The organism is Rheinheimera riviphila (genome assembly GCF_004005945.1).
Classification (GTDB): Bacteria; Pseudomonadota; Gammaproteobacteria; order Enterobacterales; family Alteromonadaceae; genus Pararheinheimera; species Pararheinheimera riviphila.
Window position 1 is genome coordinate 1 of the sequence record NZ_SACS01000007.1, and the last position, 57,503, is coordinate 57,503.

A 57,503-nucleotide genomic window follows, 5' to 3' on the forward strand; every position below is an offset into this window, starting at 1 on the left:
CCTCACTTCGACTTTCGGGCTTCTCAACCCCTCGTCGCTGCGAGGCGGCCATTTTAGTCAGTTTTCAGTTCGTGTCAAGCGTCTTTTTATCGACTATTTTCACTTTCTTCAAACTCACTCAGTTCGCGGCTTTCGCTGCTCACCGTGGCATGGCGCGCATTATAGGGCGTATTTAAAATGACGCAAGCGGGAATTTGAAGAATTTTATGCTTTTTGATTCAACTGCTTATTAAAAACGCGTTCTGGGCAAAATACCTGCAAAATTCATCTGAATATCCCCATTTTATAGGTTGGCGAACTGATATTGACTGGTTAATATAGAATTTGACTACTATAAGTAGTTGGTTTTCCCATGTGTTCTTTTCACTCTTATGTATTTAGGAATTGCTTATGTCATCTAGTTTACGAACTTCATTACCATTTACACTGGCTCTGGCCATCATTGTTTATCTCGTGTCGTCATTTTTACCTGCTGATTTGTTCTCACAAGCAACCGCTCTGACCATCGGGGTGGTGATCGCGGGCGTTCTGGTTCCGTTGCTGATGGAATACAAACCTTTGCCTGCGACTTCAGGTGCTAAGGTACAAAAGGCAGCTGTTGCTACTGCGTCTGGTGATACCGCCACTTTATATGTAGGTAATTTACCTTATCGTGCAAATGAAGAAGCAGTACGTGAGCTATTTCAGCAGTCCGGTGCTGTAGTGAATGTACGTTTGATGAAGGATCGTCAGACCGGTCGTCGTCGTGGTTTCGGCTTTGTCGAAGTGGCAGCCAAAGACGCTAACAAGATGATCCAAAAATTAAACGACTTCGAATTTGAAGGCCGAACGTTAAAAGTCCGGGAAGCAAAAGAACGCCAGGATTCTGAAGACGGCGAAGAATAAGCTTATATAGCTAACGGCATTGGCCAGCAAAGGTGCTGGTCAAAGCCGAGTTCGGCCAGCCTTTCTACCTGAGTAGGTATCAACTCTCTGGTGCTGATAAAGGTATCACTTCCCCTTTCAATATGAACCGGCCAATCCGCGACTAATTGCGCCACACGATTTCCAATCGCCAATCCGGTATCGAGCAGTACTGTTTCTTCAGATAAAGTGGCTTTAATCTCTGCTGATAAAAACGGGAAATGGGTGCACCCCAATACAACGATGTGTCCGGCGCTATCAGGGATTGGACTCACCGTTAAAATGTCAGCGACCTGCTGACGAACGTCTGTGCAATACCACACTTTCTCCTCAGCCAGGCGCACCAGCTCACTACTTCCCACTTTAATGACGGTCTGAGTCGGAGCGAACTGCTGAATTAATCCCTGTAAATAGTCACTGTTACAAGTTGCCGGGGTGGCCAACACCGAAAATGACATTCCTTTACTTAGCGCCGCCGCCGGTTTAATTGCCGGCACCACGCCAACAAAGGGCACGCTAAAGTGCTGTCGCAGATAGTCCACTGCCTGGGTTGTTGCGGTATTACAGGCGATGACGATTAACTCGGCGCCTTGTTCAATCAGATAAGCCGACAATTGCAGTAGTCGTTGCTGGATAAAACTCTCGGATTTTTCACCATAGGGTAAGTATTTATTGTCCATCAGGTAGGTGTAACGCGCAGGAACCCGCAGCTTTACATGCTGATAAACGCTTAGCCCGCCAACACCACTGTCGATAAACCCAATGTGCATAGATCATTATCTCATAAACACGACCAACCTATTGTGCCAGAACCGACAGCTGCATACAGCAATTCAATGCGGGAACTTCGCTGAGCGCTATCTCTGCTTATATAAAGCAGCGAATTTGGATCTTTGCCGAAAAACTCATAGAATAGCCGCCCTTTTAGAATGAGACGTCAAGATGCAATTAGGTCAGGTTTTCCCAGCACAATATCAGGCGTTACTCGACAGCAAAGTCAGTGAAATGCAGCAGCTGTTTCGCCCCTTTGGTATTGAGCAGACCGAAGTGTATCCTTCAAGCCCCGAACATTACCGGTTGCGTGCTGAGTTTCGGATTTGGCATGAAGGAGATGACATGTTTCATATCATGTTTGACCCAATCACCAAGTCGAAGCAGCGCATCGACTATTTCCCAATCGCCTGTAAAACCATCGCCGATTTTATGCCGGTATTACTCGATGCGCTGAAAAAGCGGCCTTTGCTGCGCAATCGTCTGTATCAAATCGATTATTTAGCCAGTTTAACTGGCGAATTGTTGGTGAGCCTGATTTATAAAAAGCCTATTCCGGCAGAATGGCAAGCTGAAGCGGCCGCGTTAAAAGCTGAATTGTCGTCAATTCAGCACGTCGATTTTATTGGCCGGGCGCGTAAACAAAAAATCCTGGTTGATCGAGACCACTTGATTGAGACATTGCAGGTTCAAAACCGTCAGCTGCAGTATCAGCAAATTGAAAACAGTTTTACCCAGCCAAATGGTGAAGTGAACCAACAGATGCTGGGTTGGGCCTGCGATATCGCGAAGCAGCTGCAAGGTGATTTATTGGAGTTGTATTGTGGCAATGGCAATTTTTCTTTAGCGCTGGCGCCTTATTTTAACCAGGTGATCGCCACAGAGATTGCCCGTTCTTCGATCCGCTGTGCTGAACACAACATCACACTGAACAACATCAATAATGTGCAAGTGTTACAGATGTCGGCTGAAGATGTCAGTGCGGCACTGGCGCAAGGTCAGAAACTAAAAAGTATTGATTTAGCGGGTCTTGCGTTAAATACCATTTTGGTTGATCCGCCACGCGCCGGACTGGATCCTGCGACAGAACAACTGGTCAGTCGTTTTGAGGACATTATTTACATATCCTGCAACCCACAAACGCTGGCACTGAATCTGGAAACCTTGTGTAAAACCCACCAGGTGCAACAGTTTGCGTTATTCGACCAGTTCCCTTACACCCATCATATTGAATGTGGTGTGTGGCTCAAAAAAATCACTCTTTAGGACGACGGCCATAACCAGCCGCGCCATGCGCCAGCCATCGCAGCTGCGTAATGGTGCGGTGGGTGATTTGCAGCCGTAACTCCGGGCTCGCATCCAGCGCATCGGCACCAGCATGAAACACTAACGTCACCATCGCTTCGGCCTGTACCTGGGCGAACTCGTCCGGGCAGGCGGTTTCTTTACGCAAATAATCGGCAAGTTCAGCACAAAAATGTTGGATTTCCCTAGCCACCGCACGTCGGAACGGTGCCGAAGTTCCGGAACGTTCGCGCAACAACAATCTGAACACATTGCTGTTTCCGACCACAAATTCCATAAAGGTTTCGATCGATGTCCGGATCACGCTGCCGTTTTTTTCAATCCGGTGCCTAGCCTGGCGCAATAATTGTCGTAACATCAAACCAGCTTCATCGACCAAAGTTAAACCCAGTTCATCCATATCGGCAAAATGGCGGTAAAACGAAGTTGGCGCTATGCCGGCTTCGCGCGCGACTTCGCGTAAACTCAGGCTGGAAAAGCCCTTATCCGGACTTAACTGGGCAAAAGCGGCATCGATAATGGCGCGGCGGGTGCGCTCTTTTTGTTGGGCTCTGGTCACGTGAACTTCCTGTGCTGAAGGAATAACATTTTATACCTTGACCTGATGAAATTGCGAAGTAAAATTAGCTTACATCTGTAAGCTAACTGTTCCTAAAATGCCTAAACCACCGATTATCTGGACTAACGTCCTCATCTTTAGCATTACATTCTTGATCGCCGCGATTGCTGTCCCTTATTACGCCATCACCGTTGGCTTTAGCTGGCTGGAAATCACCGCCACTATTGTATGCCTTGGTTATTGTGGCATGTCGATTACCGCTGGTTATCATCGGTTATGGGCGCACAAGACTTACGAAGCACATCCGGTGTTGCAGTGGTTCTTTGCCATTGGTGGTGCTTTTGCATTACAAAACAGTGCATTGCATTGGTCTTCCGACCATCGGGTGCATCATAAGTTTGTCGACCAGAACGATAAAGACCCCTACTCAGCACAACGTGGATTCTGGTATAGCCATATCGGCTGGATGCTGCGCGAATATCAAAGCCAGCGTTATAGCGATTACAGCAATGTCCGCGATCTGCAAAACAACCCGATTGTGATGTGGCAGCACAAACATTATCTGGCGCTGACCATCGCCACCAATTTTGGTATTCCATTGTTTCTTGGTTTTTTAAGCGATAGCTATATCGGCATGTTGCTCAGTGTCGGCGTGCTGCGATTAGTACTCAGTCATCATTTTACGTTTTTCATTAATTCATTGGCTCATATTTGGGGCAGCCAGCCTTATACTGATCAGAACAGTGCTCGCGACAACGGCGTACTAGCATTTTTGACTTACGGTGAGGGTTACCATAATTTCCATCATATCTTCGAATATGACTATCGCAATGGCATTCGCTGGTGGCAATTTGACCCAACCAAATGGCTGATCAAAAGTTGTTCCTGGTTAGGCCTAACCCGTAATTTGAAAATCTGCCCGGAAGATCGGATCATCAAAGCCAAAGCCTTAATGCAGCTCAAACGCGCTCAGGCCAAAGCGATGCTGCTGCCAGACGCTGAACAATTACTGCAGCGGATGGAACACGAATATGCGTTGTTGCTGGAACGGATGCAGGCTTATTACGAAGTGCAGAAACAATTGATGCAGCAACGAAAAGAACTGTTACAACAGCGAAAAGCGCAGTTGTTACAGCAATATAGTGATTTTGATATCCGTAAAAATTACGCCGAAATGAAACACAACTGGCAACAGCAGCAACAACAGTGGCAGAATTTCATTCAGCAGTACGCGTAACTACGTCACACTATTGATTCTTCGACGAAAAGGCAACGCAAGTTGCCTTTTCTGCTTTAGCTTGCAGAAACTATACTGCTATTATCAGTAACTAAATACCACCACCGGAATAGGGAACTGCTGTGCCTGCAAAATCTACGTCTGCCAAACCAACATACCAATATGATGCCATTATCATTGGCACCGGCCCAGGCGGTGAAGGGGCAGCGATGAACCTTGCGAAAAGTGGCAAGTCCGTTGCTGTGGTTGAGCGTCACGATCAGGTTGGCGGCGGTTGTACCCATTGGGGCACTATTCCATCCAAAGCATTACGCCATTCGGTCAGTCGTTTTATCGAATACAACGAAAACCCGTTGTTTCAAATGGAAAATCAGTCATCTAATCTGACCTTTCCACAAATACTGAAACATGCCGCCGGGGTTATTCGTAAGCAAGTCCGGTTACGCAGCAGTTTTTATGACCGCAACCGGGTTGAGGTATTTGCCGGTGAAGCGTCATTTGTGGATGCTCATACCATCAAAATCACCCCACCGACCGGTCCAGAGCGATTAATCACTGCCGAGACCATCGTACTTGCTACCGGTTCGCGGCCCTACCGCCCAACTAGCGTTGATTTTAATCATCCCCATATTTTCGACAGCGACACCATTTTGTCGCTGCAAGACGACCCACGGCACATCATCATTTTTGGCGCCGGGGTAATCGGCTGTGAATATGCTTCAATATTTCGCGGTCTTGGCGTCAGAGTGGATTTGGTAAATACCCGGGATCGACTGTTATCCTTTATGGATGCCGAGATTTCCGATGCGCTGAGTTATCACTTCTGGAATTCTGGCGTCACCATCCGCCACGGCGAAGAATTTGAATCGATTGAAGGTTTGCCAGATGGCGTTATTCTGCACCTGCAATCCGGCAAAAAAATGAAAGCAGACTGTATTTTGTTTGCCAACGGTCGCACCGGTAACACCGATACCTTAAACCTCGCATCCGTCGGGCTTAAAGCGGACAGTCGTGGGCAGCTGAAAGTAAATGCTAAATATCAGACTGAAGTTTCAAACATTTATGCCGTCGGCGATGTAATTGGTTATCCAAGTTTGGCCAGCGCCGCTTATGATCAAGGCCGCATCGCCGGACATGCCATTATTCATGGCGATTGTCCAACCCAGTTAATCGAAGATATTCCGGTTGGCATTTACACCATCCCGGAAATGAGTTCGGTGGGTAAAACCGAACAACAGCTGACTGCCGCCAGAATTCCCTATGAAGTTGGTCGTGCGCAGTTTAAACATCTGGCGCGGGCGCAAATTGCCAATACCAGTGTCGGCAGCCTGAAATTGTTGTTTCATCGGGACACCAAAGAAATACTGGGTATTCATTGTTTTGGTGAGCGCGCTGCAGAAATTGTCCACATCGGTCAGGCCATTATGATGCAAAAGAATGGTGGCAATAACGTCGAGTACTTTGTACATACTACCTTTAACTACCCCACGATGGCGGAGGCCTATCGGGTGGCTGCGATGAACGGACTAAACCGATTGTTTTAGTAAAGTAGCTATCGTTAATGAAATCCTTAAAACGGCGCAAAAATGCGCCGTTTTTGTTTTGTTTTGTCGAATAAACCGTTGTACACTCGAAAAAAACACCAAAATAATCACAGGAGTGCAAGCATGTTTCTGAAACGTTGTTGCTGCTTTTTGCTGGCGATAGGTTTAAGCACTGGCGCTCAAGCAGATTTCGCTGCTGCTTTTAAACTTTATCAGAACGAAGACTACCAACAAGCCTTGCCTCAGTTAACCAATTTGGCTCGTCTTGGCCACCCGCACGCCCAATTATTGCTGGCTGACAGCTACCAGTATGGTAAGGGTGTTGACGTTGACATTAATCAGGCCTACGCCTGGGCTTTGACCGCCAGAGAGTTTCAACAGCCTGGGGCTGCCGAGAAATATATCGAGCTGCGTAACTTGCTGCCATCGCGCCGGATTGGTAAACAAGCTTATGTCGAGGTCAGTCAGAACTATGGTGCATTGGCGTTAAAAGGTAACTTGTACCCCATCGTTCATAATTTGTATCAACGTCCACAGCAAATTAAACCATTGCGCCAGCCAAAACCTGATTACGAGCAACGCAATGGCGCTGTTGCCTGGGCTGTCGTCATGTTTGATATCAATGAAAATGGTCAGGTAGAAAACAGTAAAGTCGCCTTATCCTACCCGCCTGCAGTGATCGATGAAGAAGTGATCGCGGCAATTAACAAATGGACTTACGTGCCACCACGCAATGCTTATGGTGACGCCATCCGTCTTGATCATCAAACTCACGTCTTCAGCACTAAAAAGTTATCATCGGCGAAACGTAAAGTTCAACTGGAACATCAGACCTATATTGATGCCGTCAAAAAAGCGGCCGATGCCGGGTTTGCCGAGTACCAATACAAATATGGCCTTATTGTGCAGGCCGGTTTAGTAAAAGGTGAAAAAGCCCTCGATTGGTACCTGAAAGCGGCGATCAACGGTAATCAGTTGGCACAGTTTAATATCGCACAATGTGTATTAAACGGCAGCCAATGTGATAAGGACGGCAACAAAGCGATTAACTGGCTGACTTTCGCTGCCAAAGACGGTAATAATCCTCAGGCTAGCTATTTATTGGCGCAGCAGTTATTGGACAGTGACAATATTCAGTTTGATCCGGAACGCGCCGCACAGTATTTGGCGCAAGCTGCCGAGCAAAATTATGGGCCGGCGATAGTCGAATATGCTTCGCTGCTGGCGATGTCGGATAATCCGAAACTGCGCAGCGCCGAAAAAGCGATTCAATTGGCAGAAGCTGGGTTAAAACAAGATTCGGACAACCCGAAATTGTTGTCAACGATTGGTATTGCCTTGATCGAACAAGGAAAGCAACAACGGGGTGAAGCGATGCTGCAACAAGCGATTGAAGCGGCTGAAGATAGAAACTGGGCCACTGACAACTATCGCGAATTATTGACCGAATATGCTGGTCAGCTACAAACCGCAGAACAACCCTAAATTTCATTGTCGATTTACCCTTGCATCCAAATCAATCAAGGCGCATATAGCGCCTTGATTTTATCTGGATAAACAACGAGATAATTCGTTTATAAATCAGTATTAATATGATAAGTGCGGCTGAACGATTGCACTGCTTCAATAAAGACGCGCGCACGTTCTGGATCTACATCAGGTGTAATGCCATGCCCCAGATTAAATACATGGCCAGAACCCTGACCATAACCATCCAGAATTGCCTGCACTTCCAGACGGATCCGCTCTGGTGAGCCCAGCAGAATTGCCGGGTCCATATTGCCTTGCAGCGCAACTTTATCGCCAACTCTAGCCCGGGCCAAACGAATATCCATAGTCCAGTCGATACCAATCGCATCACAACCGGTTTTCGCAATATCTTCTAACCACAAACCACCATTTTTGGTGAACAGCGTAACCGGCACCGGACGGCCATCAGCATGACGGGTCAGTCCTTCCACAATCTGTTGCATGTAGCTTAATGAATACTCGCGATAAGCGTTTGGTGTTAACACGCCACCCCAGGTGTCAAAAATCATCACCGACTGCACGCCGGCAGCGATTTGCGCGTTCAGATACAAAATGACACTTTGTGCCAGCTTGTCGAGCAGAATGTGCACCACTTCCGGCTCACTGTACATCAGCTTTTTAATTTTTGAGAAGGTTTTGCTGCTACCGCCTTCCAGCATATAGGTTGCCAGCGTCCACGGACTGCCAGAAAAGCCGATTAAAGGTACGTCGCCATTTAATTCACGGCGAATGGTGCGCACGGCATCCATCACGTATTTGAGTTCAACTTCAGGATCCGGAATAGGTAATTGCACCACGTCCATAAAGTCGTTCAGTTGTTTGGTAAATTTCGGGCCTTCGCCTTCACCAAAATACAACCCCATCCCCATCGCATCCGGGATGGTCAGAATGTCGCTGAACAAAATCGCGGCATCCAATGGATAACGACGCAATGGCTGCAAGGTCACTTCACAGGCCAGTTCAGGGTTTTTGCACAACGTCATAAAATCGCCAGCTTTGGCTCTGATCTCACGATACTCAGGTAAATACCGACCCGCCTGACGCATCATCCAGATTGGCGTACGGTCAACCGGTTGTTTTAACAGGGCGCGCAGGTAACGATCGTTTTTTAATTCCATCTTGGCTCTACCATTAGGCTATGTTGAGTTATTTTAACAGCATAGCTGCAATGACACTATGTTTGCTGTTTAATGAATTTTTATCGCTTTTTGTGCGAACTTTGTCTTGCAGCCCGTCAACCCATCTGATATAAAACTGACGCGCTAGTGAAGAAAATCAACAACAAGAGTTCGAAGATACGAACCCGGCAACACCAACTTAAGCCACATTTGTGGCTTTTTTATTTGCTGCAATATACCCGTCATTCAGGATACTTTTGGGCGACCAATAACCGCACTTGTTCAATCATCGTGCCGGATAAAGTTTGCACCGGCGGCACCGCTGGCAGCTGCGAGAATTCAAACCAGCCAGCTTCTTCAATTTCATCGGGCTGACAAACAATCTCACCACTTTGATAGTCAGCGATAAAACCGGCCATCAGCGAATGCGGAAAGGGCCAGGGCTGACTGCCGACATACTGCAAATTGGTAATATTAATCCCAACCTCTTCTTTTACCTCGCGAACTGCCGCTTGTTCCAACGTTTCACCCGATTCGACAAATCCTGCCAATATCGAATAAAACCCCGCTTTATGCCGTTTGGAACGCGCCAGCAGAATTTGATTCTCGCGCTTAATGGCCACCAACACACAAGGTGAAATGCGTGGGTAACAGCGAAAACCACATTTATGGCACAACATGGCCAGCTCCCAGTGCACCAGATGCATCCGGCTGCCACACTGGCCGCAATAGCGGTGGGTTTGTAAAAACAGCGCCAGCTGGCAAGCGCGCGCCGCTAATTCAAACCAGATGGTTTCCGGATGTGTCAGCAGTTCACGGGCAGAAAACCACAACGCCGGATCGGCTTGATCATTACAAACCACCAGATAACAGTTTTGTTGCTGCCACTGCCCAATCTGGCAGACCATTTCGGGCTCTTTGATCTGTAACTCTTGCCATCTACCCTGTGGCACCTGTATGGTTTCACTTGTCAGCAACAGTTTGCCTTGGTTAACGATAAACCAATAACCGGCATCATCAGGTTTTAAGGTTAAGTTGTGGGTCTTCATCAGCAATAAATCTATGCAAGGCTGGACGGATGGTTGTTATCATAAAGGCATTCACTGACCCGACCAATGAAAAATTAGTTGATCTTTGTGACAGAATTCATTTAATTAGGCATAACGCTCGTATTTAATCTATCAAGGAAACGGTTATGTATACCCGTCTGCAATCCGCACGGCAACAATGGGGCGGCTCTTCAACCGCAATTGACAACTGGTTAGAAGAGCGGCAACAACTAATCGTTTCTTACTGCAAACTGGCGGCATTGCCACCATTTGACAAGCAAAACCAGGACAACCAACTGCCGGCACAGGAAGATATCCTAGGCTTTTGTCAGCTGTTGATGGACTACCTATCCGCTGGCCATTTTGAAGTGTATGACCAAATCGTGTCGCAATGTGAAATTAACGGCAATGACAGCAAATCACTGGCTGAAGCTTTGTATCCGAAAATTTCAGCCTCCACTGATATTGCGTTGGAATTTAACGATAACTACGCTGAGCCTTCCGCTGAAAACAGTTTTAGCACTTTTGACCATGATTTATCCGCGCTGGGACAGGCGTTAGAAGACAGATTCGGCCTGGAAGATGAATTAATCCAAACCTTGTTTGCTAATCACGTGACCGTGTCGGCCTAATAGCTGCTTCGTCTTGCTGCGATAAAGGGATAAAACGAATTCGTAAAAAAACCGCCAGCTGGCGGTTTTTTTATTGGGTCTTACTTTTATTGGGTCTTATATGGTGTAGCAATAATTACTTTTTTGCAGCGTCGCCAGCAGGTGCCGCAGCTTCTTCGCCAACGATACCCATCAGTTCTACTTCAAACAGCAGTGTGCTGTTGGCAGGGATTGGACCTACGTCACGATCACCGTAACCCAGAGCCGCCGGGATAGTGAACTTGAACTTAGAACCCACACCCATCAACTGCACGCCTTCAGTCCAGCCTTTGATCACTTGATTCAGCATAAACTCAACCGGCTCGCCGCCATTTGATTTTTCAGTGCTGTCAAATTCAGTGCCGTCAATGAAAGTACCTTTGTACTTCACGCGGACTTTTTCTTCCGCTTTTGGCTTAGGACCATCAGCAGCAGTGATCACTTCATACTGCAGACCAGATTCAGTCACAGTCACGCCAGCTTTTTTCGCGTTTTCTTCTAAGTAGGTTTTGCCTTTAGCAATCGCTTCTTCCGCTTTCACTTTGGCAGCTTCAGCTTGTTTGGCACGGAACTGTTCGTCCAGCGCGGTCATAATTTTTTGCACTTCTTCGTCAGTCAGTGCTGGTTTGCCGCCTAAAGTATCCTGCACACCACGGATCATGGTTTCAGAAGCCAGTGGCAGGCCTAATTTTTTGTGTTCTTCTACCGCGCTGTTCAGGTATTTACCAACGGTAATACCCATCGCATAAGATTGTTTTGCTGCGTCTGTATCCAGTACAGGTGCTACCGGTGCAGCAGGTTCTTTTTGGCAGGCAGACAATGAAATCACGGCGGCTGCAATCAGCGACACCTTGGTCAATACGCGCATTTGTTTCTCCAATAAACTGCAGACTTCGCTGCAAAAGTGTGTTGTTATAGTAATAAAGGACTAACCTTTAACCATGGCTATACTACAGATTTGTGCTGATGACGTTAACACATAGAATGAAATATCTCGGCATTTTTCTCAGCCTTTGGCTGGCTAGCTGCTCAGAAGTTCAAAAATCTCCACTACAACAAACCGAACATTCTGCCATTGGCACCGTCGCAGCAGCCATCGCCACCGAACCGAAGCTGGCCGCGGTGTCCAGCCTGACCTCCGGCGTGGTGGTCTGGGATTTAACCAACCAAAGCGCCAAATTTCGGATCAGCCAGCAACAACCGACCGATAATTTCATTAGCCATCTGGCATTTAGCTACCAGGGTGATTTTTTACTCAGTGCCGACAGCAAGAGTTTTTCGCTGTGGCGGATGAGCGATGGTCAGAATGTCGGGTTCTGGTCACTGCCTGAATCGACAGTGCGTGATATTGCGGTATCACAAGGTGGCAATCATCTGCTGATTGGTCAGAATGACGGTAAAGTACTGCATGTCACCTTAAAGTCTGGCCGGCGGCTGGAATTTCTGGGACATACCGAAAAAGTGAATTCAGTGGCGATCTCGCCAAATGGCCGTTACGCCTTATCCGGCGGTAACGACCTCAAAGCCTATTTGTGGGATACCCAAAGCGGCCAGATTATTCATAGCTTTGTCCATCCAACCCGCGTCACTAAAGTCGCGCTTGATACAACCGGTCAACTCGCTTTTACCGCCGACAGCCAGCAACAGGCTACCGTCTGGGATTTAAAAACCGGTCGCGCCAAATTACAACTGGAAATGGGCCGCGGCCGGGTCTTTACCACCGCACGTTTTAGCGCTGATGGCCGTTATTTGCTAACGGGTGCCGCTTCGCGTCGGGCAACGATCTGGGATTTGACCACCGGCCAGATTGTTGAAGATTTTCTGGTCAGCCCATTTCCCCATACCCGCAACGCCAGTGCGGTAGTGTATGATATTGCGTTTATCGCACCAAATCGGATCCTGACCGAGAGCTCCAGTGGCCAGGCCGAGGAATGGGAATTTAATTATGAATGACTTCACCCCAACGGAAATTCAGTTGCAAAGCCAGCTGTTTGAATTGGAAAGCCGGCTGGCTTTTCAGGATGACGCATTGCAACAGCTCAACAACGAACTATTGGAACATCAGAAACGTATTGAAAAATTGCAGCGGCAGGTGCTGATCCTGGCGGAAAAACTCACCCAAGGTGGCGACAGTGGCATTTTACGGCCGCATGAAGAGCCGCCACCACCGCATTATTAATCCGCTATCAATGATTGTCTGTTCAGATTAGATTTTTCAGCAGCAGTTGCGGCAAAAGCAACTGCTGTGTTGTTACCACCAGACAGCTTCGGCTATCAGCTAAAACCGCTTATTCGGGCTTAAAGACACCAATTACCGTTTCTGCTTCCCGCGCCATCCGCTCAACCTGCGATTCCGGTTGCGCCATCTGATAACCACAGCTGACACACTCTACTTTTTCGACATTGTGCTCCAGAAACAACATCATAGTGTCGACCGCTTTACATTTCGGACAGCTGGCTCCGGCAATAAAACGCTTTTTCTTTCTGGTGGTCATAGCTGAATTTACCTTCTAAAGATGCAAAAAACCGCGAAACTCTTGGTTTGTACGGCCTGAAAGATTACATTAGCAGCCCAAATCAGTCCCAGTGGTAGTACACATGATCCAACTGCAACAAGTCGAACTGCGCCGCGGCATTTTATGTCTGCTGCAACAAGCCAATCTTACCGTATTTCCGGGGCAAAAAGTCGGGATCATCGGCGCCAATGGCTGCGGTAAATCGACTTTATTTGCGTTGCTGCAAGGCAAGCTGCAAGCAGATGCCGGTACAGTCAGCATTCCAAATAGCTGGACTATTGCCACAGTGGCGCAGGAAACACCAGCGGTTGACGCCAGCGCGATGGACTATGTGCTGCAAGGTGACGAAAAATTATACCCTCTGCTGCAACAGGTAAAACTTGCGCATGAAGACACCAATCTGATTTTGGTCCACCAACAAATTGAAGCGCTGGATGGTTACCGCGCCGAAGCCAAAGCCGGTACCTTGCTGGACGGTTTAGGGTTTACCGGCGCCATGCAACAACAAGCGGTGAAGTCTTTCTCCGGTGGTTGGCGGATGCGTTTAAACCTCGCCCGCGCTTTAATGCAACGCGCTGAACTGTTGCTGCTTGATGAACCGACCAACCACTTAGATTTAGACGCCGTATTGTGGCTCGAGAAATATCTGGCCAACTTCGAAGGCACCATGCTGCTGATCAGCCACGACCGCGATTTCCTGGACGCGGTGGTCGATAACATTGCGCATATCGACGGCCAGCAACTGACCTTATACCGCGGTAACTACAGCCAGTTTGAACGGCAGCGCGCCGAACAAATGGCGCAGCAACAATCGACCTTCGAAAAACAACAACGCCAGGTCGCGCATCTGCAGAAATTTATCGATCGTTTCCGCGCGCAGGCGACCAAAGCCAAACAGGCACAAAGCCGCATTAAAGCGCTGGAACGGATGACATTATTAGCCCCTGCCCATGTTGATTCACCGTTTCAGTTTGAGTTTCTCGACCCAAGGTCTTTACCAAACCCATTACTGAAGATGGAAAACGTGCGTGCCGGTTATGGCGATCACAGTATTTTGCAGCAAATTAATTTTCAGTTGTTACCAGGCAGCCGGATTGGCTTGCTGGGCCGCAACGGTGCCGGTAAATCAACGCTGATTAAAATGCTCTCAGGCAGTCTGCAACCACAAAGCGGCACCGTCTGGTATGCAAATGGTGTCAGCATCGGCTATTTCGCCCAGCACCAGCTTGAGACGTTACGGCCGGAAGATTCACCGCTACAGCATATGGTGCGCCTCGCACCTACCGTGACCGAGCAAAGTCTGCGCGACTTTTTAGGCGGTTTTGGTTTTCATGGTGATAAAGCACTGGCCGCCTGCGCGCCGTTTTCCGGCGGTGAAAAAGCCCGTCTGGTACTGGCGCTGCTGGTTTATCAACGCCCAAACCTGTTACTTCTCGATGAACCGACCAACCACCTTGATTTAGATATGCGCGAAGCCATTGTGATGGCGCTGCAAGGTTTTGAAGGCGCCATTGTGGTCGTCTCGCACGACCGGCATTTGCTCGCCAGCACCACAGACGAGTTTTATCTGGTGGCACACGGCAAAGTGGCGCCTTTTCCAGGTGACCTGGCCGATTATTACCAGTGGCTGCAAAACGATGCCAAAGCACAGCAGCCAGTGGCAGAGCCGGTTAGTAATGGCGCAGCGCAGCGCAAGGATCAAAAACGGCTGGAAGCAGATTTACGCAACCTGACCCGGGTGCTGAAGCAAAATATCGAGAAGCTGGAAAAACATCAGCATCAGTTGGAAGCAAAACTGGTGGTACTGGAAGAAAAACTGGCGGACAGCGGTTTATACGAGCAAAGCCGTAAAGCCGAAATGACCAAAGTGCTGGCTGAACAAACTAAATACAAAGCTGAGCTTGCGACCATTGAAGAACAATGGTTTGAAGCGCAGGAACAGCTGGAGCAACAAACCAACGAGTTTTGGCAAAACAATGCCTGATCTGAACAACGACCAGCTGCCATGGCCGGATCCGGAGCAATTCTGGCACTGGTCGTTGGCGCTTTATCCGGGTATCAAACCGCTGGCGTTGCAGTGGCAGGATGAGTTGGGCGTTAATGTCAACCTGCTATTATTGCTGTTGTATTTGCAGCGGCGACAACTGCTGCTAACAACAACGGAAATTGAGTCGCTGCAACAATCGGTGCAATCGCAGCAGCAGTTATTCACCGCACCGCTGCGCCAGTTACGCCGCCAGCTTCCGGCACATTTATCTGAACCTGCTGCCGCCAGCTTCAAACAACAGCTGCTGCAAGCGGAGCTTTGCTCAGAAAAGCTGGAACAACAACAGCTAATACAGTGTTTACACAGTTTCCCACTACGCGCAGCAGCGCCAGATGGTACTTTGCTGCCTCTTTATCTGCAGCTGTTGCAGATCGATCCGGCGCCCCGGCAGCAGCAGATGTTTGATCTGGATCAAGCAGCGGCCATCGTCGGAGTTCCGCCAGCCTAAAGCTTGATCCAGGTCAGGTTATCAACTGCTTCATCCTCCTACACTCTGCTTCATGATTCAAAACACTCAGTGAGTGAAGCAGAGGAAACCACCATGAACCTATGGCAAGAATTTACCAACGATCCGGTGATCTTTTTTTCTTTTACTGGCCTCGCCATCGTCATTGGCTTGTGCCTGTTTTATGCAGTGTATTTTATCTACAAAATTGGCCACGATCAGGTCAAAGAATAACGGCAATATTATTTCAACCCACCAGCCTTGCCACCAGCGCCTGACTATTACGCCAAATCAGCCCATAAATTGTCAGCTGTGGATTGGCTCCTAAACTGGTTGGTAACACTGAACCGTCAAATACCGACAAATTCGACAACTGATGATGGTTGCCAAAACTATCGACTACGCCTTTGTCCGCCGTCGCCGCCATATTGCAGCCACCCATCACATGCGCCGAGGCCAACGCTGCCCGATAGCGCGCCAGCGGCAAGTTGGTGATGGCAGCTTTAGCCTGCTGCCAGTTGCTGTATAACAAAGCATCCTGGTGTACCGGCATCACCGCCTGCGCACCTGCAGCAAACTGCAGTTCGGCCATCGCCAGATAAGCTTTTTGCACGCCCTGCCAGATGTAATCGGTCAGCGGATAATCAAGTACCGGCTCGCCATCACTATCGAGCTGCACCTGCCCGCCTGGTGCCTGCGGGTCAAAACCGTCGCGCAGCAAGGCAATCATCACCTGCAATTGATTAAACTGGCGCATCATGTCGGCATGAAATTGCGCCATGCCGGTTAACGTCGATGCCATCAGCACCGGATGAATAGGCGGAACTTCCAGTTTAAAACCCATTTCGGCACCGCTTGGCCAGACGAATTGATCTGAATATATTGATTGCGGTGCGCCCAGATGCCCTTGAATAGGCGCATCAAACAAAGCACCGGAAATCACGCTTGGGTGCAGATAGGTGTGTTTGCCCAAACGCCCGGATGGATTCGGCACTTTTGAGCGCAGCAGCAGCGCCGGGGAATTAATAGCGCCACCAGCGACGATGTAATGTTTGGCTTTTATTTTAATGCTCAGCCTTGGATCGGGCTGATAAAAACTATCCACCGGCACCGCCAGCAAGCCGGTGACTTTATCGCCTTGCCACAACAATTGCCGCGCCGACACTTTGCTGATAAGCGTGGCGCCAGCCTGCAGTGCCGCCGGAATAGTCGTCACCAGCATCGATTGTTTAGCGTTGAGCGGGCAACCCATGCCGCAATAACCCAGATTGGCGCAGCCATGGACGTTGCGTTCAATCACCGTATATTGCCAGCCCAGTCGCTGACAACCACGGCGCAGCATCTCATTATTGGCGTTGGGCGGTACCTGCCATTCAGAAATATGCAAGCGCCCCGCTGCTTTGGCGAAATAGGGATCGAGGCTCTGCTCAGACGCTTGTTCAGCGCCCTGCTCTGAACGAAAATCCAGCCCAAATTCACTGTGCCAATAATCCAGCGTCGGCTTGGGCGTACGGATAGAGGTGGTCCAATTCACGGTAGTGGAGCCGCCTACGGTGCGCCCCTGCAAAATAGCAATCGCCTGATCTTTGGTTTTGCGCGCCGCACCGTCCTGATATAAATGCGGATAAGCCCAGCGCTCTTGCTGCCGGAAGTCGCTGCTGCTGTGCAAGGCGCCATGTTCCAGCATCAATACTGACAATCCGGCCTGAGTCAGAATTTCCGCCGCCATGCCACCACCAGCACCGGTGCCGATAATCACCACGTCACATTCAAACTGTTGATCGTCGCTAAACCTCGACGCATCCAGATGTTTCCAACCGCTGGCCAAGCCTTGTTTAATCGGATCATTCATAAGCGCGAAACTCCGGCGCCTGATAACTCAACGCTGGCCACTGTGCGGGATGGCCATAATAAGCGCCGAGTAATAAAGCACGTAACCCATTAAAAGCTTGTTGGAGCAAGGCGAGGTAGCTGATGCGCCAGCTTTCTAACAGCTGTAATCGCTGCTGAATGCTGAGTTGATCCAGTGCAATCAGGTGGCCGGTCAGCGCCAGCCGGGTTACTTGCTCCGATAACAACAAAAACAACTGCGCTAATTCGGCTTGGGTGCGTTTGGGCAAAAACGGCAGAAAATCCAATGCGGCATTCCGGGTTTGTAACAGTGCTAACTGTTGCTGTTTTGGGTCTTGTGGCAGAGCGCCTAATAACAGCGCAGGTAAAATGGCATCCAACACCAAGGCAGCAGCATCACGACGCTCTTGTTGATCAGCCACCGCCAGCGGATACAAGCTAACTCCGGTGGCTAAAGTCGCACCAGCGGCCAGCCCAAGCATGATAAACTGCCGTCGTTGCATCTGCAGATCTCCTAAATTAAAACCGATGACGCAGACGGCACTTTGCCTCTGAGATTAGACCAGTCACACAGCATTGTTAATGAGGAAGTTCTAAATTGCAAGCAGGCGAGCGCGTTTCGCAAAATACTGATTTAAGTGCATTTAAACCGGCCTGGTGGCTGAAAAACTGCCACTTACAAACCATTTTTGCCAAATATCTGGCGCCGAAATTACCGCTGACGCTGACCGCAGAATTGTTCGATTTACCGGACGGTGATGAACTGATGTTGCACTGGGGCAGCGTGCAACCGAATGCACAGACACCGCTGGTGCTATTGCTGCATGGATTGGAAGGGAATTTTCGCAGTCATTATGTGCGCGGTATGATGCACAGCCTGCAACGCCAAGGGTTCGCCTGCGTGCTGATGCACTTTCGTGGTTGTCACGGTGAAGCGAATAAATTGCCCCGGGCTTATCATTCCGGCGATACCGCGGATGTGGCTGTCGTCATCAACATGCTGCAACAGCGTTTTCCCGGTGCGCCGCTGGCAGCAGTTGGTTTTTCACTGGGTGGTAATGTGCTGATGAAATATTGTGGTGAACAAGCCGAGCATTGCCCGTTGCAGGCGGCGGTTGCTGTATCTGCGCCATTGCAGCTATCGGCCAGTGCTGACCGGATCAATCAGGGTTTCAGCCGGCTTTATCAGCGTTATTTGCTGGGTCGCTTAAAAGCCACCATGCGGCGCAAGTTGCAGAAACATCAGCCTTTTCCGCTTGCGCTAACCAGCAACGATATTCAACAACTACGCACCATCCGCCAGTTTGATGATGTGCTCACGGCGCCCTTGCATGGTTTTGCTGATGCTGAAGACTATTACCACCAAGCCAGCGCTAAACCTTATCTGGCGCGGATCACCCGGCCTTGTTTGCTGATCCACGCCAAAGACGATCCGTTTCTGGCGTCAAGCGTGATCCCAAGCCAACCGCAACCACCGCTGCAGCTGTTATTATCCAGCCACGGTGGCCATGTCGGTTTTATCAGTGGTGGTTCACCCTGGCGTCCGATCTACTGGCTGGATTTAATAATTCCGGCATTTTTACAACAACATCTAAGGAACACAACCGATGCTCATCCCTTATCAGGAATTGAATCCGGAAACGCTGCAAGCGCTGATTGAAGCTTTTGTGCTACGGGAAGGCACCGACTATGGCGACAGCGATTTGTCACTGGCCGAAAAAGTGGCGCTGGTGCAGGCGCAGATCCAACGTGGCACTGTAGTCATTTGTTACTCAGAACAGGAAGAATCAGTCGATTTGTTAAATGCCCAAGATTACAAGCGGCAGCAGTCACAGCAACAATAATCCATATTTATTCACATTCAATGGATAGACAACAGCTACTGTCGTTTGTTAGGGTACAAGGTGTCATCGCTCAATCGATCAAGTAGTAAGGATGTGCTGTGCTTCGCCGGCTTAAAAGTTATCTGTTGTTGCGTCCGGCCGATTTGGAAAATGCCGATCCGGCGCACTGGCGACAAAGTGCGTTAAGGATCCTGGTGGTTTCAGGATTGTTACTGGTACTGGTGATTGCCTTGCATAGCAGCTGGACCGCAATCCAGCTCGGCGCCTATCAGGTGATTGTGATTCTGGTGGCGTTTTATCTCAGTTTATTTGCGGTGTTGTATTATTCCCGCCGGTATGTCTATCGCAGCGCTGCGGGTTTGCTCATCACGGTGTTGGCTGCTGGCCTTAGTATGTTGTTGTTTATCGACAATTTTGAACTGGCGAAACTCGGCATCATCTTTGTGTATACCCTGCCTACCATCGCGATGATGTTTTTCTCATTTCGATTTAGTCTGTTCTGCATGCTATTAAATGTGGTGCCGTTTTTGTTCCTGCTGCGCAACGTCGCGCCTGGTGATGTGTTTGGGATTAATATCACTTTGCCCGCGGCACACACCTATTTACACGGCTTGTTGTTTTTATTCTTTAATCTTTGTTTACCGCTGGCCACCGCCCGCATTCTGGGTACCTTAAATCGCCACAGTAACAAGCTACAGCAACTGAATCGTTCGATTTCACAAAGCCATGATTTTTATCAGGAACTTTTCGAACATAACGGCTCGGCGACTTTGTTGTGCAGCCAGAATGGCCGGATCATCAAAGCTAACAGTTGTGCCAAACGATTGCTGGCACTCGCTGATGAGCCTTTTCCCAATATTAATCAACTGCTGCAGTGCCAAACCCCGGAACCGCAATTCTGGTTGCATAACGATGCCAGCTGCCACTTACGACAACAACCGAGCCTGAAACTGCTGCTAAAACATATGATGTTGACCCGGCAACGCCACCATATTCTGCAGCTGCAGGACATCAGCGCTATTGATCAACTCCAGCAAAAGCTGTCGGCCTCGCAACAGCAACAAAACCTGTGGGAACATTATGACCGGCTCACTTGTCTGCCGAATCTACGCTGTTTTGAACAGCTGACGGCCAGCCGACTTAGTGCTGTTGAAACGCCGCCGTTATCGTTGTTATTGATCGTGCGGCTTTGTCATATCAAAACGCTGAATCAGCAATTTGGATATGCCTTTGGCAGCCAGGTGTTGCAGCAATTCGCGGCCAGAGCCAAAGCAGCGCTGCCGGCCGATGCGATTTTTGCCCGGGTGCGTGGGGTGAAATTTGCGGTGTTAGTGCCGGCCGGTCTAAATCAGAGTCAACCACTAAAACTGGCGGAAATGCTGCATTCGCAATTGCCCGCTGAGCTCCTGGTGGAAGGTCGTGCGGTGGTGATGCAATACCAGCTGGGCGCCTGTACCGTCAACACGGCCGAATCTTCAACAGAAGCGCTGCTGCAAAAGTGTGAAATCGCGCTGGAACTTGCTGACAATAACCGGCCAGTGGTGTTGTTCGAACCGGAACAAGCACTTAGGTTGCAGCAGGATTATCTGCTGGCAATTGCCTTAAAAGAGGCAATTCGCAGTAAAGAACTGCAAGTATTTTTGCAACCCAAGGTATTCAGTGACGGCAGAATTTGCGCATTCGAAGCCTTGTGTCGCTGGCAACACCAACAGCAATTTGTGCCACCGGATCAATTTATTGAATTGGCGCAGCGCCATGGTCTGATTATCGAGTTAAGCCGGTTGGTGCTGGATATCACAGTACAAACGCTGGCGCACTGGCAGCAACAAGGTTGGTATTACCCAATCGCTATTAATCTGGCGGGTCCGGAATTACTGGACGATAGTTTTTTTGCCAGTTTGCTGTCGTTAAGTGCCGATCACCCCTGGCTCACCGCCTATCTGCAACTGGAAATCACCGAAACCAATATTGCGGTACAACAACCCTTGTTGCATAAACGGCTGCGCGCACTGAGCCAATATGGCTTTAGTATTGCGATTGATGATTTTGGTACCGGCCACGCTTCACTGAGCCAACTGGTTGATTTACCGGCAGACACCATCAAAATTGACCGGTTGTTTGTCAAAGGCATTCCGCACAATAAATTGCAGGTGAAAATTCTGTATACCACCATTCAGCTGGCGAAATCACTGCAGTTGACGGTGGTGGCTGAAGGGGTGGAAAACGATATTCAGCAACGTTTTCTGGCGAAGCTGGGTTGTCATCAGCAGCAAGGGTTCTTTTTTGGCAAACCAGCGACGATTAGCTTTTGGCAGCAGCATATTGCCGGGTCACAACAGTTGCTGGTGAGCACCGCAACGGCAAAAGGTTTACCGTCGCTTTGACGACATCGGCTATGACCGACAACCGCTATGTGCCTGGATCAGCGACTGCCAACCGACATTCGATTGCCCCATCACCATAAAATCCGGATTGGCCAGACTTTCGCGTCTGTTATAACTTAACGGCGAAAACTGGCTATCCAGAATTTTGCCACCGGCTTCTTCGACAATAATATGCACCGCGCCGGTATCCCATTCACCGGTTGGACCGAGGCGCAGATAACAGTCGGCGCCGCCTTCGGCCACCAGGCAACTTTTTAAGCTACAACTGCCCAGCGGAATAAATTCGACTTGTTGATCAGATGCCAGTAACGCGTTGATCCGTTCCAGCGGTTGCCGACGACTGACCGCAATGCGCAACGGTTCGCCCTGCAGATGTTGCCGCACTTTGATGTGATTAATTAAATTGCGATGTTGTTTAAAAGCACCGTTACCGCGGGTAGCGTAATAACAGATTTGTTCTTTTGGCCAGAAAATCACCCCAAGCGCTGGCCAGCCGTGTTCCACCAGCGCAATGCTGACGGCAAAATCGCCGCTACGGGCGACAAATTCCTGGGTGCCGTCCATCGGGTCAATCAGCCAATAGCGCGGCCAATCCTGACGCTGCACCAATGGTACCAGACTGCTTTCTTCGGAGATGATGGGAATATCCGGTGTCAGCTCAGACAACCGGTCGATAATAATTTGATTGGCGGCGTAATCAGCGCTGGTGACCGGGCTGTCGTCAGCTTTCTGGCTGTACTGCACATCCCCACTCTGATACATCTGCCACAAGGTTTCACCGGCTTCGCGGGCCGCAGCTTTGACCGGCTCTAACAGTCTACTTAAAAACATCCTGATGGGTATCCAGATACTTTCTCGCCAGAAACAAGGCTGCAATACTACGGGCTTCGGTAAAATCGGCCTGCAGTAACAATTCATCCAGGTCCTGCCAGCGCCACCGTACTAATTCCAGTGGTTCAGGTTCATCACCGGGCAAAGTTTCCGGAAATAAACCTGTTGCAAGAACTATTTGCATTGTAGCATTAAAATACCCCGGAGCCAGCGCGACTGCCTTTAACTGCACTAAAGTATGGGCACCAAAACCGGCTTCTTCTTTCAGTTCACGATTGGCAGCGACCAGCGCATCTTCACCGGGATCAATCAGCCCTTTCGGGAAACCCAGCTGATAATCGTGAGTGCCGGCGCTGTATTCACGGATCAGATAAAAATGTTCCGGATCCGGACAAGCCACTACCATCACCGCACCACGACCCGAGCCACGCATCCGTTCAAAGGTGCGGTGCTCGCCATTGCTGAACAGCAGCTCAAGTTGTTCAATTTTAAACAGTCGGCTCTGCGCCACCACTTCCTGGTTCAGGATCTGCGGTTTTTGTTTGTCACCCTGACGTTCAGCCATGCCACTGCCTCTGCTACAATGCGTTTTTGTGAATGATATACCCTTCATCCTTGAAGATACGGGGTTGTTGCCATCGCTCGTTCGCCCCAGTCACATAGACAGCTATGCTCCTGGGGTCTCACTCACTCGGCGCCTACCCGTATCGTCAATGATTTTGGGTATATACCTAATATCATCGATGATGCGGGTAGGCGGCAACTGAGCAGGTCAAAACGGCCAACAACCCCGAATCGTCAAGGATGACGGGTATAGTTACTATAAAGCGAATAGACGGAAAAACCTATGCTGGATTGGGCGGATATCGACACTGTTTTACTGGATATGGACGGCACCCTGCTGGACCTGCATTTTGATAACTACTTCTGGCTGGAGCATTTACCTCTGCGCTGGAGCGAAATTACCGGTATCAGCGTGGCCGACGCCAAGGCGCAGCTGCAAGCTGAATACGCGGTGCTGCAAGGCAAACTGGAATGGTACTGCCTGGATTATTGGGGCAAAAGGCTACAACTGCCGATCACTGAACTGAAACGTGAAGTGATGCACAAAATTGCCATGCGCGCTGACGTACCGGCCTTTTTACAGGCTCTGAAAGACAGCGGCCGCGAAGTGGTGCTGGTGACCAACGCCCATCCGGGCAGCTTGTCTCTGAAAATCGAACGCACTGAGCTCAGCAACTATATCGACGTACTGATTTCTACCCACGAGTTTGGCGTCACCAAAGAAAGCCAGGCGCTGTGGCACAAGCTACAACATCGCTTAGGGTTTGACCCCAAGCGCACTTTGTTTGTCGACGACAGCTTACCGATCCTGCAAGCCGCCGCCGATTTTGGTATCCGCCATTTGTTAGCCGTCGCCAATCCGGATAGCCAACAGCCTGTGAGGGATATCAGAGATTTTGCGTCTATTACTGACTATGCCGTTTTGCTGGATGATATTCGCGCGGCGCGCTAATCGCGTACAGGGCAACGAATAATTTGAACCAATAAAAAAGCGCCCGCAGGCGCTTTGTTATTGGCTTCGAATTTGCCCTTGTAGCTTGAGAGGAAAACGCCCTTCGCCATCAGGTTGACCGACAAACTGCATTGCCTGATGCACTTCTTTTGGCATAGAAGCTTCTGGCTTCAAGCTACCATTAATGCGATAACTGCCGGCCAGAACTTCGGCTTTTACTAGTAAGCCGAGCGGATTGTCGGCACTGGTTTGCAGGCTGATATTACCTTCTTCACAGTTCAGCGTTGAATGGATAGCATTTAAATCAATCCAGCCATTTGGCGCTTTAAATTTGGCTTGTTGCCAGCTGGCGTTTCCGGCAAGGGCGCTGCAATAAGGCTGACCCAGCGCAAATTGCTGAATGTTCAACACCAGCGCGCCTGTGGCATCAACCGGCATCGGTAATTGTAGTTGCGGCATAATGCCAGCAATCGGCAACCGCACCGTCGACTGACGTACTGTGACCGATCCAAGCCCAAGCTCGGCCGCTAGTTGCAAATACGGCAGTTCGGTGTCACGCAGTTCGCCGCCATTGACCGTCAAGCCAATTTTTCCCCGCCACAACGGCGCCAATTGAAGCTGCCAGCTCAGCTGTGGAAAATACAAAGGCGCGCGCTGCACACCGGCGATCTGACCAGACCATAAAGTACCGGTGACTGCACCAAGCTTGACGTCGGCGGGCAGTGGCAGCAATTTCAGCCACAGACTGGCCGGAGCCAGCGTCACGGCGAACACGAGGTAGGCAGTCAGGCCGCAGCCCCATAAAATCGATTTTTTCATCTGAAAACTCAAGCGCAATTGATCCATGATCAAACCACGCTTTTTACTCCTTTTTACAATCAATCGTGATTTAAACAGCCGTTATTCAATCAACATCCGGCGCACCCGCACCTGGCCTGGCGCGTCACCGGTGGCGATATCCAGCTGCACCAAACGAATACCATGCTGATACTGCAATTCGTGCAGCCAGCGGAGCAACTGGTCAAAGGCTAAATCCTCCAGCGACAACTGCAGTTGTTCGTTCTGCGGTTGCATCCGGCTGACCTGCACCTGAAAATTGCGCGACGTCTGCGATACCACTTCGGTCAAACTGGCTGACGTACGCACTGCGCTGCTTTGTTGCGACAATTTTGGCAGCTGAGTTTGCAACCAAATTAGTTGCGCGCGGGCATTTTCCGCGGCTTGTTGCTGGGTAATGCGGCTTTGATGCAGCGGTTGCCACAACAACCAATAAAACGCGCCAATCACTAACGCCACACCGCCGACACTGACTAAACGTTGTTCACGTGGCTGTAGTGAAGCCCACCATAATTTCAATTGTTTCATGCTTTGCCCCGCATCGTAATGGTGCCCTGCACTTTGCCATTGATGTTACTGAGCGCGCCTTGCTCCACCTGGAAACCCTGTTGTTGCAGCGCGTTTTTCAGCTGTTCGAAACTTTGGAAACCATCGGCTGTTGCCTGAAACCGCAGTTCGGCTTTTTTGCCATCAAACTTAAGATTATCCAACACTAAGCCTGGCTGCTGCGCTAACAACGGCTGCACTTGTGACAATAAACCAACCAGACTTTGGTTGGGATCACCACCGCCACTGGCCGCCAGTTTACGCGCGACGTTTTGTTTGAGATTAAACACCCGCTCATTCGGAAATTTACTTTTATACAGCGCCATTGCCGTTGCATTCGCGGCGGTCGCCTGGCGCTTAAATTGCCATGCTTCCAGCGCAATACTGGTCAGATACAGCACCAGACAAATCCCCGCCAGCGTGCCGGTTAATCGCCACTGTTGCCACAGTTTGTTCTGCGGCCGTTTTGGCGCGTAATCGCCTTGCAGCAAGTTAAAACTTTGCAGCGGCAGTTGCCGGGCCAATAATGCTAAGGGTAATTCGGCGGGCGCCAGCTGATGCACCTGCAGCAGATGCTCAGGCCAGGGGCTGTAACTTAATACTGAGGGCAAGGCTAACAGTCCCAGATAATCCGGCCACCAGCCAGTATCAATACAACTGACTTGCCAGGATCCCTGACGTAATAACCATTGCTCGCCACATTCAATCGCCACCGCCTGCTCTGGCATGTCTGGTAACAACAGTGCATCCGGGATCATCCGCAGCACAGCAAAACCGGCATCCTGCAACCAGCTTAACCAGCTTTCCAACACCGAGCGGCGTACGACAGCAACTTGCTGCTGATGCTGATTATTCACCAGCAACGATTTCCCCTGCACGATCAGCAATTGTTCGATATCTTCAGCCTGATCTTCTTCCAGCATAAACGGCAGCGCCTGCAGCAATTGCCGGGTCGGTTTACCAGGTAACACAATGGTTTTCAGCACCACATCACAAGCGGGTACCAGCGCGATCACTGGTCTTTGACCAAGGCGCTGCGCCAGTTCCGGCAGTTCTGTTGCTTGGGCTAAGCGGCCAGAAGCGATGACTTCGTCGGTCAGCGGCGACCAGACCAGCCACTGCACCGGCTGCGTCACCAGACTACCCAGTCTGATAATTAGTTGTTCATTCACCCTTGGCCTCCAAAGCGCCGAGCGACCACCTGTACTTGATTGTCATTAACTTTTAATACCGAGGTCAATTTAAAACTACTGTCCGCTAACTGTACCGTCAGCTCCGCCTGAAAATAACTGGAAGTCACACTGAATAACGTCTTACTTTCATCACTCAGCTGCAAGCCACTGAGCTGGCTGCTGGCAAAAAACTGTTCAAGATTTTCATAACCTTTTTCCGGCCTTGCAGCAATTAACGCCAGGGCATCATCTTCAGATAAACCAGGAATTAACCCGGACAACAAAGCCGCCTGTTGCTCAGTGATGGTATTCACATTTAACTGCAACACACTTTGCTGTGGGATCACACAGACCAAAGGCGCGACCAGCGCATAATCAGCGGCGGTCATATCCAGCAACACCCGAAGTTCCGATTTACTCACCATCAGACTGTTAGCGGTGTAATACGGAAATTCCAGCGCAGCATAATCATTTTCTTCAGCACCACCGGCGCTTTGCAACGCCGTATCAGCGTCCAGCCAGTCGGTCAACCGCGCCACCAGATACTCCGCCGGCATCGATAGCTCAGTTGCCGATTGCTCCAGCAAACGCTGAAAACTTAGTTGTGCCGGCGTTTGTGGAGCAACGCCTTTGGCATTGGGCTGCGGCGTTTTATCTTTGCTTTCGTTGCCAGCTTGCTGGTCTTGCTGCTGATTTTCGCCCTGTTCCTGATCGCGATTTGGATCCCGGTCACCGCCCGGCTGCAGCGGTTCCTGTGCTTTTTGCAGCGCGTTTAAATTAAAGCAACTTTGTAAGTCGGTAATTTTGCCACTGATACTGCCTTGCTCCACCGGAAAAGTCGCACCTTGCGCCGCCCATTCCTGTGACAAATTAACGGTATCTTTGCCCACAGCAGTACGTTTAAGCAGATTTCTGGAAAACTCTTCCGCACCTAACGCCAACCATAATGCTTGCTGCCGGTCTTGTAAGTTCAGCTGGCGTTGCAGTTGCAATTGCAAGCGACCGCTCATACTGACCGCAATCACCACCACCAGCGCGACCACCATCAGCACGGCAATTAAGGCCACTCCTTGTTGGTGCTGTTTCCTGGCTGCAAATATCATTTGCTCAGCCCCTCTGGCATGGCGAATACCCGCTCCAGCTCACCGGTGCTTTGCTGGCTCAGCTGAATTTTCAGCGCCTTAGGCAAAATCGCGTTGTTCCAGCTTTCCTGCCAGACCCCTTCAGCATCGAGGAATCTCACTTTCAGGCTGTCGATATCTTCCAGCAATACCTGTACCTGCGGTTCGGTGCCGGTGACCGCATCCGGATACAGATAAAACATCCGCTCCAGCTTATTTTCTTTCAGACGGTAACCCACCAACTGCACTTCACTGCGTGGCAGAATCATCCCGGGATTGGTCCAGCCAGCGTGACTGAACGATAAACCATCATCATCACTTTCCAGCCAGTTCTGACCTCCGGCTAAAGTCGTTTTATTCGGCGCTTCGCCACTGACCCGAATGTGTCTTGGTGTGATTTGCCATAAATCACGGTCCAGCATCATCATCGCCTGCTGCAACCGTTGTAAGCGCGCCATCGCCTGTTGCGAGGCGGTATCGCTGCGTGTCACGCTGTCGAGCACCGCCACTGAAGCCAGCCCAATCAACGCAAAAATGGCTGAAGCCAGCAGCATTTCAATAAAGGTAAAACCACGGCTATTCATCAGTTTTACCAACAAAAGTTTGCAGGCTATAAAGCACCCTGGCCGGTTCATTCGCCGGACTGACACTGACTTTCAACTGCCGGAAATTTGGATCCGGCGTTTCAGTGCTTTGTTGAACCCAGATCCAATGACGATTCGCCATCGTCACCTCGCCTTGCAGCGATTTTTCCGGTGGCCATTTTTTTTCTAGTTTGGCGAGTTGCAGCTGATTTTCAGCAATAAAACTGACAATGGTCATTTCTTCCAGTTGTGTCACCGCCCGGATATGTTCGGTGGTCGCCCGCATCACCGCCACCCCGGCAATCGCGAAAATCGCCATCGCCACCAAAAGTTCAATTAACGTAAAACCTTTACTTGCAAGTCGGTTACCGTTCACGGCTCACCTCAGTGCGCTCCAGCGGAATGCTGAACACCGCTTTGAGCTGCTGACTCCAGACCGGGGACTCAGTGTCATCCCGTACCGTCAGCAAAAATGGCGTCACTTCGCCGGATGACAACAAATAAACCTGTGGCAATTTTGGATCATCCTTTTGCCGCGGTGCTATTTCAAAACCGGTGCGCAGTTTAGGCGCCGCCGTGTTGCCCTCTTCCGTAGCTTGTTTGAGTTTTTCCGCTTCCCGCTGGTCAAAACTGTTTTCTTCAAACAGGGTTTCTTCTTCTTCCTGCCATTCCAACTGACTTAACAAATTGCCTTCGCTCCACTCCAGTCCTTCCAGCTCCAGTTCAATTTTATAACCGGGCGGAAACTGTCGTGGTCGCAACGATTTTGGCTCACTGATGCTGTGCCATTTATCATCCTGAAACAGCATAAACCGGTAACCTTCGTTGTCGACAAACAGCCCGAGTTCCTGCTGTTTTAACATCGCCGTTTCCGAAGCGATATGAATAAGCTGCTGCAATTGCCCGGTTTGGGTTACCAGCTGTTTATCCCGGCTTTCACCGCTGAAATTAATCACCACGGCCGACGCCAACAGCCCAATCAACAGGATCACCAGCAATACTTCGATTAAGGTAAAACCCGCGTTCAGGCGTTGGTGTTTCATTAATTTTGTTGCTCAGCGCCGTCCAGATTCCAGTTGCCGATATCATCTTCGGTGCCGGCAGTCTGATCTGGCCCCATCGAAAACACGTCAATCCGGCCCATTTCACCAGGGCTCGCCAGTTGATATTCGCCGCCCCAAGGATCTTTTGGCAGACGCTTCACAAAACCACCTTCCGGGAACGAGCGTGGAATAGGCTCGCTGGTCGCTTGGGTCACCAGGGCTTGCATCCCTTGTTCAGTGGTTGGGTAAAAACCGTTGTTTAGTTTGTACAAATCCAGACCATTCTCCAGTTGCTGAATATCAACCACCACTTTCTGGCGGTCGGCCTGTTCTTTATTACCCATCAGATTTGGCACCACCATACTGGCGATAATGCCTAAAATCACGATAACGACCATCACTTCCAACAGAGTAAAACCACGTTGTTGTTGCATCTTGCTAACCTCCTCCTACTAAATTATTCAACGCTAAAATTGGCTGTAAAATGGCCAATACAATAAATAACACCATGCCTGCCATCACCGAGACCAGCACCGGTTCAAACACTTTTAATGAGACCGTCACCAGGGTTTCAAATTCACGGTCCTGGGTATTGGCAGCTCGTTCTAACATGCCATCAAGCTGGCCACTTTTTTCACCGCTGGCAATCATATGCAACATCATCGGCGGAAATAGCTTGGTTTGATCCAGCGCATTACGCAGCGACGTGCCCTCGCGCACCCGCAAGGTTGCTTCAGCAATGGCCTGGCGCATAAAGGTATTGTCCAGCACATCGGCACTTATGCGCATAGCTTCGAGTAGCGGCACGGCGCTGGCGTTCAAAATACTTAAAGTGCGGGCAAAGCGGGCGGTATTCAGACCACGGCTAACCTTCCCCAGCATGCCGGCTTTGAGTAACAACCGGTCGTACTTCAGCCGGTACGCTGGCTGACGCAGTGCCCGTTTTAACGCGGCGATGCCGATAAACAACCCCGCCAGCACAAAGACTCCGTAAGAACGGATAAATTCGCTGGCAGCAATCAGGAACAAAGTCGCGCCGGGCAGGTTTTGTCCCATGTGTTCAAATTGCTCAACGATTTTTGGTACCACAGCCGCCAGCAAAATACTGATCACCGCAATGGCAAAAAACGTCAGAATCGCCGGATACAATAGCGCCTGCATAATTTGACTGCGCATATGCTGGCGTTGTTCAGTGTAATCAGCCAGCCGGTTCAGTACCGCGTCCAGGTGCCCGGATTTTTCACCGGCAGCCACCATCGAGCGGAATAAATGGTCAAATACATACGGATATTCGGCTAAACCTTCGGCCAGGCTATAACCTTCCACCACTTTGGAGCGCACGCCCATCATCATGCTTTGCAAACGCGGTTTTTCACATTGCTCGGCCACCGCCTGCAACGCATTTTCAATCGGTAACGCCGCTTCGACCAAGGTAGCAATCTGGCGGGTGATCAGCGCTAAATCGCTGGCGCTGATGCCGCTTTGAAACCACTTTTTGCCGCTGGCCAGCATTTTTTCCTGCTGCGATGCCAGATCCAGACTAAGTGGTGTTAGTTTTTGGTCGCGTAACAATTGCCGGGCATGACGGGCGTTATCTGCTTCCAGCACACCTTTGCTTTTGCGGCCTTTATTGTCCAGCGCCTGATATTCAAATGCCGCCACTATGCATCCTCACGCGTCACCCGCAGCACTTCTTCCAGCGTGGTGATGCCGGCCAGTACTTTGGAAAAACCATCCTGCCGGATACTCGGGCTTTGGCTTCTGATGTATTTTTCAATCGCCTGCTCACCTTTGCCGTTGTGAATAAGTTCACGGCAATGTTCATCAACCACAATCAGTTCGTGAATACCGGTCCGGCCACGATAGCCGGTCTGATTACATTGTTCACAACCGACGGCGCGAAAAATCAGCTGGCCTTCTTTTTTGGTGATACCAAGGAAGTTACGCTCTTCTTTGTCCGGCTCATGCGCTTGTTTGCAGTGTGGGCATAAAGTCCGCACCAATCGCTGTGCCAAAACACCCAGTAAACTGGACGATAATAAAAAGGGTTCCACCCCCATATCTTCCAACCGGGTAATAGCGCCGGAAGCGGTGTTGGTGTGCAGGGTGCTGAGCACCAGGTGACCGGTTAAACTGGCTTGCACCGCAATTTGCGCAGTTTCTAAATCGCGGATTTCACCGACCATCACCACGTCTGGATCCTGACGCAAAATTGCACGCAGACCACGGGCGAACGTCATATTCACTTTGGTATTGACCTGAGTTTGACCAACACCTTCCAGCTCATATTCAATCGGATCTTCGACGGTCAGAATATTACGGTCTTTGGTGTTGATATCAGTAAGACCTGCATACAGCGTGGTGGATTTACCAGAGCCGGTGGGCCCGGTGACCAGAATAATGCCGTGCGGTTTCAAAATTTGCCGGGCGAATTGTTCCTGCACCGCCAGGGTCATGCCCAAATCAGCCAGGTTCAGATGTGAATTATTTTTGTCGAGTAACCGCATTACTACCCGTTCGCCATGGCTGGATGGCATGGTGGAAACCCGCACATCAACCGCCCGACCAGCAATCCGCAGACTAATGCGGCCATCCTGGGGTACGCGTTTTTCAGCGATATCCAGCTTCGCCATGACCTTAATACGCGATACCAGTAAGCTGGAGAGTTTGCGGTTTGGCCTGAGCATTTCACGCAAAATGCCGTCGATTCGAAACCGCACCACTAAGGCTTTTTCAAAGGTTTCAACGTGAATATCTGAAGCGCCGAGTTTAATCGCTTCACCGAGCATGGCGTTAATCAGCTTGATGATCGGCGCGTCGTCTTCGTTTTCCAGTAAGTCTTCGGTTTCCGGAATTTCATCAGCTAAGGACGCTAAGTTCACCTCGTTGCCAATGTCTTCCATAATTTGTTGGGCTTCGCTGGAGTCCCGCTGATAGGCGGCTTCCAGCATGGCTTCAAATTCCACCGCACTGATTTTTTGCACTGCAAACGGCTGCGCCAGTACCCGCCGCACTTCTAAGAGCGCTGCGGCATTGGTATTGGGGTTGATCAACAGTTGCCAGCCGTTGGCAACCTGCTGCAACAACACACCGTGGCGTTTGGCAAAACCAAACGGCAGGCGCACTCTGGCCATGACATGCGCAGGTACATCCGTTGGCTCGGCTGTCGAAGCAAACTCAGCCGTCGCCAGTTCTGTTTCCAGTTCCAGGCCGACCATTTAGTTTTGTTCCTGCTCTTGCTTTTTCACCGGTGCCATTTCATCCAGCTTTTTCTGAATTTCCGGTGGTAGCTCACGTTCCTGACCCCATACCGGCATCTGCGGTTTGTCGGTGTCCGGCATTAATTTAATGCCGTTGTCCTGCTCGGTCAGCTGCTGTGCACGCATATAGTTGTATTTGCGTTGGCTGACTTCGTTCATTACCCCACCTTCACGCATAATAGTCGGACGGATAAACACCATCAGATTACGTTTGCGTTTGGTGGTGCTGGTCGAACGGAACAAATGTCCAAGCACCGGAATATCACCGAGCAGCGGTACTTTGGATTCACTTTCCTGTACGTCTTCGTCAATCAGACCGCCAAGCACCACAGTGGCACCATCTTCGGCCATTACCGTAGTTTTAATTTCGCGTTTGCTGATGATCGGATTGCCTTCAATTTCACCGGCACGGCCTGACACTTCCTGCTCGATGGTCAGCTTCACCGCATTACCTTCGTTGATTTGCGGTGTGACCTTTAACTTGATACCAATTTCCTGCCGATCCAGCGTGGTAAAGGGGTTATTGCCGCCCTGGCCCGGACTGGTAGTAGTTTTAATTGGAATTTCTTCACCGACAATAAAATACGATTCCTGGTTATCCAGCGTAGTTAAGTGCGGTGTGGCCAGAATATTAGAGTTACTGTCACTGGAAACGGCTTGAATAATCGCGCCCCAGTCGTTTTTGATGATACCAAGCATTGCACCATTTAAACCACCCAACGCTTTACCAAGCGCCTCATAATTACCTGGGGTATCTGCATCCTGCACTTCTGTACTCGGTACATCTGGGATTGTCGACTGTACCACTCGCTTAGGTGGCGTAACTTTCCTGGCCGCGGCAGCACCGGCAGCTAAGCTACTGATCGGAATACCCGAATTTGTAAACTGCTGCATTCCGCCTTCAGCACTAATCCACTGCACCCCAAGGTTAATCCCGGCCGTTTCGCCAACTTCAACAATAATGGCTTCCACCAGCACCTGCGCGCGGCGCACATCAATCTGGCGGATCACATCCTCTAAGCTTCTAAGCATGTCTGGCTGGGCGGTGACCACCACCGAGTTACTTTCGGTATGGCTTTCAATACTGACATCGCTACGCCCACCGCTGCTGCGGCTTTGCCCCGCAGCCTGTCCTTGCGCTGGCGCCGCTTGTGCCGATACCATCGAATTACTGACACCTTGCAGTACCTTGACCAGGTCTTCGGCTTTAGCGTATTTCAGATAATAAACCCGGGTGTTGCCCTGATTTTCCTGCTGCGCGTCCAGCCGTTTGACGATTTCTGCCACCCGCTGCCGGGCCTGTAATTCACCGGAAACTATCACGCTGTTAGTGCGCTCATCAGCAACAATTTTTGGGATCAAAAACTCGGGCTGGTCACCCTGACCTTGTTTTTTGTAGACGTTATCTAAAATCCGCACCACTTCGCCTGCCGAAGCAAAGCTCAGTTTGATGATTTCAATATCTTGGTTACCGGCTTTATCAACCCGCTGAATAATATCAACCAAGCGGTTCACGACTTCGGCCTGACCGGTCATCATGATGACGTTTGATGGATCATAGTTGACCACGTGGCCACCACCGGCCTGATCGGTAAACTGGCGCAGTAGCGGTGCTAATTCACGTACTGATACGTTTTTCACCTGCACCACGCGGGTGACCATTTCATCGCCGATCCCGCCATTGTTGTCGCCAACCACCGGGATATTCGACATTTTGGCGTCTTTTTGCCGCACCACTTTCAGCACGCCACTTTTCATCTCGACCACTGAGAAATCGTAGACTTCCAGCACGTTAAGGAAAAACTGGTAATACTGTGCTTCGTTCAGCATTTCGTAGCTGCGCACATTAATGCGGCCACGCACCTGCGGGTCGACGATGATGGTTTTGTTCAGATTTTTACCAACGATATTAATAAACTCGTTGATTTCAGTGCCTTTGAAGTTCGGTTGATATTCAACTGCAGCGGTGAAAAAACTCAGCAGGGCCAGGGCGCCTGCGCCCAGCCAGGACCAGGCGGCCGGACGACGGATTGTCTTTAAATTCATTGAGTGCGAACCATTATTAGCTGATGATTATTGTGACAGTGTAAATAAAACATCTTTTATCTCACCGTCACGTTCCACTTTGATTGAGGCTTCTTTTGCCTCGCGTAATTCATTGATGATGCCGTAGGCCTGCTGCATATCGTTCAGCCGCACACCATTAATTTCAATTGCCACGTCGTTGGGCATTAACCCCATCCGCGCAAATAATTCCGGATCTTTGCCGGGTAACAACGCATAACCGTACATCTGGCCGTTGCGATGGCGTGGTGTGACGCGGACATAATCAAAAAACTTGGCTGGTTCCGCCAGCATTTCGCGGCGCACCACATTCAAATCAGCTTGCGCCGGACTCATTTCCATCGGCTCCGGCGCACCTGGCACTTCCTGCAACCCTTCGCCGACCGGCGCGTTATCCTGACTCAGTTGCTGGTATTCCAGACCATCCAGCATCAGGGTTTCAAAACGACCACTGACCTGCAGCAGCACCCGATCTTCCAGCACTTGTTTCAGGCTGGCGTTAGTGCCTTCAATTTGTTCATCCACCGCGTACACTTGCTCAACGCCATTGCTTTCAATAATGGCTGTGCCTTGTTCCGGTTGGTTTTTGGTGGCGACAACGCCGGTCAGTTTGACATTCAGATTGGTTTTCGGGGCTTCTGTCACTGCAGCAACAGCCACAGGTTCTGACGATTTCTCCTGAAACTTACCGAATAAATGCGCAGCTAATAAAGCGTCGAGTGACGGTGAGCCAGTGACAGCAGAAGTGGAGACCAGCTCCGGCTGGATTTGTGACGATACCGTCGGCGCAGGCCAGAGTAACCAGGTCAGTCGTGCTGCCAGCCAGGCCAGCAGCAACACCAAAACCAGGCTAAAAAACCGGTTCAGTCGCTGCGTCGGAACCCGTTTTGAAAAACGGGTGGCCAGGGTCATCCAGTCAATTTGTTGTAAGGTGGGCAAATTCATTGTTTCTAATTCTATTCTCGACCAAATTCAATCTTACTCAGTTGCACCTGTATCAACAAGGGCAGACGGAGAATTTACTAAAAAATAACAACTTAATACAACAGCGTATCGACCTTTGACAGATCCAAACTACAACAAGCTGTGGTGTGGCGCCGCAACAAAACTTGTCTGCTACCATCGGTAAAACAGCCGACAGTCATGGAGGCAGACTACGCTTTATGCTATGGTCGCGCCAGCTATTTACGGGGATTATTGATGTCGAACTCAACCGCAAAGCCGAACGATACCACAGCCATATTACGTTTAGATAAATGGTTATGGGCCTGCCGCTTCTATAAAACGCGCAGCCTGGCAAAAGACATGATTGATGGGGGAAAAGTTCAGTATAATGGCCAACGTTGTAAAGCCAGCCGCAATGTTGAACTCGGGGCCACCATCAAACTAACTCAGGGCACTGACGAGCGCACCGTGCTGGTGAAGGGATTATCCGAACAAAGGCTGGCAGCGCCACTTGCGCAGCAACTCTATGAAGAAACAGCCGAAAGTATCAAATTACGCGCTGAGCGCGCCGAACTTCGCAAAATGAATGTGTTATTTGCGCCGCACCCGGAGACCAAACCGGATAAAAAAATGCGACGCCAACTGTTGCAGCTAAAATCGCAACAATAATCGACTATGAGGATTTTATGAGTCAGTCTGATCAACTGGTACGATTTTTATTCCGCGAAAAAGATGTTCGCGGTGAAATAGTCAAAGTGGCACAAAGCCTCGATTTGATGCTGCAAAACCATCAATACGCCTTGCCGGTGAAACGGCTGTTGGCTGAATTAGTGGCCGCCACCAGTTTATTAACCGCCACGCTGAAATTTGAAGGCAATATTGCGGTGCAGGTACAGGGCGATGGCCCGGTCAGATTTGCGGCGGTCAATGGCAATAACCACCAGCAATTTCGCGGCGTGGTGCGGCTGCAAAGTGAAATTAAAGGCGACAGTTTTATTGACTTGATTGGCGAAGGTTTTTTGCTGGTCACCGTCACCCCCGAACAAGGTGAACGTTATCAGGGCGTGATCCCAATTTCTGGCAATAGTCTGGCCGATACGCTGGAAGCCTATTTTAATCAGTCCGAACAATTACCGACCCGTATTTATTTACATACCGATATTCAGGCAGGTCATGCCAAAGCGGCCGGTTTGTTATTACAGGTACTGCCGGTTGATCAAGAACAAGCCAAGCTTGATTTTGCCGACATCGTGACACTGGCCGATACCACCACTGCAGATGAGTTACTGCAATTGTCAGTGGAAGATATGTTGTTCCGGCTGTTTCACCAGGAAGTGGTCGAGTTATTTCCGGCCCAAGATGTTGAATTTGTCTGCGGTTGCTCCCGCGAAAAATGTGAAGCGGCCATTATCAGCCTGGGTCAGCAAGCGATTGAAGAGCATATTGCCGAAGGTAAACTGGAGATTTGCTGTGAATACTGCAACACCACTTACCACTTTGATGCACCGGCGCTCATTCAGCTGGCAAAAAATTTCTGAGCATAACGCCAGCCCAGCTACAAATAGCTCCTGCCAGGGGGCTGCCGCAGTAAAAACCACCTCCACAGAAGGTGGTTTAAAATTGATCATAAAAAAACACCGAAGCAAGCTTCGGTGTTTTTTATTCAGTAATTAATCGGCTTTAATCAGCTTTTCCTGCGACGCAGCAAAGCGAATGGAACCAGAATCAGCGCAAACCAGCCCAAACTACCACCTTTGGGTGAGCGATTTGTTGAAATCGGAGGTGCCGGGTCAGGAATGTTGTTAACTTTAACTCCAACGGTCGATTTCACACTAACTTTGCCATCACTGACGGTTACTTCGAAGTTCAGTGTTTCACTGGCGGCGCTAATCAGCGGGGTTTTCACCGTCGCTTCAGCCGTGCTGCCATTACTGATAACTGCAGTGGTGCCTGATAACTGCTTCCAACTGTACGTCAGTTTATCTGCTGCGTTAGCGTCCTGCGCAGCTACCGTCAACTTCACTTCTGCGCCTTCATTCACCTCTGCTACACTGCTGCTGGTTTTGGTAATGACAGGTGTGCGGTTATCACAAGGCAGACTGTTTCCTGCCACAACATCAGAGAACACTGATGTTGTGATATTCTGAACTTTCACGTTATCGATAAACCAACCGTCACTATTGCTATTTGAGTCAGATACTGCACGGAAGCGGAACTTCACGGAGTTGCCATTTAAGGCCGCGCCAAAATTAATTGACTCATTAGCACCGAAGTTTTCATTTAAAGGCCCGGTAAAGGCTTTACGACCCGGCAGTAATTCCTCCAACTCGTTATCATAACCACCGTCAAATTTAGCATATACCGGCTGACCAGCACTGGTGCCAACTTGAACTTTAGTTACATCTTTCCAGGCTCCACCGTTGATGCTGATTTCAACCACACCACCATCATAATTGGTTTCGAAGTTATAGTAATGCCAGAAACTTAGTTTGAAATCGGCACCATAACCCAGGTCAAAAGCTTTAGTTTCATAAGCAACATCTGAGGTAAAACCATTGTTTGCAATGTGCATGTACTGCGACCCGACCTGATGTCCGCGACTGGCAAAGAAGGCCGCGTTAGTACCATCCATCGCACGGCTGTTTTTAGCCAAATCACCACCAACTAACACCACTTCTTTGAAATTATTCAAGCTGGCATAGTCTTCCATATCATCCAGGCTTTCCTGGTTTACCGGCGCCCGGTCTTTGAAATTAAGGTTGACGAGGTCAGACAGGCTATATTCTGCAGTCACAACGTCTTCGGCCAGACCCGGGAAGCTGAGTTTAAAGCTCACCTCATCTGCCACTGTTGCTCCTTCCAATTTGAATTCGAGTGGGGTTGTACTCGCTGTTTTAAAGACGCCTACATTCGGCAGTGTAATTTCACCGTTGTTGGCAAAAGTAACGTTCTGACCACTGGTGACTTCAACTTTTGCTTTGATATTACTCAGGGCTTTATCACCGCGGTTAGTGATGTTGAAGCTTATGGTTCCGGTTTCGCCATTATCGAGAATGCCGTTATTTGTACAGAAACCTGCCGTAAGCCCTTCGTAATTACGGTTGATGCTGTGACCGGACACATCAAAAGTATTCAGTTCAGTTTTTGTAGATTCAACCACACCCTTATGCTGAGGGTCATCACGATTTGGCGCCTTGGCACCCAAACCCATACCACGATCAGCAAATGCTTTGAGCAGCAGTTTATAGTCCGCTGGATCTTTAGCATAAGCAGCGGCCAGAATCGCATCCCTGGCTTCAGTGTATGTTGGACCGACCGGGGTCATTTTATAACCGTTCACCAGATATCCCATCATCCGGTGCTTGGCTTCATTGAAGCTGTGCCGATCATCATTTACCAGATTGACAAAACCATCCCACAACATTGTTGCCCACACTTCACCTGCAGAGTGGACCTGTGCGGCGCCTGTGGTTTGATCAACAAAAACACCACGACCCACTTCGATGAATCTGAAGGTTTTTTCGTTAACTTCACGGTCTTGCGAATAAGGCACACTGCGAATCCCATAATAGAACGAATCTACGTAGGAAATAGCAGCGTATGCACGTTGCAGTTTATCGTTGCCCGGAAGTTCCAAATCTTTGGCTTCAGAGACGGTCAGCAGAGCATGGAAATCACCCCAACCTTCGCCCATTGAACGGCCTTGGTTGTTGTACAGACCATTACCATTACCAACTAAACGGTTACTGATGTAGTGACCCCATTCATGAGAAACGATCGCATTGTCCCACGAACTATCTTTGAATGGACGGCTGTTAAACAAATTCAGTTCAACTGTTTTGCCAGCGGCAATCGCTGCGTACAACTTGTTGCCATCTGCCAGTGAAATGCCAACGTTTGGTATTTTAACCACTGGGTCACTGCCACCCATCCCAGGTAATCCGGCAGCAGCGTTGTTAACCACGATGACTGCAATAGCGCCGGCATTTTGCGCTTGTTTAACCTTCTCAGTAAAAGGGCATGTGCCTCGATCGACGATAGCAATTTTCCCAACCAAGCTGGCGCCATTGACAGCAGCTGTACAGCCATCACGCGTTGGCGCAATGCCGTCGTCAAGCACCACCAGTTGGCCAGAAATATTAAACTGCCCCTGACCAAAACTTGAGCGTTGTAATGCCGTAATGCTGATCGATTCGCCGCTTGCGGTCGCAGTTAAGCCGTAGTCTTCACCAAAAGTCGCATCTTTGCTGTCCCACAGATACATTTGCATCCGCGGTGAGCGGCCATCAGCCGGGGTAGACATGTTCGCGTTGTTAAATCCGGAGTTGTCCTGGACTTCAGCCTTTAATGGATCTCCTTCAACACCACCACGCCCAAAATTTACTAACTGCGCATTGCCAGACTTTTCGTCAAAACCGTAGTCGTAAAAAAGGTCGTGTAAATAGTTGTTCATGTAGAACAGGTTGACGATGGCTGCTTTACGGTTATTCAGTGACGTTTCAGGCTCGCTGGTACGATACTTATAGTCGAATATCCCTGCAGCTGTAGTTTCTGCGGCATAATCGCCGTCTGTTAAGCCATCCGGAGCCACAACATCGGCATAGGCGGTAACATTATTTCCGCTGGTGGTCGTTGCGGCTACATCTAACCAGCCATCTTTAGTGCTGATCGGGCCGTGGGACAATTTAACCAGTGGCGCCGCCAGATATGCTGTTGCATCTACCTGATCGGCACTGGTCGCAGGGACTACGTTGCCATGCGGACCATCCCACGGAGTTCCATCCTGCCCAGCATAAACACGATATTGGAAATCTGCGGCATGTGCTTTTAAATTATTCTTAAACAGCACTTCCCCGGTTTCGCTGGAAATGACGTAACTGTAGTAATCAGATTCAACCGAGCCTTCAGCAGCAACTTCGATCTCTACATAATGAGCAGGAACCAGTTTCTGTTTTTGTTCAAAATAAACTGCTTTCGCCCGTGGTTCACCAAGAAGTCTTACGGACGACTTTTGATTCTCTGCGGTGAACACCTGGTAAGCATCTGCCGATTCCAGAGTGGTTAAAGAAATTTGTTGTTGATCACCGCCAGCTGCGGAAAAAGCATTGAGGATAGCGGTATCTGCATTGCTAAACTGTGTAAACGCAGCACTTTTGGTCGCTGACGCTGACGCCAGAGTGCCGGATCCGGCAACCAGATTAAACTCAGCATCCATCAGGATGTTATATTCTCTATTAAATACCTCAACACCTTGATAATCCTGGCGAAATTTGGCTATTTTTACGCCATCATCACCTTGGTACGAACTAACAAGTACCGGTTTTAACTGATTCAGACTACCCTTACTGATAGCGCCGGTTAACGAATTCAGATAATGGCTTGCAGCTACTTCGATTTGATGTTCAGGAGCTACGGCAGACAAATTCGGTACCGTCAATCCTTCCGGAGCCCAGGCAAAAGTTGTCTGGTTACTGATGGCATCAATCTGGTTTTTCATACCTGAGACAGTCTTCGCCTGTTGGGCAGGTTTTACCGCAATCGATTGGATTGAGTCTGACACTGAATTAAATTCAGTGGCGGCCAGGGCTGAATGAGGAGTTGTGATTGCTGCAGTGACAATTATTGCCAGTGCAGAACGTTTGAAGTGCATCATGCATGTTCCTTTAGTTTTTTTAGTTAACATATTTTTATAGAGGAGTTAATGGTATACCTTTTCTTACATTCAATTTCAATATGTCTTGATCAAGTAAACGTATTAGTTTTAGCCTGACTTTTTCATTTTCGGAAACTTTATGAAGAAAATTTTTTCAGCCTGTATGTTTATTTTTATTTGCACAGCCATCGGCGAAACGTCCGTGTCGGCTGCCGAAACGCGACCAGTCAAATCAATGGTCTTAACTCAGCCTGAAAAAACCGTGCTGAATAAGTTGCAGCGCGACACCAGTACCATTTCAATAAATGGTAGGAAATTCAAACTATTATCTGAACAGAGCGACCACTGGTTACTCTATGACCAACAAATGTCACAGTACTGCATCACCTTAAATATGTTAGTTGTAGTCTCAGAACAGTTGCAGGAGCTTTTGGAAACAGCAGGAGTCAAATACCAAAGTGAGCATTGGCAGAAGCTGGCTGACCACACATATCAATGGACCGGCAGTTTTCCGGCAACTCAGCGGCTGTACCAAAAGTTAAAACGCCAGCCAAATATTCAACTTGAGTGGCAGCTACAATACCTACCGTTGTCGAGACACGACGAAAGTTAAACGGTTAGTGGCGAGGCCTGGTGTAGAGTGATAAGAAGTCTCTTTTAAAACCCGTGCTTTGGCGCGGGTTTCTTTTTAGGGCAAATTGCTGCTGTGGTTCGCAGGTGCCAAACAGATATTTTCGTAAGTCGGCCTGTAATAATTATTCGCCAACACCAAAACAAACCAACTAAACCGCATAAAAATGTGAATTTATATTCAATTATTGCTAATAAACGCCGTTACACCCAAGATCTTAGTCGCATAGCACAAACTTTCTGTCGCCGAAACTGTCGACTTACAGTAGAATGCTGTGAAAACATCTACCACCTACAACACAAACTCTGTACCCAAGGAGTCAGCTGATAATGACCGCTCAAACTATTCGTCACGTCGATTTAACCGTCGCCGATCTGGTGGAACACGCCATTCGTCGTCAGGAAGGTATTTTGGCCGATAACGGCGCATTAGTGGTCAAAACTGGTCATCGCACTGGTCGTTCACCTAAAGACCGTTATATCGTCAAAGAAGCGACCACTGAACAAGATATTCAGTGGGGCAATGTGAACCAACCGGTATCAGCTGAAGTGTTTAATGCACTGTGGGACAAAGCAGCAACTTACCTGTCAGATATTGAACATTTTGTGTCTCATTTAGAAGTCGGTGCCGATCCTGAGCATTACCTGCCAGTGATCGTGCAAACCGAAACTGCCTGGCAACATGTGTTTGCCAAAAACCTGTTTATCACCCCAGCTCAGTGGAATACCTCGGGTAAAGCAGCATGGCAAATCATCAACGTGCCAGGTTTCACTTGCGTGCCTGAGCGTGATGGCACCAACTCAGACGGCACGGTCATGATTAATTTCGCTGATCGCAAAGTGTTGTTAGCGGGCATGCGTTACGCTGGCGAAATGAAAAAAGCGATGTTCTCTGTCCAGAACTTCCTGTTACCAGCCAAAGGCGTGCTGCCAATGCACTGCTCGGCGAACGTTGGTGATGAAGGCGATGTGACGTTATTCTTTGGTCTGTCTGGCACGGGTAAAACAACTTTATCAGCCGATCCAAAACGCAACCTGATTGGCGATGACGAACACGGTTGGGCACCGAACAGCGTGTTTAACATTGAAGGCGGTTGCTACGCTAAATGTATCGACCTGTCGAAGAAAAACGAGCCGGTGATTTGGGATGCTATCCGTTTTGGTACCATTCTGGAAAACGTGGTACTGGATGCGAACCGCACCCCAGATTACAAAGACGCCAGCCTGACCCAAAACAGCCGCGCCGCTTACCCGTTAGCCCACGTTGAAAAACGCGTGCTGGCCAACCGTGCTGGCGAGCCTCGTGCTGTAGTATTCCTGACCTGTGACGTATCAGGTGTGTTACCGCCAGTTTCAGTGTTATCTGAAGAAGCAGCCGCTTACCACTTCTTAAGTGGTTACACGGCGAAAGTGGGTTCCACTGAAATTGGCTCCACTTCAGCCATTGAATCAACTTTCTCAACTTGTTTTGGTGCACCGTTCTTCCCACGCCCAGCTGGCGTGTACGCTGAACTTCTGATCAAACGGGTTCGTGAATTTGGCAGCAAAGTTTATCTGGTGAATACCGGCTGGACTGGCGGCCCGCACAGCGTGGGTAAACGTTTTGACATCCCGACCACCCGCGCCATTATTGACGCTATCGTGTCTGGTGAACTGGCGAAAGTGGCTACGACGCATTTGCCACAGCTGAACCTGAACATTCCGGTCGCAATTCCTGGCGTTGACAGCAAGCTGTTAAACCCACGGGATACCTGGGCTGACCAAGCACAATATGACCAATACGCAGCCAAACTGGCGGCGGAATTTGCCAATAACTTCAAGAAATACGATGTTTCTGAAGCTATCCGTAATGCAGGCCCGAAAGCCTGAATATAATTTCAGCCGCCAACGACGTCAGCACGTCGTTGCGCCACTGAATTGACAAAAGCGCCAGTTGGCGCTTTTTTGTTGTCTGAATATCAGCGACATTCCAGAGTCTGTGGTCCTTAATCGTCAGATACCAAAATTAGCTATTTGCTTTGCCACGTTGTTTCAATGGCAAATAAACCGTTGCCACTAAACCGCCAAACGCATGATTGTGCAGGGTAATTTCGCCCTGATGCATATCAACAATTTTCTTAATGATCGCGAGACCCAACCCAGAGCCGGAACTACCGCGGGCAGTATCGCCCTGAGTAAAGGGTTCAAACATCTGCGCCATCTGGGTTTCCGGAATGCCGGGGCCGTGATCCCGCACCTGCACATAAACCCGCTGACTGCCTTTTTCATAACCGGTACTGACCACAATACTACCTTCTGAATACTTAAAAGCATTTTCAATCAGGTTGGTTAGCACCCGTTTCAGCGCAATCCGCCGCAGTGGCACCAGCGGTAAATGATGGGCAAGTTCAGTCACCACCTCGCGCTGTTGCAGTCGCTCAGCACTGATTTGCTCGCTGACCAGCACATTAATATCTTCATCGGTCAGCACTTCTTCTTTGTGATGGCGGATGTAATTAATAAACTGGTCGATAATGGCGTTCATATCGTCAATATCGTTGGCGATGCCATCGCGGATCCAACTGTCTGGCTCACTCATCATTTCACTGGCGAGCCGGATGCGGGTCAGCGGCGTGCGTAAATCGTGTGACACCCCGGCCATCAGTAACGCCCGGTCTTTTTCCAGCTGTTTGATACCTTTGGCCATATGGTTAAAGGCGCGGGTTACCGCAATAATTTCGCTGGAACCGGCTTCAGGTAACGGTTCCGGAATATCGCCGCGCCCCACCTTCAACGCCGCTTGCTGCAAGCCCTGCAACGGTCGGTTCAGCTGCCGCGCAAACCACCAGCCGCCGGCGACGCTTAAAAAGCCAATCAGCAGAATGTAAATTTGCAGAGGTTTAAAATCGGTGTCGTTGAGGCCACTCAAAGGAATACGTACCCAATATTGCGGGGCTTGTGGCGGCCGCACCCAGAACACAAAACTCTGGCTTTGTTCGATGCGAACTTCGGCAGTGCCGCCAAGTTCACGCGACATATCATCGGAAAAAGATTGGTAAAAAATGGCCTGCTGCAAGCCATGTTGTTGCGCCTGGGTTTCGTTATAAACCTCAATGCCGGTGGCTTGCTGGAATCTTTTGGTGAGCTGCTCTGACAACACCATGTCGTCATAACCAACATCGATAAAAACTACTTTAATCTGCTTGGCAATCAAATGGTTGGTTTGCTGCAGAAATGGCTGAATAACATAAACCGCCACCAGAAAGTACGACACCAACTGGTTTATCAGCAGTAAAAAGCCGATCAGAAAAACGGTTTTGCCAAAGGCACTGCGGGGTAACACGCGCATTTAACTGGCGACACCATCCGGTACAAACACATAACCCAGGCCCCACACGGTCTGAATATACCGTGGATTGGCTGGATCATCTTCAATCATCCGCCGCAATCTGGACACCTGCACGTCAATGCTGCGCTCCATTGCCGAATAATCCCGCCCACGCGCCATATTCATCAGCTTATCGCGCGACAACGGCTCACGGGCATGGCTAACCAGTACTTTGAGCACCGCAAATTCACCACTAGTCAGCGGCATCAGCTGATCGTCTTTTTTCATTTCACGGGTGGCGAGGTTAAAACTGAACGGGCCAAATTTGACCAGCGTTTCTTCCTGCGTTGGTGCGCCAGGTAATTCTTTTGATTTACGCCGCAGTACAGCGCGGATCCGCGCCAGCAATTCACGTGGGTTAAAAGGTTTTGGCAGGTAATCGTCAGCGCCCATTTCCAGGCCGATGATCCGATCCACTTCATCGCCTTTGGCGGTGAGCATAATGATCGGAATTTCATTTTCTTGCTGGCGCAACTTGCGGCAAATCGACAGGCCATCTTCACCAGGCAACATCAGATCCAGTACCAGCAAATGGAAGTTTTCGCGCTCCATCAACCGGGTCATTTGTTCGAAATTGGCGACACTGCGAACGATGTACCCTTGTTCAACCAGATAACGTTCTAATAATGAACGTAACCGCATGTCGTCATCTACGACCAGAATCTTGGTGGTTTCCTGAGTTTGCATAAGCTGCGACCTTGTAACAATTTTCCTAACTAATTCCTCACTATAAACCAAAAAGCGCAGCGGGCGACATGTCCGGCAGGCTTTGTGTGTTACAAATCATGTCAGATGGCGACTGCAGCAGTCGCGAATGGTCATTGCGGCTAAGAACGCCGGAAATCGTGTTTGCTGGCACAGGCGCCAAGTATATCCGGCACTGCGCTGTCGGTTTCGACTGGCGGTAAATAACTGAGCACACAACGGAAATATTCTTTTTTACGCGGTAACATCAGATTGTCACGATGTACTTTGTCACAAGCCTGCCGAATTCTGGTGACCACTTGCTCTAATTGCACCTTCGGCTGATGCTCCAATAAACATTGTTGATAATCTGCTTCTTCGTCGGCAAGTACTGCGGTGCTGCCGAACAGACCAACCATCACACAGCTGACTAACATAGGTTTTTTCATCGCTTTCCCCGCTTCTGAATTCGTTGCTGAGCTTGTCTGAAACGACCTTAGCAAGGCGCTGTTAATTGCCGCTGAACATGCCGCCGTTGCAATGTGGGCAGCTAGGGCGTAGCGGGCAGCTTTGGATACTGAATATCCAACACCAACCATTCCTTGGCACCCGTCGGCGTTTGCACCACAAAACTATCATCCACCTGCTTTTTTAACAGCGCCCGCGCCATCGGTGCATCAATCGAGATGTAATCAGTACGACCATATATTTCATCCGGCCCGACAATCCGAAATTTCAGCAGCTGACCGTCGTCGTCTTCAATTTCCACCCAGGCGCCAAAAAATACTTTGCCTTCTTGCTGTGGCGAATAATCGACGATTTGCAGATCTTCCAGCCGCTTGCGCAAGTACCTGATCCGGCTGTCTATTTGCCTTAATTGACGCTTGCTGTATTGGTAGTCTGCATTTTCGGAACGGTCGCCTAAACTTGCCGCCCAGGTGACGATTTTGGTCACTTCCGGCCGTTTTTTAAACCACAGCTCGTCGTGCTCGGCTTTGAGCGCATTGTAGCCTTCACGGGTGATCAGCTTCGTTTTAATGATGACTGGTTTTGGTTTCACTGCTTAACTCTGCTCCTGCACATGGTGAATTCTGCTGCTCTCATGACCTTGTTGCGCCCGGCAGATGCTGACATCAGGTAACAACATTGGATTTTTTGTCGCTGAAGATAGACAATACCGGCCATCTGCGTAGTTATCCAGTCGGTACTGCACTTCAAATGGCAGGCTGAAATGATCTTCAGCAAGTCCCGGCCACAAGGAATAAAAAGTTATGTCATTGATTGTTAATCAAATCGCTTTGGAAATTTCGGCACGTGCCGAACAGGTCGCTGCAGCTATCGCCCTCTTGGACGAAGGCTCGACCGTACCATTTATCGCCCGTTACCGCAAAGAAGTGACCGGCGGTCTGGATGATACCCAATTACGGCTGCTTGATCAGCGTCTGACCTACTTACGTGAACTGGAAGATCGCCGCCAGGTGATTTTAAAAACGATTGCCGAACAAGGCAAACTGACGCCAGAGCTGCAACGCGAAATTGTTGCCGCCGACAATAAAACCCGCTTAGAAGATTTATATCTGCCGTACAAAGCCAAACGCCGCACCAAAGGGCAAATTGCTATTGAAGCAGGTTTATTGCCGCTGGCCGATGCGTTATTGGTAGATCCTAATCTGGCACCGGAAACGGCTGCGAATGACTATCTCAATGTTGAAACGGGTTTTGCCGATGTCAAAGCGGTGCTGGATGGTGCCAAATACATTCTGATGGAACGTTTTGCCGAAGATGCTGATTTACTTGCTAAATTACGCCGTCATTTAGCCCAATATGCCGTGCTGAAAAGCAGCATGGTGGCCGGTAAAGAAACCGAAGGCGCCAAATTCCGTGACTATTTCAGTCATCAGGAAGTTTGGAAAAACGTGCCGTCGCACCGTGCGTTAGCCATGTTCCGTGGTCGCAACGAAGGTTGCTTAAACCTGCAATTACAGCCAGATGGCGATGACGAAAATGCCCACGCCAATTGCGAACAAATGATTGCCAGCCACTTTAACCTGCGCCAGCAAAACCGCGCCGGCGATGCCTTTATGCGCACCGTGGTGCAGTGGACCTGGAAAGTAAAACTGCATCTGCAATTGGAAAACGATTTACTGGGTGAACTGCGCGAAAAAGCTGAAATTGAAGCGATTGCTGTGTTTGCCCGCAATATGAAAGACTTATTAATGGCGGCTCCAGCTGGCATGCGCGCAACGCTGGGTCTGGATCCGGGCCTGCGCACCGGGGTCAAAGTGATCGTGGTGGATGAAACCGGCAAACTGGTCGCCAATACCACCATTTTCCCGCACGCCCCACAAAACCTGTGGGACAAATCGGTGAAAACGCTGGCCGCTTATTGCAAACAATACAAAGTGGAACTAATTGCTATCGGTAACGGTACTGCATCGCGCGAAACCGACAAACTGGCCGCCGATGTGATTAAAATGCTGCCGGAGATGCGGCTGACCAAAGTCATGGTCTCGGAAGCGGGCGCTTCGATTTATTCAGCGTCGGAACTGGCGTCGCTGGAATTCCCGGATTTAGACGTGTCGCTGCGCGGTGCAGTATCGATTGGCCGTCGTTTGCAAGACCCACTGGCGGAGCTGGTTAAAATTGAACCCAAGGCCATTGGCGTGGGCCAGTATCAGCATGACGTGAACCAAAGCCTGCTGACTAAATCACTGGATGCCGTGGTTGAAGACTGCGTAAACGCCGTTGGCGTTGATTTAAACACCGCTTCAGTGCCGTTATTGGCGCGGGTGGCGGGTCTGAATAAAACGCTGGCGCAAAATATCGTGATTTATCGCGACAGCAACGGCCGCTTTATGCAGCGCAAAGACTTATTAAAAGTGCCACGTTTAGGGCCAAAAGCTTACGAACAAGCGGCGGGATTCCTACGTATCAGTAACGGTACTAATCCGCTGGACGCTTCTGCTGTGCACCCGGAAGCTTATCCGCTGGTCGAGAAAATTGGCAGCAAACACCAAAAATCGGTGGAGCAGATTATCGGCAACAGCAGTTTCTTAAAAAGCATTAATCCAGCTGAATTCGCCGACGAGCATTTTGGTGTACCGACTATCACCGATATCATCAAAGAGCTGGATAAACCGGGCCGCGACCCGCGTCCTGAATTTAAAACCGCCACTTTTAAAGATGGTGTGGAAAAGTTATCCGATTTAACCCCGGGCATGTTGCTGGAAGGCGTGATCACCAACGTCACCAACTTCGGTGCATTTGTCGATATTGGCGTGCATCAGGACGGTTTGGTGCATATTTCGTCGTTAACCGACAAGTTTGTCAGTGACCCGCATCAGGTGGTGAAAGCTGGTGATATCGTCAAAGTGAAAGTGCTGGAAGTAGAAGTCGACCGTAAACGGATTGCGTTAACCATGCGTCTGGACGAACAACCACAGGCCCGTGGTGCAGGCTCAGACGCTGGCAGTTCAGGCAAACAACAGGCTAAAAGTGGCAGTTACGCCGCGAAACCGACGCAGCCAAAAGCCAGTAAACCAGTCGACAATGGCAACGCAGCGATGGGCAACGCTTTTGCTGCGGCACTGGCGAAAATGAAAAAATAAGCACTGATCTTGAATGCAAATGAATGCAAAAACGCCGTCAGCTGACGGCGTTTTTTTATCGGAAAAGTTGCAACTACGCCATTTGCAGCAGCGGACGTTCAGCAGGAACGGTAGAACGGGCGTAAAAACCAGAGATCACTTCTTTGCGTAGCTGCATGGTGCTGTCGATTTCGAGTGAGCGTGATTCTGGTGGTGCATAACGGCTGCGGCTTGACGATGGCTCAGTATTTTCTTCATCCGTAAATTCGTCCGACGGACGACGGTTTACCGGCGTATCTTCGCCTAAATCCAACCGTCCGGTAAGTTCGCTGAATGCAGCCAGCGCGTCGTAATCGCCATCAGCGGCCGGTGGCTCATTCACCTTAATGAATTCTTTAGCAAGTTCGGCTTGCGCTTCGGTAATACGTCTGGCGGCTTCCGCTGCGATCTGGCGATCGGCAGCAGAGGGTTCAGACGGTGATAATGCGGCAGCTTTGACTTGCTGCATTTTAATAATGGTGGCTTGTGGGTCGCCAGGTACCGGCGACAAATCAATTTGTACTTCGCCCGCCACGGCGTATTGCTGACCGTCAGGACCAAGGTCAAAACTGAAACTTGGACTGCTGGCTAACTGACCGCCGACCGAAGCATGCGCCGCTTCGTGGGCTTTGACTTCGGCGTCGCGTTTTTTCAGTTCAGCAAGTTCACGTTGCTCTGCGGCTTCTTGCCGTTGCTGCGCGGCATTTTGCTGTTTACCGTTACTGTTTTCGTTCTGACCATCGCGGCCTTCACCGTTCTCTTGACGACCACCCACGGCTTGTTTTAATTCGGTACCACGGCTTCTGGCATCTTCAGTGTAAGTGCCGGTTGCCATGTTGCTGTTATTACGGCTTTTATCTTCCGAAATAACACCTTTTTCAGCGGCGCCGCGCTCAGCTTGCGCCACCGGTTCGATAATCTCACGGCGCAGGTTTTCCCGGCGCGCCAGATCCACACCGGGGTTGCCGATGTAAGGACTGACGTTGGGGTAAACCGAGGTGATGGCCATATCTGTTTATTACACCCGAATATCGATCACAGAACCGAGCATTTCATCGGCAGTTTTGATCGATTTCACATTGGCTTCGGCGTAGTTTTGTTCGGTGACCAATTGCACCAGACTTTGCTCCAGCGATGGGCTTGTTGGTTCAGCGACCGGGATTTGGCGTTGTTGCGTGGCCTCGTCGGCGGCAGCGGTATCCTGAGCATTCCGGACCCGCTGTTCGTTGGTTGTTTCACGATTAATATTGACAGTGGCTTCGGTGATCCCGGTGGATGCACGTTGCAATCCTTGCAAACCTGAAGCGAATGCGGATTGAAGTTCCATGATAGATCTCCGGCAGTTAGCAAATATGATTAAATACTAATCAATTAACTGCCAGCACTCAAGCAAATATCCGTAAAAGCGGCAAATAGTTGCCGTTTTGCTGGCCGTGGTTGTTTACAGCCCGGTTTCAGTGACTAATTCGCCTCTGCACTCTTTCATTTGTTCACTCTTTCTTTCGCATTATCTGCGCCCACTGCAGCAACCATTGGCTGAATTCCTCTGGATGTGAAATAAAAGGTGCATGGGATGCTTTGGGCAACATCGTCAGCGCAGCATTGGGTAATAACAGCTGCAGTTTATCCAGCATTGCCACCGGCACCAACGAATCAAGTCGGCCAAAACATCCGGTAACCGGCATGCTCAGCTCTGACAAGCGCGGCCGTAAATCAACTTCGGCTAATACTGTTAAGCCGCCGGCTAAAGCTGCCGACTGTGGCAATGGCAACGTCAACAACGCTTGTTTCAGCAGTTTTATTTCCTGTCGGGCTGTGGCACTGCCAAGCGCTTGAATAGCTAAAAATCGATCGATGGTCAGCGCCACATCTTTGGCCAGCGCCGCCGCAAACTGGCGAAGCACCAACGGCGCCATGCCTGGCCAGTCTTCAGCCGCCACAAAACAGGGCGAACTGGCGACCAGCGCTAACGCCCGCACCTTCTCTGGGTAATCCAGTGCGATTTGCGTCGCCACCAATCCGCCGAGCGACCAGCCCAGCACTAAACTTCCATGTGGTATTTGCTCGGCAACGACAGCCGCAACGTCCGCCAACCGATAAGGTTCCGGATAATCGACCGCCAGACCAAAACCCGGTAAATCCGGTGTCAGCACACTAAATTGCCCGGTCAGCTGCGGCAGTAATTGCTGCCACACCGCATGATTGAGACCCCAACCATGTAATAACACCAAAACCGGTTTGTCGTTTGCGACAGGAACTGCCATAGTTACACCAATGTTTATTTTATGTGAACGACAATAATGAAAATTAGCATGACGGAGCTGAACCTCTGGCTACATCAGCTGTTGCACCTGTTATTACCAAATAGTTGTTTGTGGTGCCAGTTGCCGGTGCAACAAGCCAAACAACAGCTTTGTGATTATTGTATCGCGGCGTTACCAGGCTTGTCGCTGGCAAATCATCAACACAATGCCTTGCTACTGCCCGCGGTGTGGCGTGGCTTAACACCAGTCAAATTTGATTTGTTGCATAGTCTGAGCTGGTATCAATTGCCCTGGTCACATTGGATCAGGCAGTGGAAGTTTCAGCAAGATTTTGCTTGTGGTGAGTTATTGTGTCAGCAATTGGCAAAAGCTTGCCGGCTGTATACCAGTAGTGGTGGCACCAAACCAGACGCCGTTTGTTTTGTGCCAATGAGCCGCGAGCGGCGTAAAGAGCGTGGGTTTAATCAGGCACAACAACTGGCGGCGGTCATCGCCGACAGCTGGCAAATTCCGTTACTGGATATTTTCCACAGTAAAAGCACTCAGCATCAGGTTGGTTTAACCCGCCAGCAACGACGGGCCAATTTACGCCGCCAATTCAGATTGCAGCAGCGCGAAAAACTCCCGCCGCATCTGTTGCTAGTCGATGATGTGATAACCACCGGCGCCACCATCGATCAGCTGTGCCGGTTGCTTCGAAAGCAGCAGGTGCTGCGAATTGACGTCTGGACGCTGGCCATTACGCCTGCTGATATGACGGCGCACCACACGCTGCCACATGAGCAGCGCGTTTGCCATGAACCGGATTAGTGCGAGTGCGCATCACCTTCGTTGTCTTCTGAACCCACATCAAAGGCTTTGCCCAGATACAAAGCGTTCACCAGTAATCGGCTGGAACCATTAAAATAGCCGCGGAACACCGGGTTGTCGGTCATTGCGATGATCCGGCCTTTGCCGTAGTTATGCGCTACCAACGCCGCACTTTGACTGATTTGCTCAACCAGTTCCGGCGCTGCAAAGCCTGCGAGTTGTTTGCCTTTGCGATACCGTGCGACGGTGACAAACGATTGTTCCGGCACCTGCATCACCATCAGCGCATTTTTAAACACCGGCAGTTCAGCCCGTGGTAAACCAAAACTGAGCGGATGACTTAAATCGAGTTCAGTCTGGAAAATAGCACCAGCGATCCGCTGCTGACCTGCCAACTGTTCTTTGTCGGCGTAACGGGCATCTTCAATCCGGATCAAAGCTTTTAAGTCACTGACCGGCTTTAATTTCACCTGCAACAAGCCTTTTTCTGCCAACCAACTGACTGCTGATTTCTGGGCCCATAACACCCCACCCGCATCGACCCAGGCTTTAAGCTGAGCCAGCTCGGCATCTTTAAAACTCTGGTAACTCCCATCCGGCAGCACCAGGTGCGTGTATGTGCTTAAATCGAGCCGACCGAAACGCGCGGGCTCAGCCATGGTCGGTGACACACCGGCCAGTCGTTCCAGGTTAAACCACAGTTCGCCAGCTTCCGTCGAGTTGATACCGGGACCTGCCATTAACAATACTTTCGGCAAATTCACCGGCAGCATATTGTTGCTGCCTAAATCCTGGCCCATCGGCGTTAATCCTGACGTCACAGCTTCCAACCGTAAGCCAGATTGCTGCTGCGCTTGTTTGAGGAGTTCAAACCAGCCTTCAGTTTGCAAACCCGCCGGGATCAACATAGTGCCGGCCGCAAACAACTGTACGCCATTGCTGGTTTTGGCACTGAACGCCTTGCTGGCTGCCCTTACTTTCAGACCTTGTTGCAGTAGCTTTTGCAGTAGCAGCGGTGCTTGTTGATCGGTCCAGCGCAATGCATATGCGTAAGCGCCCGCCGTTAACTCAGCCGCAGCCAACGACTCGGCCTGCCACGGCTGCTTGGATAACCCAGCCGGGATTTTCCGGCTTTCGCTATATTCGATATTAAAAGCGTGCGGCAAAGTCCAGGCCGACACGTCGTAAAAGGTGTTGTCACGAAAGTTGGTCGCAGTACTGAAAGCGGCTTTGATCAAGCGGTATTGCCGTTGTTGCAGCGGCACAAAAAACTGCTGCGTTGACGCGGCTTCATCATTATTGACCGGATACACCTCTATCTGATGTTTGCTCAGCAGCTGCAACAAGGCAGTGAGCCGGCTTTGGTCGGCATCGCCTTGCAACAGATAACCTTGCACTGGGTCGTCTTTGGCCAGCTGTAAACTGTCGCGGAAAAACTGCTGCTGCCATTTTTGTAAGCGCTGCTTGTTTTCAACCGCACCACGTAACGTCGACAACGAGGTGGTGAATTGATTGTCGATGGTGCTTAAAAAACTCAGCGGGCCATTAATGCTGTCCTGCAAATGGCCACGGCTGCTGGCCTGTTCAAACAAAATGCCGACCGCGCCGTGCACATCAGGGTAGGTTGAGCCTTTGCCGACGTAAAAATCGTCAAAACTTTCTTCGGTGTAATAAAGTTTACCTTGCTCGTCAAAAGCTTTGGCGTGATGACCCGCCAGCAAAGCCGTCAGTTGATAGTTTTCATCCGGCGTCATCGGGTTATTGCGACTTGGAATGCCCGGCTGGAAAAAATAACTGCTGTTGGTGCCCATTTCATGGAAATCACCGAGCACTTGCGGCATCCAATGATGGAATTGTTTAATCCGCGCCTGACTTTCCGGGTGTTGCAGCGGCAGCCAATCGCGGTTCAAGTCAAACCAATAATGATTCGGCCGACCATTGGGCCAGGGTTCCACATGCTCACGATGTTGTGGATCAGCCACCGGCGATGTGCCCTGATGCATATTGGCCCACACTGCAAAACGATCGTGGCCATCCGGGTTTAAACTCGGTTGGATTAAAATGATGGCGTTATCAAGCCAGTTTTTGACTTCAGCGTCTTCGCTGCTCAACAGATAATGCGCCAACTTGACCGCAGCATTGGCACCACTTGGCTCGTTGCCATGGATGCTGTAACCCAGCCAAATCACCAGCGGTAAATCGGCATCGTTCTGCGATTTACCACTGATGCCCGCCAGATGTTGCTCGCGGATTTGCTCCAGTTTCGCCATATTGGCAGCGGAGCTAATGGTCAATTGCACCAATGGCCGTTGTTCATGGGTGCGGCCAATCACTTCAAATTTACTGAGCTCAGGCGCCTTGACTGCCAGTTCCCGAAAATACTGCTCAATCTGGTCGTGGCGGACATGCCATTGCCCCAGTTCAAAGCCTAAACTTTGCGCCGGTGTCGGTAAGGATGCGGCAAGCGCATTCGGTTGCAGGCTCAGGCTACAAAAAGTCGCCAGTGATGCCGCCAATATAGTAAGTTTTTTCATGCCAACTCCAGATATTTGATGCCGTCACCTTAGCAATAAAGATGGCGAATGCTCAAGCGGGGTTGGCAGCGCGAAACTGGAGGAGTATCATAGCCATTAACCTAGTAATTTAGTCAGGTACTCAGACATGATTCATATCTCAGAAGCGGCCCAGGCGCACTTCGTTAAGTTGTTGGAAAAGCAGGCCGCCGGCACCAATATTCGGGTGTTTGTAGTCAATCCCGGCACGGCTCAGGCGGAATGTGGCGTGTCGTACTGTCCAACGGATGCAGTCGAAGATTCCGATTTAAAAGTACCTTGCAACGGTTTTGACGCGGTGATTGATGCCGACAGCAAACCGTTTTTAGTTGATGCCGAAATCGATTTTGTCACCGATCAAATGGGTTCGCAGCTGACGTTAAAAGCGCCGAATGCCAAAGTTCGCAAGGTGAATGACAACGCTCCGCTGAAAGAGCGGGTGCAATATGTGATTGATGCTGAAATCAATCCGCAACTGGCCAACCACGGTGGCCGGGTATCAGTGGTTGAACTGACCGAACAAGGTGTCGCAGTGCTGCAATTTGGCGGTGGCTGTAACGGTTGTTCGCAGGTGGATTTAACCCTGAAAGAAGGCATCGAAAAAGAGCTGCTGAACCGCTTTGCCGGTGAGCTGGCTGGCGTTCGTGACATCACCGAGCATCAGCGTGGCGAACATTCATATTACTAAGCGATCTTGAAGCAACTTTGAAGCGCTTCTTATCCAAACTCCCAACGGCTGCAACTTGCGGCCGTTATTTTGTCGGCGGTATGGCAGCCTTTTGGATCATTCTGCTGTTGTTTTTACTGTTGCCAGCCGAGCCACTCTGGCTGTTGCAGCTGGTGATTGGCTGCTGGCTCATCAGTTTTGTGATCACTTTTGGTAGTTATATCTTGTTAGTGTTGCGCCGGATTGGTGTGTTGCCAAACGATAAAGAGGGTTCTTAACGTGCAAAAGTTATGCTTGTGGTTGGTGTGGCTTGCTGCGGTTGGTTTTTCAACCCTTTCTGAAGCGGCAATTATTCTGCAATATCATCATGTCAGCAGCACCACGCCCAAAACCACCAGCGTGACGCCTGCAGAATTTCGTCAACAACTGCAGCACCTGAAAGATCAAAACTTTAAAGTGGTGAGCCTCGAGCGCATCATCCAGCAGCTGCAACGTGGGGAAGCCACGGTCGACAACGAAGTCGCCATCACTTTTGACGATGGTTTTGCCAATGTTTTTACCACCGCCCGCCCTATCCTGAAAGAATTCGGCTACCCCTACACGATGTTTTTAGGGCCTGCGTTAATTGATCGGCGCGAAGGCCCGGTGCTGAGCTGGGAACAAATTCAGACCATGCACGACGAAGGCGTGATTATTGCCAATCACAGCTCGTACCATCACCGGCTGGCAGTCCCGAATAAAGGCGAAAGCAAAAAACAGTGGCGAGCGCGGGTTAAAGCAGACATTTTACTGGCAGAACAACAGCTTGAACAAAAATTGGGCGTCAAGCGCAAATGGCTGGCCTACCCTTATGGCGACTTTAGTGCTGAATTAGAAGATTTGGTCACTGAGCTTGGGTTTATCGGCATTGGTCAACAATCGGGCGCTGTATGCCCCGGCGTGTCAATGACGCGTATTCCGCGGTATCCATCGTCGAGCCAATTTGCCGCGCTGCAGCATTTTGTGCCAAAACTGAAAACTCTGGCGTTACCGGTCACTGACTACAGCGGTGCGGATCCGGTCAGCAAACAGAATCCACCGACATTAAAACTATCGGTCAAGGTGCAGGATTTTAAAGCCACGCAGCTGAACTGTTTTTTTAACGGCCAACCGATTGAATTGACCTGGTTAAACGCACAGAGCTTCACTGCAAAGGCCAAAGCACCTTTGAAACTGAATCACAACAGATACAACTGCACCGCGCCAAGCCTGAAAAAACCGGGATATTTTTATTGGTTTTCTCAGCCTTGGGTCTTTATCGAATAACGCCCTTTACTGCAGTTGCGCCAGAACTTTTGGAAAATCTGCCAGCAAAATGGCTTTGGTGACCAGCGGCACTTCGCCAACTTTCAGCTCTGGTTTAAATACTGCTGCGAGCTGGCCTTGGGGATTAATCAGCACAATAGAAGCGCTGTGATCGACCAGATAATCAGGCGCTGTAGTGCTGCTAATGGCGTACATCAGCCCGAGGTCGCGGACAAAGGGAAATAGCTTGTCATGCCCGGCGGTCAAACCGGTGATCGCCGGTTGTTCAAAATA

The 57,503-nt window shown here is 49.9% G+C and carries 56 protein-coding genes (1 of these 56 running past the window's edge); 24 read left to right on the plus strand and 32 right to left on the minus strand.

Features of this window, described 5'->3' with window-relative positions:
* Positions 1-390: 390 nt before the first annotated feature.
* Positions 391-885 (plus strand): RNA recognition motif domain-containing protein, encoded by a 495-nt coding sequence (locus EOE67_RS08040; RefSeq protein WP_127698555.1) that lies wholly within the window; start codon positions 391-393, stop codon positions 883-885.
* Positions 886-887: 2 nt separating this feature from the next.
* Here EOE67_RS08040 and murI read toward each other — a convergent pair whose 3' ends face one another.
* Positions 888-1,673 carry a glutamate racemase gene (gene murI / locus EOE67_RS08045; protein ID WP_127698557.1) on the minus strand — a complete coding sequence of 262 codons (786 nt, stop codon included), beginning with the start codon at positions 1,671-1,673 and terminating at the stop codon, positions 888-890.
* Positions 1,674-1,845: 172 nt separating this feature from the next.
* Between murI and trmA the strand changes: the two genes are divergently transcribed.
* Entirely contained in the window at positions 1,846-2,940 is a 1,095-nt protein-coding gene (gene trmA / locus EOE67_RS08050) for a tRNA (uridine(54)-C5)-methyltransferase TrmA (protein ID WP_127698559.1), read from the plus strand.
* Here trmA and fabR read toward each other — a convergent pair.
* Entirely contained in the window at positions 2,930-3,538 is a 609-nt protein-coding gene (gene fabR, locus EOE67_RS08055; RefSeq protein WP_068069901.1) for an HTH-type transcriptional repressor FabR, read from the minus strand. The two genes, trmA and fabR, sit on opposite strands and share 11 nt — an antisense overlap.
* 97 nt (positions 3,539-3,635) lie before the next feature.
* On the opposite strand from fabR, the gene EOE67_RS08060 reads away from it, so the two are divergent.
* From EOE67_RS08060 to EOE67_RS08070, 3 genes are all read left to right on the plus strand, one after another.
* Positions 3,636-4,775, plus strand: a complete 1,140-nt coding sequence (locus EOE67_RS08060; protein ID WP_127698561.1) for a fatty acid desaturase — start codon at positions 3,636-3,638, stop codon at positions 4,773-4,775.
* Positions 4,776-4,897: 122 nt separating this feature from the next.
* Positions 4,898-6,319 carry a Si-specific NAD(P)(+) transhydrogenase gene (gene sthA / locus EOE67_RS08065; RefSeq protein WP_127698563.1) on the plus strand — a complete coding sequence of 474 codons (1,422 nt, stop codon included), beginning with the start codon at positions 4,898-4,900 and terminating at the stop codon, positions 6,317-6,319.
* Positions 6,320-6,442: 123 nt separating this feature from the next.
* Positions 6,443-7,804 carry a TonB family protein gene (locus EOE67_RS08070; RefSeq protein WP_127698565.1) on the plus strand — a complete coding sequence of 454 codons (1,362 nt, stop codon included), beginning with the start codon at positions 6,443-6,445 and terminating at the stop codon, positions 7,802-7,804.
* An 89-nt stretch (positions 7,805-7,893) separates the two neighbouring features.
* On the opposite strand, the gene hemE is transcribed toward EOE67_RS08070, so the two are convergent.
* Together hemE and nudC are read right to left on the minus strand one after the other, a co-directional pair.
* A complete protein-coding gene (hemE, locus tag EOE67_RS08075; protein ID WP_127698567.1) occupies positions 7,894-8,967 on the minus strand; it encodes a uroporphyrinogen decarboxylase in 1,074 nt (357 codons plus the stop codon).
* Positions 8,968-9,209: 242 nt separating this feature from the next.
* Complete coding sequence (nudC, locus tag EOE67_RS08080; RefSeq protein ID WP_127698569.1) at positions 9,210-10,016, minus strand: NAD(+) diphosphatase; 807 nt, start codon at positions 10,014-10,016, stop codon at positions 9,210-9,212.
* A gap of 146 nt (positions 10,017-10,162) precedes the next feature.
* Here nudC and rsd point away from each other — a divergent pair, with 146 nt between their 5' ends.
* Complete coding sequence (gene rsd, locus EOE67_RS08085) at positions 10,163-10,648, plus strand: sigma D regulator (protein WP_127698570.1); 486 nt, start codon at positions 10,163-10,165, stop codon at positions 10,646-10,648.
* A gap of 115 nt (positions 10,649-10,763) precedes the next feature.
* Here the strand turns inward: rsd and EOE67_RS08090 are convergent, their stop codons facing one another.
* Entirely contained in the window at positions 10,764-11,534 is a 771-nt protein-coding gene (locus EOE67_RS08090) for an FKBP-type peptidyl-prolyl cis-trans isomerase (protein ID WP_127698572.1), read from the minus strand.
* A 98-nt stretch (positions 11,535-11,632) separates the two neighbouring features.
* Between EOE67_RS08090 and EOE67_RS08095 the strand changes: the two genes are divergently transcribed.
* Together EOE67_RS08095 and EOE67_RS08100 are read left to right on the plus strand one after the other, a co-directional pair.
* Positions 11,633-12,619: a WD40 repeat domain-containing protein gene (locus EOE67_RS08095; RefSeq protein ID WP_206099530.1), complete on the plus strand. Its 987-nt coding sequence runs from the start codon at positions 11,633-11,635 to the stop codon at positions 12,617-12,619.
* A complete protein-coding gene (locus EOE67_RS08100; RefSeq protein ID WP_068069883.1) occupies positions 12,612-12,845 on the plus strand; it encodes a SlyX family protein in 234 nt (77 codons plus the stop codon). The genes EOE67_RS08095 and EOE67_RS08100 overlap by 8 nt, the downstream gene beginning before the upstream one ends.
* A gap of 109 nt (positions 12,846-12,954) precedes the next feature.
* On the opposite strand, the gene EOE67_RS08105 is transcribed toward EOE67_RS08100, so the two are convergent.
* The gene (locus EOE67_RS08105) at positions 12,955-13,161 is read right to left on the minus strand and encodes a YheV family putative zinc ribbon protein (RefSeq protein WP_068069881.1); all 207 of its coding nucleotides are present in this window, start codon (positions 13,159-13,161) and stop codon (positions 12,955-12,957) included.
* A 103-nt stretch (positions 13,162-13,264) separates the two neighbouring features.
* Here EOE67_RS08105 and EOE67_RS08110 point away from each other — a divergent pair, with 103 nt between their 5' ends.
* The 3 genes from EOE67_RS08110 to EOE67_RS08120 all read left to right on the plus strand — a co-directional run bounded on the left by EOE67_RS08110 (position 13,265) and on the right by EOE67_RS08120 (position 15,908).
* Positions 13,265-15,166 carry an ATP-binding cassette domain-containing protein gene (locus EOE67_RS08110; RefSeq protein ID WP_127698574.1) on the plus strand — a complete coding sequence of 634 codons (1,902 nt, stop codon included), beginning with the start codon at positions 13,265-13,267 and terminating at the stop codon, positions 15,164-15,166.
* The gene (locus tag EOE67_RS08115) at positions 15,159-15,677 is read left to right on the plus strand and encodes a TIGR02444 family protein (RefSeq protein WP_127698576.1); all 519 of its coding nucleotides are present in this window, start codon (positions 15,159-15,161) and stop codon (positions 15,675-15,677) included. The genes EOE67_RS08110 and EOE67_RS08115 overlap by 8 nt, the downstream gene beginning before the upstream one ends.
* 93 nt (positions 15,678-15,770) lie before the next feature.
* Positions 15,771-15,908, plus strand: coding sequence for a DUF3149 domain-containing protein (locus EOE67_RS08120; RefSeq protein WP_127698577.1), 138 nt, complete (start codon positions 15,771-15,773; stop codon positions 15,906-15,908).
* Positions 15,909-15,921: 13 nt separating this feature from the next.
* Here the strand turns inward: EOE67_RS08120 and EOE67_RS08125 are convergent, their stop codons facing one another.
* Together EOE67_RS08125 and EOE67_RS08130 are read right to left on the minus strand one after the other, a co-directional pair.
* Positions 15,922-17,526 (minus strand): GMC family oxidoreductase, encoded by a 1,605-nt coding sequence (locus tag EOE67_RS08125; RefSeq protein ID WP_127698579.1) that lies wholly within the window; start codon positions 17,524-17,526, stop codon positions 15,922-15,924.
* Entirely contained in the window at positions 17,519-18,028 is a 510-nt protein-coding gene (locus tag EOE67_RS08130; protein ID WP_127698581.1) for a hypothetical protein, read from the minus strand. Before EOE67_RS08130 ends, EOE67_RS08125 begins: the two co-directional genes overlap by 8 nt.
* A gap of 95 nt (positions 18,029-18,123) precedes the next feature.
* On the opposite strand from EOE67_RS08130, the gene EOE67_RS08135 reads away from it, so the two are divergent.
* From EOE67_RS08135 to EOE67_RS08145, 3 genes are all read left to right on the plus strand, one after another.
* Positions 18,124-19,185 carry a hydrolase gene (locus tag EOE67_RS08135; protein WP_127698583.1) on the plus strand — a complete coding sequence of 354 codons (1,062 nt, stop codon included), beginning with the start codon at positions 18,124-18,126 and terminating at the stop codon, positions 19,183-19,185.
* Positions 19,133-19,369 (plus strand): YheU family protein, encoded by a 237-nt coding sequence (locus EOE67_RS08140; protein ID WP_127698585.1) that lies wholly within the window; start codon positions 19,133-19,135, stop codon positions 19,367-19,369. Before EOE67_RS08135 ends, EOE67_RS08140 begins: the two co-directional genes overlap by 53 nt.
* A gap of 98 nt (positions 19,370-19,467) precedes the next feature.
* Positions 19,468-21,753, plus strand: a complete 2,286-nt coding sequence (locus EOE67_RS08145; RefSeq protein WP_127698587.1) for a GGDEF domain-containing phosphodiesterase — start codon at positions 19,468-19,470, stop codon at positions 21,751-21,753.
* Between the two features lie 9 nt (positions 21,754-21,762).
* Here the strand turns inward: EOE67_RS08145 and cysQ are convergent, their stop codons facing one another.
* Together cysQ and nudE are read right to left on the minus strand one after the other, a co-directional pair.
* Positions 21,763-22,584 (minus strand): 3'(2'),5'-bisphosphate nucleotidase CysQ, encoded by an 822-nt coding sequence (cysQ, locus tag EOE67_RS08150; RefSeq protein ID WP_127698589.1) that lies wholly within the window; start codon positions 22,582-22,584, stop codon positions 21,763-21,765.
* Positions 22,571-23,149, minus strand: a complete 579-nt coding sequence (gene nudE / locus EOE67_RS08155) for an ADP compounds hydrolase NudE (RefSeq protein ID WP_068069865.1) — start codon at positions 23,147-23,149, stop codon at positions 22,571-22,573. Before nudE ends, cysQ begins: the two co-directional genes overlap by 14 nt.
* Positions 23,150-23,431: 282 nt before the next feature.
* Between nudE and yrfG the strand changes: the two genes are divergently transcribed.
* Positions 23,432-24,100 (plus strand): GMP/IMP nucleotidase, encoded by a 669-nt coding sequence (gene yrfG, locus EOE67_RS08160; RefSeq protein ID WP_127698591.1) that lies wholly within the window; start codon positions 23,432-23,434, stop codon positions 24,098-24,100.
* 57 nt (positions 24,101-24,157) lie between these two features.
* Here yrfG and EOE67_RS08165 read toward each other — a convergent pair whose 3' ends face one another.
* The 12 genes from EOE67_RS08165 to gspC all read right to left on the minus strand — a co-directional run bounded on the left by EOE67_RS08165 (position 24,158) and on the right by gspC (position 35,672).
* Positions 24,158-24,919: a type II secretion system protein N gene (locus EOE67_RS08165; RefSeq protein WP_164852256.1), complete on the minus strand. Its 762-nt coding sequence runs from the start codon at positions 24,917-24,919 to the stop codon at positions 24,158-24,160.
* 81 nt (positions 24,920-25,000) lie between these two features.
* The gene (gene gspM / locus EOE67_RS08170) at positions 25,001-25,465 is read right to left on the minus strand and encodes a type II secretion system protein GspM (protein WP_127698595.1); all 465 of its coding nucleotides are present in this window, start codon (positions 25,463-25,465) and stop codon (positions 25,001-25,003) included.
* Positions 25,462-26,655: a type II secretion system protein GspL gene (gspL, locus tag EOE67_RS08175; RefSeq protein ID WP_127698597.1), complete on the minus strand. Its 1,194-nt coding sequence runs from the start codon at positions 26,653-26,655 to the stop codon at positions 25,462-25,464. The genes gspM and gspL overlap by 4 nt, the downstream gene beginning before the upstream one ends.
* Positions 26,652-27,758, minus strand: a complete 1,107-nt coding sequence (gene gspK, locus EOE67_RS08180) for a type II secretion system minor pseudopilin GspK (protein ID WP_164852257.1) — start codon at positions 27,756-27,758, stop codon at positions 26,652-26,654. Before gspK ends, gspL begins: the two co-directional genes overlap by 4 nt.
* Positions 27,755-28,360, minus strand: coding sequence for a type II secretion system minor pseudopilin GspJ (gene gspJ, locus EOE67_RS08185; protein ID WP_240652747.1), 606 nt, complete (start codon positions 28,358-28,360; stop codon positions 27,755-27,757). The genes gspK and gspJ overlap by 4 nt, the downstream gene beginning before the upstream one ends.
* The gene (gene gspI / locus EOE67_RS08190) at positions 28,353-28,736 is read right to left on the minus strand and encodes a type II secretion system minor pseudopilin GspI (protein ID WP_240652748.1); all 384 of its coding nucleotides are present in this window, start codon (positions 28,734-28,736) and stop codon (positions 28,353-28,355) included. The genes gspJ and gspI overlap by 8 nt, the downstream gene beginning before the upstream one ends.
* On the minus strand, positions 28,726-29,403 hold the full coding sequence (gene gspH, locus EOE67_RS08195; protein WP_127698602.1) for a type II secretion system minor pseudopilin GspH: 678 nt from the start codon (positions 29,401-29,403) through the stop codon (positions 28,726-28,728). Before gspH ends, gspI begins: the two co-directional genes overlap by 11 nt.
* Positions 29,403-29,837, minus strand: coding sequence for a type II secretion system major pseudopilin GspG (gspG, locus tag EOE67_RS08200; protein ID WP_068069851.1), 435 nt, complete (start codon positions 29,835-29,837; stop codon positions 29,403-29,405). The genes gspH and gspG overlap by 1 nt, the downstream gene beginning before the upstream one ends.
* Before the next feature lie 4 nt (positions 29,838-29,841).
* Positions 29,842-31,065 (minus strand): type II secretion system inner membrane protein GspF, encoded by a 1,224-nt coding sequence (gspF, locus tag EOE67_RS08205; RefSeq protein ID WP_127698604.1) that lies wholly within the window; start codon positions 31,063-31,065, stop codon positions 29,842-29,844.
* Positions 31,065-32,537: a type II secretion system ATPase GspE gene (gene gspE / locus EOE67_RS08210; protein WP_164852261.1), complete on the minus strand. Its 1,473-nt coding sequence runs from the start codon at positions 32,535-32,537 to the stop codon at positions 31,065-31,067. Before gspE ends, gspF begins: the two co-directional genes overlap by 1 nt.
* A gap of 84 nt (positions 32,538-32,621) precedes the next feature.
* Entirely contained in the window at positions 32,622-34,709 is a 2,088-nt protein-coding gene (gene gspD / locus EOE67_RS08215) for a type II secretion system secretin GspD (RefSeq protein WP_127698608.1), read from the minus strand.
* A gap of 27 nt (positions 34,710-34,736) precedes the next feature.
* The gene (gspC, locus tag EOE67_RS08220) at positions 34,737-35,672 is read right to left on the minus strand and encodes a type II secretion system protein GspC (RefSeq protein ID WP_240652749.1); all 936 of its coding nucleotides are present in this window, start codon (positions 35,670-35,672) and stop codon (positions 34,737-34,739) included.
* A 255-nt stretch (positions 35,673-35,927) separates the two neighbouring features.
* On the opposite strand from gspC, the gene hslR reads away from it, so the two are divergent.
* Positions 35,928-36,341, plus strand: coding sequence for a ribosome-associated heat shock protein Hsp15 (gene hslR, locus EOE67_RS08225; RefSeq protein WP_068069921.1), 414 nt, complete (start codon positions 35,928-35,930; stop codon positions 36,339-36,341).
* A gap of 17 nt (positions 36,342-36,358) precedes the next feature.
* Entirely contained in the window at positions 36,359-37,210 is an 852-nt protein-coding gene (gene hslO / locus EOE67_RS08230; RefSeq protein WP_127698610.1) for an Hsp33 family molecular chaperone HslO, read from the plus strand.
* A gap of 146 nt (positions 37,211-37,356) precedes the next feature.
* On the opposite strand, the gene EOE67_RS08235 is transcribed toward hslO, so the two are convergent.
* A complete protein-coding gene (locus tag EOE67_RS08235) occupies positions 37,357-41,355 on the minus strand; it encodes a rhombosortase-dependent M36 family metallopeptidase (RefSeq protein ID WP_206099531.1) in 3,999 nt (1,332 codons plus the stop codon).
* A 109-nt stretch (positions 41,356-41,464) separates the two neighbouring features.
* On the opposite strand from EOE67_RS08235, the gene EOE67_RS08240 reads away from it, so the two are divergent.
* Positions 41,465-41,938: a hypothetical protein gene (locus EOE67_RS08240; protein WP_127698612.1), complete on the plus strand. Its 474-nt coding sequence runs from the start codon at positions 41,465-41,467 to the stop codon at positions 41,936-41,938.
* Between the two features lie 347 nt (positions 41,939-42,285).
* Positions 42,286-43,824, plus strand: a complete 1,539-nt coding sequence (locus EOE67_RS08245; protein ID WP_127698614.1) for a phosphoenolpyruvate carboxykinase — start codon at positions 42,286-42,288, stop codon at positions 43,822-43,824.
* A gap of 136 nt (positions 43,825-43,960) precedes the next feature.
* On the opposite strand, the gene envZ is transcribed toward EOE67_RS08245, so the two are convergent.
* From envZ to greB, 4 genes are all read right to left on the minus strand, one after another.
* Complete coding sequence (gene envZ / locus EOE67_RS08250; RefSeq protein WP_127698616.1) at positions 43,961-45,283, minus strand: two-component system sensor histidine kinase EnvZ; 1,323 nt, start codon at positions 45,281-45,283, stop codon at positions 43,961-43,963.
* Positions 45,284-46,009 carry an osmolarity response regulator transcription factor OmpR gene (gene ompR, locus EOE67_RS08255; RefSeq protein ID WP_127698618.1) on the minus strand — a complete coding sequence of 242 codons (726 nt, stop codon included), beginning with the start codon at positions 46,007-46,009 and terminating at the stop codon, positions 45,284-45,286.
* 140 nt (positions 46,010-46,149) lie between these two features.
* Entirely contained in the window at positions 46,150-46,455 is a 306-nt protein-coding gene (locus EOE67_RS08260) for a VF_A0006 family four-cysteine protein (protein WP_127698620.1), read from the minus strand.
* A 101-nt stretch (positions 46,456-46,556) separates the two neighbouring features.
* Positions 46,557-47,066, minus strand: a complete 510-nt coding sequence (greB, locus tag EOE67_RS08265) for a transcription elongation factor GreB (protein ID WP_231916806.1) — start codon at positions 47,064-47,066, stop codon at positions 46,557-46,559.
* A gap of 211 nt (positions 47,067-47,277) precedes the next feature.
* Between greB and EOE67_RS08270 the strand changes: the two genes are divergently transcribed.
* Positions 47,278-49,614, plus strand: a complete 2,337-nt coding sequence (locus EOE67_RS08270) for a Tex family protein (RefSeq protein ID WP_127698622.1) — start codon at positions 47,278-47,280, stop codon at positions 49,612-49,614.
* A gap of 73 nt (positions 49,615-49,687) precedes the next feature.
* Here EOE67_RS08270 and EOE67_RS08275 read toward each other — a convergent pair whose 3' ends face one another.
* The 3 genes from EOE67_RS08275 to bioH all read right to left on the minus strand — a co-directional run bounded on the left by EOE67_RS08275 (position 49,688) and on the right by bioH (position 51,896).
* Entirely contained in the window at positions 49,688-50,641 is a 954-nt protein-coding gene (locus EOE67_RS08275) for a putative metalloprotease CJM1_0395 family protein (RefSeq protein WP_127698624.1), read from the minus strand.
* A 9-nt stretch (positions 50,642-50,650) separates the two neighbouring features.
* Positions 50,651-50,959 (minus strand): excinuclease ATPase subunit, encoded by a 309-nt coding sequence (locus EOE67_RS08280; protein ID WP_127698626.1) that lies wholly within the window; start codon positions 50,957-50,959, stop codon positions 50,651-50,653.
* A 163-nt stretch (positions 50,960-51,122) separates the two neighbouring features.
* Entirely contained in the window at positions 51,123-51,896 is a 774-nt protein-coding gene (gene bioH, locus EOE67_RS08285) for a pimeloyl-ACP methyl ester esterase BioH (RefSeq protein ID WP_127698628.1), read from the minus strand.
* A 48-nt stretch (positions 51,897-51,944) separates the two neighbouring features.
* Between bioH and EOE67_RS08290 the strand changes: the two genes are divergently transcribed.
* Positions 51,945-52,706, plus strand: coding sequence for a ComF family protein (locus EOE67_RS08290; RefSeq protein WP_127698630.1), 762 nt, complete (start codon positions 51,945-51,947; stop codon positions 52,704-52,706).
* On the opposite strand, the gene EOE67_RS08295 is transcribed toward EOE67_RS08290, so the two are convergent.
* Positions 52,703-55,240, minus strand: coding sequence for a M14 metallopeptidase family protein (locus tag EOE67_RS08295; protein ID WP_127698632.1), 2,538 nt, complete (start codon positions 55,238-55,240; stop codon positions 52,703-52,705). The two genes, EOE67_RS08290 and EOE67_RS08295, sit on opposite strands and share 4 nt — an antisense overlap.
* A gap of 127 nt (positions 55,241-55,367) precedes the next feature.
* On the opposite strand from EOE67_RS08295, the gene nfuA reads away from it, so the two are divergent.
* Genes nfuA through EOE67_RS08310 form a run of 3 tightly spaced genes read left to right on the plus strand, consistent with a single transcriptional unit; the run spans position 55,368 to position 57,230 of the window.
* Entirely contained in the window at positions 55,368-55,946 is a 579-nt protein-coding gene (gene nfuA, locus EOE67_RS08300) for a Fe-S biogenesis protein NfuA (protein ID WP_127698634.1), read from the plus strand.
* Between the two features lie 17 nt (positions 55,947-55,963).
* A complete protein-coding gene (locus EOE67_RS08305; RefSeq protein ID WP_127698636.1) occupies positions 55,964-56,203 on the plus strand; it encodes a hypothetical protein in 240 nt (79 codons plus the stop codon).
* 1 nt (position 56,204) lies between these two features.
* Positions 56,205-57,230, plus strand: coding sequence for a polysaccharide deacetylase family protein (locus EOE67_RS08310; protein ID WP_240652750.1), 1,026 nt, complete (start codon positions 56,205-56,207; stop codon positions 57,228-57,230).
* 6 nt (positions 57,231-57,236) lie between these two features.
* Here the strand turns inward: EOE67_RS08310 and EOE67_RS08315 are convergent, their stop codons facing one another.
* Positions 57,237-57,503, minus strand: partial view of an SCO family protein gene (locus EOE67_RS08315; RefSeq protein ID WP_127698638.1) — the 3' end only. The gene runs 375 nt beyond the window's last position; the window shows 267 of its 642 coding nt (coding positions 376-642); its start codon lies beyond the right edge, outside the window; the stop codon is at positions 57,237-57,239.

What these genes read in the sequence shown, in the direction of transcription:
- EOE67_RS08040 (WP_127698555.1), top strand. Translation starts at nt 391, where the DNA reads ATGTCATCTAGTTTACGAACTTCATTACCATTTACACTGGCTCTGGCC.
- murI (WP_127698557.1), bottom strand. Translation starts at nt 1,673, where the DNA reads ATGCACATTGGGTTTATCGACAGTGGTGTTGGCGGGCTAAGCGTTTAT.
- trmA (WP_127698559.1), top strand. Translation starts at nt 1,846, where the DNA reads ATGCAATTAGGTCAGGTTTTCCCAGCACAATATCAGGCGTTACTCGAC.
- EOE67_RS08060 (WP_127698561.1), top strand. Translation starts at nt 3,636, where the DNA reads ATGCCTAAACCACCGATTATCTGGACTAACGTCCTCATCTTTAGCATT.
- EOE67_RS08070 (WP_127698565.1), top strand. Translation starts at nt 6,443, where the DNA reads ATGTTTCTGAAACGTTGTTGCTGCTTTTTGCTGGCGATAGGTTTAAGC.
- hemE (WP_127698567.1), bottom strand. Translation starts at nt 8,967, where the DNA reads ATGGAATTAAAAAACGATCGTTACCTGCGCGCCCTGTTAAAACAACCG.
- nudC (WP_127698569.1), bottom strand. Translation starts at nt 10,016, where the DNA reads ATGAAGACCCACAACTTAACCTTAAAACCTGATGATGCCGGTTATTGG.
- rsd (WP_127698570.1), top strand. Translation starts at nt 10,163, where the DNA reads ATGTATACCCGTCTGCAATCCGCACGGCAACAATGGGGCGGCTCTTCA.
- EOE67_RS08090 (WP_127698572.1), bottom strand. Translation starts at nt 11,534, where the DNA reads ATGCGCGTATTGACCAAGGTGTCGCTGATTGCAGCCGCCGTGATTTCA.
- EOE67_RS08095 (WP_206099530.1), top strand. Translation starts at nt 11,633, where the DNA reads ATGACGTTAACACATAGAATGAAATATCTCGGCATTTTTCTCAGCCTT.
- EOE67_RS08100 (WP_068069883.1), top strand. Translation starts at nt 12,612, where the DNA reads ATGAATGACTTCACCCCAACGGAAATTCAGTTGCAAAGCCAGCTGTTT.
- EOE67_RS08105 (WP_068069881.1), bottom strand. Translation starts at nt 13,161, where the DNA reads ATGACCACCAGAAAGAAAAAGCGTTTTATTGCCGGAGCCAGCTGTCCG.
- EOE67_RS08110 (WP_127698574.1), top strand. Translation starts at nt 13,265, where the DNA reads ATGATCCAACTGCAACAAGTCGAACTGCGCCGCGGCATTTTATGTCTG.
- EOE67_RS08115 (WP_127698576.1), top strand. Translation starts at nt 15,159, where the DNA reads ATGCCTGATCTGAACAACGACCAGCTGCCATGGCCGGATCCGGAGCAA.
- EOE67_RS08120 (WP_127698577.1), top strand. Translation starts at nt 15,771, where the DNA reads ATGAACCTATGGCAAGAATTTACCAACGATCCGGTGATCTTTTTTTCT.
- EOE67_RS08125 (WP_127698579.1), bottom strand. Translation starts at nt 17,526, where the DNA reads ATGAATGATCCGATTAAACAAGGCTTGGCCAGCGGTTGGAAACATCTG.
- EOE67_RS08130 (WP_127698581.1), bottom strand. Translation starts at nt 18,028, where the DNA reads ATGCAACGACGGCAGTTTATCATGCTTGGGCTGGCCGCTGGTGCGACT.
- EOE67_RS08140 (WP_127698585.1), top strand. Translation starts at nt 19,133, where the DNA reads ATGCTCATCCCTTATCAGGAATTGAATCCGGAAACGCTGCAAGCGCTG.
- cysQ (WP_127698589.1), bottom strand. Translation starts at nt 22,584, where the DNA reads ATGTTTTTAAGTAGACTGTTAGAGCCGGTCAAAGCTGCGGCCCGCGAA.
- nudE (WP_068069865.1), bottom strand. Translation starts at nt 23,149, where the DNA reads ATGGCTGAACGTCAGGGTGACAAACAAAAACCGCAGATCCTGAACCAG.
- yrfG (WP_127698591.1), top strand. Translation starts at nt 23,432, where the DNA reads ATGCTGGATTGGGCGGATATCGACACTGTTTTACTGGATATGGACGGC.
- EOE67_RS08165 (WP_164852256.1), bottom strand. Translation starts at nt 24,919, where the DNA reads ATGAAAAAATCGATTTTATGGGGCTGCGGCCTGACTGCCTACCTCGTG.
- gspM (WP_127698595.1), bottom strand. Translation starts at nt 25,465, where the DNA reads ATGAAACAATTGAAATTATGGTGGGCTTCACTACAGCCACGTGAACAA.
- gspK (WP_164852257.1), bottom strand. Translation starts at nt 27,758, where the DNA reads ATGATATTTGCAGCCAGGAAACAGCACCAACAAGGAGTGGCCTTAATT.
- gspJ (WP_240652747.1), bottom strand. Translation starts at nt 28,360, where the DNA reads ATGAATAGCCGTGGTTTTACCTTTATTGAAATGCTGCTGGCTTCAGCC.
- gspH (WP_127698602.1), bottom strand. Translation starts at nt 29,403, where the DNA reads ATGAAACACCAACGCCTGAACGCGGGTTTTACCTTAATCGAAGTATTG.
- gspG (WP_068069851.1), bottom strand. Translation starts at nt 29,837, where the DNA reads ATGCAACAACAACGTGGTTTTACTCTGTTGGAAGTGATGGTCGTTATC.
- gspE (WP_164852261.1), bottom strand. Translation starts at nt 32,537, where the DNA reads ATGGCCAGAGTGCGCCTGCCGTTTGGTTTTGCCAAACGCCACGGTGTG.
- gspD (WP_127698608.1), bottom strand. Translation starts at nt 34,709, where the DNA reads ATGAATTTAAAGACAATCCGTCGTCCGGCCGCCTGGTCCTGGCTGGGC.
- gspC (WP_240652749.1), bottom strand. Translation starts at nt 35,672, where the DNA reads ATGAATTTGCCCACCTTACAACAAATTGACTGGATGACCCTGGCCACC.
- hslR (WP_068069921.1), top strand. Translation starts at nt 35,928, where the DNA reads ATGTCGAACTCAACCGCAAAGCCGAACGATACCACAGCCATATTACGT.
- hslO (WP_127698610.1), top strand. Translation starts at nt 36,359, where the DNA reads ATGAGTCAGTCTGATCAACTGGTACGATTTTTATTCCGCGAAAAAGAT.
- EOE67_RS08235 (WP_206099531.1), bottom strand. Translation starts at nt 41,355, where the DNA reads ATGTTAACTAAAAAAACTAAAGGAACATGCATGATGCACTTCAAACGT.
- EOE67_RS08240 (WP_127698612.1), top strand. Translation starts at nt 41,465, where the DNA reads ATGAAGAAAATTTTTTCAGCCTGTATGTTTATTTTTATTTGCACAGCC.
- EOE67_RS08245 (WP_127698614.1), top strand. Translation starts at nt 42,286, where the DNA reads ATGACCGCTCAAACTATTCGTCACGTCGATTTAACCGTCGCCGATCTG.
- envZ (WP_127698616.1), bottom strand. Translation starts at nt 45,283, where the DNA reads ATGCGCGTGTTACCCCGCAGTGCCTTTGGCAAAACCGTTTTTCTGATC.
- ompR (WP_127698618.1), bottom strand. Translation starts at nt 46,009, where the DNA reads ATGCAAACTCAGGAAACCACCAAGATTCTGGTCGTAGATGACGACATG.
- EOE67_RS08260 (WP_127698620.1), bottom strand. Translation starts at nt 46,455, where the DNA reads ATGAAAAAACCTATGTTAGTCAGCTGTGTGATGGTTGGTCTGTTCGGC.
- EOE67_RS08270 (WP_127698622.1), top strand. Translation starts at nt 47,278, where the DNA reads ATGTCATTGATTGTTAATCAAATCGCTTTGGAAATTTCGGCACGTGCC.
- EOE67_RS08275 (WP_127698624.1), bottom strand. Translation starts at nt 50,641, where the DNA reads ATGGCCATCACCTCGGTTTACCCCAACGTCAGTCCTTACATCGGCAAC.
- EOE67_RS08280 (WP_127698626.1), bottom strand. Translation starts at nt 50,959, where the DNA reads ATGGAACTTCAATCCGCATTCGCTTCAGGTTTGCAAGGATTGCAACGT.
- bioH (WP_127698628.1), bottom strand. Translation starts at nt 51,896, where the DNA reads ATGGCAGTTCCTGTCGCAAACGACAAACCGGTTTTGGTGTTATTACAT.
- EOE67_RS08290 (WP_127698630.1), top strand. Translation starts at nt 51,945, where the DNA reads ATGACGGAGCTGAACCTCTGGCTACATCAGCTGTTGCACCTGTTATTA.
- EOE67_RS08295 (WP_127698632.1), bottom strand. Translation starts at nt 55,240, where the DNA reads ATGAAAAAACTTACTATATTGGCGGCATCACTGGCGACTTTTTGTAGC.
- nfuA (WP_127698634.1), top strand. Translation starts at nt 55,368, where the DNA reads ATGATTCATATCTCAGAAGCGGCCCAGGCGCACTTCGTTAAGTTGTTG.